This is a genomic window from uncultured Mucilaginibacter sp. (assembly GCF_913773635.1).
In the GTDB taxonomy this organism is placed as follows: domain Bacteria; phylum Bacteroidota; class Bacteroidia; order Sphingobacteriales; family Sphingobacteriaceae; genus Mucilaginibacter.
Genome location: NZ_CAJYGQ010000008.1, coordinates 56,999 through 114,669, shown reverse-complemented (window position 1 = coordinate 114,669; position 57,671 = coordinate 56,999). Strand labels below are relative to the sequence as shown.

At 41.6% G+C, this 57,671-nt stretch carries 55 protein-coding genes (2 of these 55 running past the window's edge); 38 read left to right on the top strand and 17 right to left on the bottom strand.

What is annotated here, in order from left to right; all coding sequences use genetic code 11:
* A protein-coding gene (typA, locus tag QZ407_RS10105; protein WP_157542736.1) for a translational GTPase TypA crosses the window boundary here: on the top strand, positions 1-1,020 show its 3' portion. Its footprint begins 795 nt before the window's first position; only the last 1,020 of its 1,815 coding nucleotides appear in the window; its start codon lies beyond the left edge, outside the window; its stop codon occupies positions 1,018-1,020.
* 71 nt (positions 1,021-1,091) lie between these two features.
* Here the strand turns inward: typA and QZ407_RS10100 are convergent, their stop codons facing one another.
* On the bottom strand, positions 1,092-1,766 hold the full coding sequence (locus QZ407_RS10100) for an FkbM family methyltransferase (protein WP_295770470.1): 675 nt from the start codon (positions 1,764-1,766) through the stop codon (positions 1,092-1,094).
* Positions 1,767-1,888: 122 nt separating this feature from the next.
* On the opposite strand from QZ407_RS10100, the gene QZ407_RS10095 reads away from it, so the two are divergent.
* Genes QZ407_RS10095 through QZ407_RS10080 form a run of 4 tightly spaced genes read left to right on the top strand, consistent with a single transcriptional unit; the run spans position 1,889 to position 5,581 of the window.
* Positions 1,889-3,226 (top strand): flippase, encoded by a 1,338-nt coding sequence (locus QZ407_RS10095; RefSeq protein WP_295770467.1) that lies wholly within the window; start codon positions 1,889-1,891, stop codon positions 3,224-3,226.
* A gap of 26 nt (positions 3,227-3,252) precedes the next feature.
* Complete coding sequence (locus tag QZ407_RS10090) at positions 3,253-3,870, top strand: FkbM family methyltransferase (RefSeq protein ID WP_295770464.1); 618 nt, start codon at positions 3,253-3,255, stop codon at positions 3,868-3,870.
* A gap of 4 nt (positions 3,871-3,874) precedes the next feature.
* A complete protein-coding gene (locus QZ407_RS10085) occupies positions 3,875-4,648 on the top strand; it encodes a class I SAM-dependent methyltransferase (protein ID WP_295770461.1) in 774 nt (257 codons plus the stop codon).
* Positions 4,649-4,660: 12 nt separating this feature from the next.
* Positions 4,661-5,581, top strand: coding sequence for a glycosyltransferase (locus QZ407_RS10080; RefSeq protein WP_295770459.1), 921 nt, complete (start codon positions 4,661-4,663; stop codon positions 5,579-5,581).
* 522 nt (positions 5,582-6,103) lie between these two features.
* Here the strand turns inward: QZ407_RS10080 and QZ407_RS10075 are convergent.
* A complete protein-coding gene (locus QZ407_RS10075; protein ID WP_295770456.1) occupies positions 6,104-6,850 on the bottom strand; it encodes a class I SAM-dependent methyltransferase in 747 nt (248 codons plus the stop codon).
* 111 nt (positions 6,851-6,961) lie between these two features.
* On the opposite strand from QZ407_RS10075, the gene QZ407_RS10070 reads away from it, so the two are divergent.
* The 15 genes from QZ407_RS10070 to QZ407_RS10000 all read left to right on the top strand — a co-directional run bounded on the left by QZ407_RS10070 (position 6,962) and on the right by QZ407_RS10000 (position 20,804).
* Positions 6,962-8,254 carry a glycosyltransferase family 4 protein gene (locus QZ407_RS10070; RefSeq protein ID WP_295770454.1) on the top strand — a complete coding sequence of 431 codons (1,293 nt, stop codon included), beginning with the start codon at positions 6,962-6,964 and terminating at the stop codon, positions 8,252-8,254.
* On the top strand, positions 8,247-8,999 hold the full coding sequence (locus QZ407_RS10065; RefSeq protein ID WP_295770451.1) for a glycosyltransferase family 2 protein: 753 nt from the start codon (positions 8,247-8,249) through the stop codon (positions 8,997-8,999). Before QZ407_RS10070 ends, QZ407_RS10065 begins: the two co-directional genes overlap by 8 nt.
* Before the next feature lie 101 nt (positions 9,000-9,100).
* On the top strand, positions 9,101-10,105 hold the full coding sequence (locus QZ407_RS10060; RefSeq protein ID WP_295770449.1) for a glycosyltransferase family protein: 1,005 nt from the start codon (positions 9,101-9,103) through the stop codon (positions 10,103-10,105).
* Positions 10,106-10,144: 39 nt separating this feature from the next.
* Positions 10,145-11,140 carry a DUF6427 family protein gene (locus QZ407_RS10055; protein WP_295770447.1) on the top strand — a complete coding sequence of 332 codons (996 nt, stop codon included), beginning with the start codon at positions 10,145-10,147 and terminating at the stop codon, positions 11,138-11,140.
* A gap of 45 nt (positions 11,141-11,185) precedes the next feature.
* On the top strand, positions 11,186-11,878 hold the full coding sequence (purQ, locus tag QZ407_RS10050) for a phosphoribosylformylglycinamidine synthase subunit PurQ (protein ID WP_295770445.1): 693 nt from the start codon (positions 11,186-11,188) through the stop codon (positions 11,876-11,878).
* Positions 11,879-12,622, top strand: a complete 744-nt coding sequence (locus tag QZ407_RS10045) for a type III pantothenate kinase (protein WP_295770442.1) — start codon at positions 11,879-11,881, stop codon at positions 12,620-12,622.
* Positions 12,615-13,940, top strand: a complete 1,326-nt coding sequence (locus QZ407_RS10040) for a hypothetical protein (RefSeq protein ID WP_295770439.1) — start codon at positions 12,615-12,617, stop codon at positions 13,938-13,940. The genes QZ407_RS10045 and QZ407_RS10040 overlap by 8 nt, the downstream gene beginning before the upstream one ends.
* A gap of 10 nt (positions 13,941-13,950) precedes the next feature.
* Positions 13,951-14,505 (top strand): LPS export ABC transporter periplasmic protein LptC, encoded by a 555-nt coding sequence (gene lptC / locus QZ407_RS10035; protein ID WP_295770437.1) that lies wholly within the window; start codon positions 13,951-13,953, stop codon positions 14,503-14,505.
* Between the two features lie 90 nt (positions 14,506-14,595).
* Entirely contained in the window at positions 14,596-16,701 is a 2,106-nt protein-coding gene (locus tag QZ407_RS10030) for a SurA N-terminal domain-containing protein (RefSeq protein WP_295770434.1), read from the top strand.
* 70 nt (positions 16,702-16,771) lie between these two features.
* Positions 16,772-17,287: a DUF2480 family protein gene (locus QZ407_RS10025; RefSeq protein WP_295770432.1), complete on the top strand. Its 516-nt coding sequence runs from the start codon at positions 16,772-16,774 to the stop codon at positions 17,285-17,287.
* Positions 17,288-17,395: 108 nt separating this feature from the next.
* A complete protein-coding gene (locus tag QZ407_RS10020; protein ID WP_295770430.1) occupies positions 17,396-18,238 on the top strand; it encodes a DUF3108 domain-containing protein in 843 nt (280 codons plus the stop codon).
* Positions 18,239-18,245: 7 nt separating this feature from the next.
* Positions 18,246-18,809, top strand: coding sequence for a DUF3109 family protein (locus QZ407_RS10015; RefSeq protein ID WP_295770428.1), 564 nt, complete (start codon positions 18,246-18,248; stop codon positions 18,807-18,809).
* A 44-nt stretch (positions 18,810-18,853) separates the two neighbouring features.
* Positions 18,854-19,723, top strand: a complete 870-nt coding sequence (rfbA, locus tag QZ407_RS10010) for a glucose-1-phosphate thymidylyltransferase RfbA (protein WP_295770425.1) — start codon at positions 18,854-18,856, stop codon at positions 19,721-19,723.
* Between the two features lie 66 nt (positions 19,724-19,789).
* Positions 19,790-20,074 carry a hypothetical protein gene (locus QZ407_RS10005; RefSeq protein WP_295770422.1) on the top strand — a complete coding sequence of 95 codons (285 nt, stop codon included), beginning with the start codon at positions 19,790-19,792 and terminating at the stop codon, positions 20,072-20,074.
* 10 nt (positions 20,075-20,084) lie between these two features.
* Positions 20,085-20,804, top strand: coding sequence for an SGNH/GDSL hydrolase family protein (locus QZ407_RS10000; protein ID WP_295770419.1), 720 nt, complete (start codon positions 20,085-20,087; stop codon positions 20,802-20,804).
* Here the strand turns inward: QZ407_RS10000 and QZ407_RS09995 are convergent.
* Both QZ407_RS09995 and dxs read right to left on the bottom strand, forming a co-directional pair.
* Positions 20,801-21,103, bottom strand: coding sequence for a hypothetical protein (locus tag QZ407_RS09995; RefSeq protein WP_295770417.1), 303 nt, complete (start codon positions 21,101-21,103; stop codon positions 20,801-20,803). The genes QZ407_RS10000 and QZ407_RS09995 overlap by 4 nt on opposite strands.
* Before the next feature lie 44 nt (positions 21,104-21,147).
* Positions 21,148-23,076: a 1-deoxy-D-xylulose-5-phosphate synthase gene (gene dxs, locus QZ407_RS09990; protein ID WP_295770944.1), complete on the bottom strand. Its 1,929-nt coding sequence runs from the start codon at positions 23,074-23,076 to the stop codon at positions 21,148-21,150.
* A 163-nt stretch (positions 23,077-23,239) separates the two neighbouring features.
* On the opposite strand from dxs, the gene QZ407_RS09985 reads away from it, so the two are divergent.
* Positions 23,240-24,280 (top strand): hypothetical protein, encoded by a 1,041-nt coding sequence (locus tag QZ407_RS09985; RefSeq protein WP_295770415.1) that lies wholly within the window; start codon positions 23,240-23,242, stop codon positions 24,278-24,280.
* A 3-nt stretch (positions 24,281-24,283) separates the two neighbouring features.
* On the opposite strand, the gene QZ407_RS09980 is transcribed toward QZ407_RS09985, so the two are convergent.
* Positions 24,284-25,165 carry a LysR substrate-binding domain-containing protein gene (locus tag QZ407_RS09980; protein ID WP_295770413.1) on the bottom strand — a complete coding sequence of 294 codons (882 nt, stop codon included), beginning with the start codon at positions 25,163-25,165 and terminating at the stop codon, positions 24,284-24,286.
* Between the two features lie 141 nt (positions 25,166-25,306).
* Between QZ407_RS09980 and QZ407_RS09975 the strand changes: the two genes are divergently transcribed.
* The 4 genes from QZ407_RS09975 (at position 25,307) to QZ407_RS09960 (ending at position 31,854) form a co-directional block, all read left to right on the top strand.
* A complete protein-coding gene (locus QZ407_RS09975; RefSeq protein ID WP_295770410.1) occupies positions 25,307-26,554 on the top strand; it encodes an MFS transporter in 1,248 nt (415 codons plus the stop codon).
* A gap of 100 nt (positions 26,555-26,654) precedes the next feature.
* Positions 26,655-27,410 carry a segregation/condensation protein A gene (locus QZ407_RS09970; RefSeq protein ID WP_295770407.1) on the top strand — a complete coding sequence of 252 codons (756 nt, stop codon included), beginning with the start codon at positions 26,655-26,657 and terminating at the stop codon, positions 27,408-27,410.
* A gap of 25 nt (positions 27,411-27,435) precedes the next feature.
* A complete protein-coding gene (glyA, locus tag QZ407_RS09965; RefSeq protein ID WP_295770404.1) occupies positions 27,436-28,707 on the top strand; it encodes a serine hydroxymethyltransferase in 1,272 nt (423 codons plus the stop codon).
* A gap of 15 nt (positions 28,708-28,722) precedes the next feature.
* Complete coding sequence (locus QZ407_RS09960) at positions 28,723-31,854, top strand: PAS domain S-box protein (protein WP_295770402.1); 3,132 nt, start codon at positions 28,723-28,725, stop codon at positions 31,852-31,854.
* A 201-nt stretch (positions 31,855-32,055) separates the two neighbouring features.
* Here QZ407_RS09960 and QZ407_RS09955 read toward each other — a convergent pair whose 3' ends face one another.
* Both QZ407_RS09955 and rlmN read right to left on the bottom strand, forming a co-directional pair.
* On the bottom strand, positions 32,056-32,763 hold the full coding sequence (locus QZ407_RS09955) for a phosphoribosyltransferase family protein (protein ID WP_295770399.1): 708 nt from the start codon (positions 32,761-32,763) through the stop codon (positions 32,056-32,058).
* An 89-nt stretch (positions 32,764-32,852) separates the two neighbouring features.
* A complete protein-coding gene (rlmN, locus tag QZ407_RS09950) occupies positions 32,853-33,920 on the bottom strand; it encodes a 23S rRNA (adenine(2503)-C(2))-methyltransferase RlmN (RefSeq protein ID WP_295770397.1) in 1,068 nt (355 codons plus the stop codon).
* 164 nt (positions 33,921-34,084) lie between these two features.
* Between rlmN and QZ407_RS09945 the strand changes: the two genes are divergently transcribed.
* The 11 genes from QZ407_RS09945 to QZ407_RS09895 all read left to right on the top strand — a co-directional run bounded on the left by QZ407_RS09945 (position 34,085) and on the right by QZ407_RS09895 (position 44,882).
* On the top strand, positions 34,085-35,251 hold the full coding sequence (locus QZ407_RS09945) for an amidohydrolase family protein (RefSeq protein WP_295770395.1): 1,167 nt from the start codon (positions 34,085-34,087) through the stop codon (positions 35,249-35,251).
* A 59-nt stretch (positions 35,252-35,310) separates the two neighbouring features.
* Complete coding sequence (locus tag QZ407_RS09940) at positions 35,311-35,583, top strand: acylphosphatase (RefSeq protein ID WP_295770942.1); 273 nt, start codon at positions 35,311-35,313, stop codon at positions 35,581-35,583.
* A 109-nt stretch (positions 35,584-35,692) separates the two neighbouring features.
* Positions 35,693-37,165 (top strand): polysaccharide biosynthesis C-terminal domain-containing protein, encoded by a 1,473-nt coding sequence (locus QZ407_RS09935; protein ID WP_295770393.1) that lies wholly within the window; start codon positions 35,693-35,695, stop codon positions 37,163-37,165.
* Complete coding sequence (gene dut / locus QZ407_RS09930) at positions 37,165-37,599, top strand: dUTP diphosphatase (RefSeq protein ID WP_295770391.1); 435 nt, start codon at positions 37,165-37,167, stop codon at positions 37,597-37,599. The genes QZ407_RS09935 and dut overlap by 1 nt, the downstream gene beginning before the upstream one ends.
* Positions 37,550-39,331 (top strand): tetratricopeptide repeat protein, encoded by a 1,782-nt coding sequence (locus QZ407_RS09925; RefSeq protein ID WP_295770389.1) that lies wholly within the window; start codon positions 37,550-37,552, stop codon positions 39,329-39,331. The genes dut and QZ407_RS09925 overlap by 50 nt, the downstream gene beginning before the upstream one ends.
* Positions 39,309-40,112 (top strand): DUF4292 domain-containing protein, encoded by an 804-nt coding sequence (locus QZ407_RS09920; protein WP_295770387.1) that lies wholly within the window; start codon positions 39,309-39,311, stop codon positions 40,110-40,112. Before QZ407_RS09925 ends, QZ407_RS09920 begins: the two co-directional genes overlap by 23 nt.
* Positions 40,113-40,132: 20 nt before the next feature.
* Positions 40,133-41,446: a peptidoglycan DD-metalloendopeptidase family protein gene (locus QZ407_RS09915; RefSeq protein ID WP_295770385.1), complete on the top strand. Its 1,314-nt coding sequence runs from the start codon at positions 40,133-40,135 to the stop codon at positions 41,444-41,446.
* Between the two features lie 55 nt (positions 41,447-41,501).
* Positions 41,502-41,825, top strand: coding sequence for a twin-arginine translocase TatA/TatE family subunit (gene tatA / locus QZ407_RS09910; RefSeq protein WP_157542701.1), 324 nt, complete (start codon positions 41,502-41,504; stop codon positions 41,823-41,825).
* 19 nt (positions 41,826-41,844) lie between these two features.
* A complete protein-coding gene (tatA, locus tag QZ407_RS09905; RefSeq protein WP_157542700.1) occupies positions 41,845-42,012 on the top strand; it encodes a twin-arginine translocase TatA/TatE family subunit in 168 nt (55 codons plus the stop codon).
* A gap of 90 nt (positions 42,013-42,102) precedes the next feature.
* The gene (gene gatA / locus QZ407_RS09900) at positions 42,103-43,545 is read left to right on the top strand and encodes an Asp-tRNA(Asn)/Glu-tRNA(Gln) amidotransferase subunit GatA (RefSeq protein WP_295770381.1); all 1,443 of its coding nucleotides are present in this window, start codon (positions 42,103-42,105) and stop codon (positions 43,543-43,545) included.
* Between the two features lie 44 nt (positions 43,546-43,589).
* On the top strand, positions 43,590-44,882 hold the full coding sequence (locus QZ407_RS09895) for a lytic transglycosylase domain-containing protein (protein ID WP_295770379.1): 1,293 nt from the start codon (positions 43,590-43,592) through the stop codon (positions 44,880-44,882).
* A 164-nt stretch (positions 44,883-45,046) separates the two neighbouring features.
* Here QZ407_RS09895 and QZ407_RS09890 read toward each other — a convergent pair whose 3' ends face one another.
* Positions 45,047-46,684 carry a polysaccharide lyase gene (locus QZ407_RS09890; RefSeq protein ID WP_295770377.1) on the bottom strand — a complete coding sequence of 546 codons (1,638 nt, stop codon included), beginning with the start codon at positions 46,682-46,684 and terminating at the stop codon, positions 45,047-45,049.
* Positions 46,685-46,912: 228 nt separating this feature from the next.
* Positions 46,913-48,472 (bottom strand): M20/M25/M40 family metallo-hydrolase, encoded by a 1,560-nt coding sequence (locus tag QZ407_RS09885; protein WP_295770374.1) that lies wholly within the window; start codon positions 48,470-48,472, stop codon positions 46,913-46,915.
* 122 nt (positions 48,473-48,594) lie between these two features.
* Here QZ407_RS09885 and pelA point away from each other — a divergent pair, with 122 nt between their 5' ends.
* Entirely contained in the window at positions 48,595-49,749 is a 1,155-nt protein-coding gene (gene pelA, locus QZ407_RS09880; protein WP_295770371.1) for a pectate lyase, read from the top strand.
* A 69-nt stretch (positions 49,750-49,818) separates the two neighbouring features.
* Here the strand turns inward: pelA and QZ407_RS09875 are convergent, their stop codons facing one another.
* Both QZ407_RS09875 and QZ407_RS09870 read right to left on the bottom strand, forming a co-directional pair.
* On the bottom strand, positions 49,819-51,066 hold the full coding sequence (locus QZ407_RS09875) for a DEAD/DEAH box helicase (RefSeq protein WP_295770368.1): 1,248 nt from the start codon (positions 51,064-51,066) through the stop codon (positions 49,819-49,821).
* A 96-nt stretch (positions 51,067-51,162) separates the two neighbouring features.
* On the bottom strand, positions 51,163-51,540 hold the full coding sequence (locus tag QZ407_RS09870) for a response regulator transcription factor (RefSeq protein ID WP_295770366.1): 378 nt from the start codon (positions 51,538-51,540) through the stop codon (positions 51,163-51,165).
* A gap of 108 nt (positions 51,541-51,648) precedes the next feature.
* Between QZ407_RS09870 and QZ407_RS09865 the strand changes: the two genes are divergently transcribed.
* Positions 51,649-52,515 carry a YitT family protein gene (locus QZ407_RS09865; RefSeq protein WP_295770364.1) on the top strand — a complete coding sequence of 289 codons (867 nt, stop codon included), beginning with the start codon at positions 51,649-51,651 and terminating at the stop codon, positions 52,513-52,515.
* 62 nt (positions 52,516-52,577) lie between these two features.
* Here the strand turns inward: QZ407_RS09865 and QZ407_RS09860 are convergent, their stop codons facing one another.
* From QZ407_RS09860 to QZ407_RS09835, 6 genes are all read right to left on the bottom strand, one after another.
* Positions 52,578-53,396, bottom strand: coding sequence for a hypothetical protein (locus tag QZ407_RS09860; protein ID WP_295770362.1), 819 nt, complete (start codon positions 53,394-53,396; stop codon positions 52,578-52,580).
* Between the two features lie 97 nt (positions 53,397-53,493).
* Positions 53,494-54,432 carry a phosphatase PAP2 family protein gene (locus tag QZ407_RS09855; protein WP_295770359.1) on the bottom strand — a complete coding sequence of 313 codons (939 nt, stop codon included), beginning with the start codon at positions 54,430-54,432 and terminating at the stop codon, positions 53,494-53,496.
* On the bottom strand, positions 54,429-55,055 hold the full coding sequence (locus QZ407_RS09850) for a sterol desaturase family protein (protein WP_157542689.1): 627 nt from the start codon (positions 55,053-55,055) through the stop codon (positions 54,429-54,431). Before QZ407_RS09850 ends, QZ407_RS09855 begins: the two co-directional genes overlap by 4 nt.
* Before the next feature lie 6 nt (positions 55,056-55,061).
* Positions 55,062-55,646, bottom strand: coding sequence for a DUF4833 domain-containing protein (locus QZ407_RS09845; RefSeq protein WP_295770355.1), 585 nt, complete (start codon positions 55,644-55,646; stop codon positions 55,062-55,064).
* 11 nt (positions 55,647-55,657) lie between these two features.
* Complete coding sequence (locus QZ407_RS09840) at positions 55,658-56,377, bottom strand: CDP-alcohol phosphatidyltransferase family protein (protein WP_157542688.1); 720 nt, start codon at positions 56,375-56,377, stop codon at positions 55,658-55,660.
* Positions 56,378-56,410: 33 nt separating this feature from the next.
* A protein-coding gene (locus tag QZ407_RS09835; protein ID WP_295770352.1) for a DUF5686 and carboxypeptidase-like regulatory domain-containing protein crosses the window boundary here: on the bottom strand, positions 56,411-57,671 show its final stretch. Its footprint extends 1,298 nt past the window's final position; the window shows 1,261 of its 2,559 coding nt (coding positions 1,299-2,559); its start codon lies off the right edge, out of view; its stop codon occupies positions 56,411-56,413.

Below are 57,671 nucleotides of genomic sequence, written 5' to 3'. Positions count from 1 at the left end.
CAGGTTAACGCCGGTGATATTTGTGCTGTAGTAGGTATTGAAGGTTTTGAAATTGGCGATACCATTGCTGATTTTGAAAAACCAGAGCAATTAGAGGTTATCAAAATTGATGAGCCTACTATGAACATGTTGTTTACCATCAATAACTCACCTTTCTTTGGTAAAGAAGGTAAATTTGTTACCTCACGCCACGTTCGCGATCGTCTTTACAAAGAGATGGAGAAAAACCTGGCACTTAAAGTAGTTGAAACTGAATCTCCGGACTCTTACCTAGTATACGGTCGTGGTATTCTTCACTTATCAGTGTTAATCGAAACCATGCGTCGCGAGGGTTACGAATTACAGGTAGGCCAGCCACAGGTAATTGTTAAAGAAATTGACGGTGTTAAATGTGAGCCTATTGAGGTTTTAACTGTTGACGTACCTGGTGATGTTGCCGGTAAAGTAATTGAGTTAGTAACTCAGCGTAAAGGCGAGTTGTTAGTAATGGAGCCAAAAGGCGATTTACAGCACTTAGAGTTTGAAATTCCGTCACGTGGTATTATTGGTTTACGTAACAACGTATTAACTGCTACTGCTGGTGAGGCTATCATGGCGCACCGCTTCAAAGCTTACGAGCCTTGGAAAGGTAATATTCCTGGCCGTGCCAATGGTGTATTGGTATCAATGGAAACTGGCAAAACAACTGCATTCTCTATTGATAAATTACAAGATCGTGGTCGTTTCTTCGTTGATCCGGGTGTTGATATTTACGAAGGTCAGATTCTTGGCGAGCACATCCGTGATAACGACTTAGTTGTAAACTTGGTAAAAGGTAAACAATTAACCAATATGCGTGCATCAGGTAGTGATGACAACGTTCGTATTGCACCGGCTATCAAATTCTCATTAGAAGAGTCAATGGAGTACATACAGGCTGATGAATACATTGAGGTTACGCCGCAGAGCATGCGTATACGTAAAATTTACTTAACTGAAAACGAACGTAAAATAAACGCTAAAAAGTTTGTTAATCAATAAGCATTAACTAGCATATAAAACGACGAAACCCCGGCAATAGTCGGGGTTTCGTCGTTTTATACGTATTAGTTTTATACTTGTTTAAATATTAGTGTACGCAGGGTTTTGTTTACAATACGATAGCCCTGGTCGGCTAAAAAGCTATGCGCTTCAGAAGCATCGAGGTGGCTAAAATTGTTGTCAACATCCTCCACTAATACGAATTTAGGTCGATACTTATTCCAGTTGTTTGATTGCAGTACTTTTACATCAAGCCCGGCTACATCAATACTCATAAAATCAATAATAGATTGTCCGGATGGAAGGTGCTGGTCTAAAACCTCGGCTAGGGTATGAATTTCCACTTCGGCTGTTTCAACCACATGAAAGCTGCTTGAGTCTTTATCACGCTGGCGGGCAGTAGGTTCATCAAAAGTATTATAGGCCGAATCGTTAAAACAATAAAGCGTTTGTTTGGAGTGTACTTCGCCTATACCTACATTGAGGTTTATATCGTTTTCACGATACTGGTTAAATAGTTGTATAGCACTAGGCGTAGGCTCAATGTTAATACCGTGCCAGCCCTGCTCATAAAAGTGCATGGTATTTGAAAACCGGAACGGATGGTAAGCACCAATATCAATAAAAAATCCTTTATAGTCTTCATAACCGGGCGTTGCTTCTTTTAATAAAGAACGCAGCAGCATGTCTTCGCCATCTTGTGAGTACGAATGCAATGGTTTGAAATATGGATGGTCGGTTGTCATATGTAAACTAATGTGTGTAAAGGCAAAAAAGCATAAAATATCTTAAAATTCAGCATCATCCTTAAGCATAATGCATTTTAAGTGAGCGTACAATCACACATTTTATACATTTGCAGTAAAATATGCGCATACCCAGTATTCCCGGATTCGATCAGCAGGCTTTTCAAAAGTATTTTAAGAATACCGGTATGCTAATGATGGCACGTGTTGGCAGCATGGTTATAAAAATGGTTGTCAATACGTTTGTGCTATCCAGTTATTTAGGGCCAACGCAAAATGGCATACTTAACTACCCCATGACCATTGTGGTTTTCTCAATGGCGGTAGCCGCCTTAGGCTTAGATGGCTTTGTCACCCGCGAGCTTATCAATCACCCTGAAAGAAAATCTACCCTGCTAGGTACCGCGTTTTGGATGCGCTTGCTGGCAGGTATAATTACATTGCCATTGGTATATGTGGCTTACGAGGTTATCACTCACTTCAAACATCTTAATACGCCATTTACATTTGTACTTATTGTGGCTTTTACAGCCCTTATACAGGCATTTAACATTGTTGAAAGCTACTTTCAGGCTAAAGTGCAGGCCAAGTATATTATGTATGTGCAGGTAGCTGGTAACTTAACCTCGGCAGGCATTAAACTCACCTTGGTGCTTCTACATATGCCCTTGTTGTGGTTTGTGTGGGCGTTGTTGTTTGATGCTGTAATTATTGCAACAGGATACATTATCGTTTACCGCAGCACGCATAACCGTATAAGCGAGTGGAAATATAAAGCCCCTGTGGCAGCATATTTATTCAAAAAATCATGGCCTTTGGCGTTCTCGGCTATACTGGTATCAATTTACATGAAAATAGATCAGGCCATGATCACCAGTTATCTTGGCGAAGCACAATTGGGCATATACTCTACCGTAGTAAGCTTGAGCGAGAGTTTTTATTTTTTACCGGTTGCAGTAGTAACATCGGTGTTTCCGGCCATAGTTTATGCACGTAAAACAGATATTGACCGTTACTATAAGCGCCTGCAAAATATGTATGACCTTATGGTAATCATCAGCCTTTCGGTTGCTATTTTCATGACCTTTGCTTCATCCTTCATTTACAAGATAGCGTTTCATAATCATCCCGAATTTTGGCCTGGAGCACCAGTATTAGCGGTACACGTGTGGGCGGGTATATTTGTATTTTTAGGAAGCGCCAGCGGTCAATACCTTATTGCCGAAGGTTACTTTAAATTATCAATGCTGCGTACGGGAGTAGGGGCATTGGTTAACATTGTGCTTAATATATACTTCATTCCGGCGTATGGTATTATTGGTGCCGCTTATGCAACGCTTATAGCGTATGCGGTAGCTACTTTTTTTATATTGCTTATACCAAAAACTCGTGGTCAGGGAGTACAAATGTTAAAATCTTTATTCTTAATTTCACTTTTTCAAAAAGCATTCAATCGTTGAGCAATTTATCGTTACTTATAGATGTTTTGAAGCAGCCCAAAAGGTTGCGCTCGTTGTTGTCGTTCAATAGCAAAGGTTATTTAGATAAAATTGGCTGGTTTAAAGCTTTTGATAGCCAATCGCCTGTTGATGAGCGGGGAAACCCTATTCCATGGGTTACTTATTCTTTTATAGACTTTATAAAAGACCGATTAAAACCCGAACATGCTGTATTTGAATTTGGTTCAGGTAATTCAACCATATTTTACGCGCAACGCACCGGTATTGTGGTATCGGTTGAGCATGATAAGGAATGGTTTGATAAAATAACGTCTACCAAGCCTGATAATGCCGAAATGATTTTTTGCGAACTGCAGCGTGATGGTGATTACTGCCGTATGCCGGTAAAATTGGGCGAGGAGTTTGATATTATTATTGTTGATGGGCGCGACCGTGTGAACTGCTGTATACAGGCTGTCGAAGCGTTATCGGCTAGTGGTGTTATCGTGCTCGACGATTCGGAGCGCCCCGGCTACCGAGATGGTATCAATTATTTGCTTGATAAAGGCTTTAAGCAAATACCGTTCAGCGGAATATCGCCGGGCTTGTTTTACTACAAAACCACTACCATATTTTATAAACCTGATAACTGTTTAGGAATATAACCCAATGGCCGATGATAAGCTGAGCGGCAATGTAAAGACCGCCTACGACGAATTTTACAAAACGCACGACGAAGCCTGGCGCATGCTGGGTGCCAAATACAAGGCCCAACACATTATTGATGTTTGCAAAGGTCGCATATTTGCCAAGGTACTTGAAGTTGGTGCCGGCGATGGTAGCATCCTCAAAATACTTTCCGAACAAAACTTTGCTCCTGAGTGCCATGCTGTCGAAATTTCGGATAGCGGGGTGGAGTATATCAAATCGCGCAATATTGGCAACTTAAAATCAGTACAGGTATTTGATGGTTATCATTTGCCTTTTGCTGATGATAGTTTTGACCTTATTATTCTCTCGCACGTGCTTGAACACGTTGAACACGAACGTATGCTGCTGCGTGAGCTGAAGCGTGTAGCTAAAATGTGCGTTATCGAAGTCCCGCGTGATTATAAGAAGAATGTAGACGGGCGCATTAAGCATTTTTTGGCTTACGGACATATAAATGTTTACACGCCAACCTCCCTGCGTTACCTGCTGTTATCAGAAGGGTTTAAGGTGGAGGCAGACCTTACCTCCATGATAGAGCCTGAGGTAACTAAATTTAATACTTACATCAACCAAAAAAGGCCTAAAAGCTTTGTTACTGACTTAAAGATTACTGCCGAGTTTATGGTTAAAAGTGCTGTTGGTACCTTTTTAGGCAAAAGTACGCAGGAAGAGTTGGCTAACGCTTACACTGTGCTTTGCAGCAAAACCAATAAACAAGCCGACATTTTTTAGCCTTCATAAGCCATGCAAAACCTGGCACCCATAGCCCTTTTTGTTTACAACCGGCCCGATCATACCCGCCGCACCATCAGCTACCTGCAAAAAAACCTGCTGGCCGATGACTCGCGCTTGTTTATTTTTTCGGATGGGGCCAAAACCAAAGCCGATGAAGCCAAGGTAGATGAGATACGACGCTACGCGCAAACGGTTACGGGCTTTAAATCGGTGAAGGTAATCGAGCGCGAAACTAACGTGGGCCTTGCCAATTCCATCATCAGCGGCGTAACGCATCTGGTGAACGATTATGGCAAGGTTATCGTTTTTGAGGATGATCTGCTATCATCGCCTTACACCCTACAATACTTTAACGAAGCTTTGGATCGCTATGCCGCTTACGAAGAAGTGATGCACATTGGCGCATATATGTACAATCTTAAAGCGCAAGGCTTAACGCAATCCTTTTTCTACCGTGCTGCTACCAGTTGGGGCTGGGCCACCTGGGCGCGTGCCTGGAAAAACTTTGAACCCGATGTGGATAAGCTGATTCAGCAGTTTGATAAGGAGAAAATCAACCAGTTCTCTATAGAAGGCACCATGAATTTTTGGAAGCAAATACAGCAGTTCAAAGCTGGCAAAAATAATTCATGGGCTATACGCTGGTACGCTTCAATCTTTTTAAAAGGCGGCTTAACGCTTAACCCGGCGCACTCTCTCATCCAAAATATTGGGCACGATGGTACTGGGGTGCATTCTAATAATGAAGATATCTATCAGGTGCAGGTTAGCCGTCAACCCGTAACGTGGTTCCCATCGGTATTGCAAGAAGATGAAAAGGCTTATTCTGCTATTAAGCAGTTTTTAAAGAACAGAAAAGGTAATTTGTGGGAGAGAGGGGTGAGGTTTGTGAAACAAATGAAAGAAAAGTATTTGATTAAGTATTCTTGACAATCTGTCATTTATGGCGATAGAGAGAAATCTTGTTCGACTTTTTGTTTGTGCTTTCACTCTTTGCAGTGCCCTGTTAGTACAGGTAAAGTGGTTGCACCTACGCCTGTGGATGTACTTTCTTTTTTATACAAAAAAGAAAGTACCAAAGAAAAAACTTGCGGCCACGTTTATTTGCTATGAACTGCTGTGCTTTAACTTGGATTTGTGCTACCCGCAAAACACTGATGCCGCGGAAGAACAGTTATATTAATACAGTGCTTTTGCATGAATGATAAGCAGTTGCGCAACAAGACTGTCGTTGAAAAAAAGAGCGTGGGGCATTCAGCGCACCCGGCCGGAGGCTGCTCGTGGGGTGGAAGGGATTGCGATGAATAGGCCTTTTGGTTACTTTGTGGCTATGACAAAGTAACAGCCCCCGCGGCGAATGAGCGGAAAGCGATAGGCTCACAAACATTGCATGGCAGACTTTGCAACTCAAGTAAGATTTCTCCCGATGGTCGAAACGACAAGTTTAATAGGCTATCTAACCGCTTTCACCACAATATAAGGCGATAACCCCTTACTCTCTACAGGCACAACCTTAGTAAACACCTTCCCTGCAAACCATAACGCTTTCAAAAAACCTTTAGTCAAACCACTTTGCTGTTTCATGTTTTCGAGCCATATAGAGAAGTGGCCATAGTAGTAAGCCTCCACATCTTTCAGTCCCAATTCCTTACAGTAAGCGGCCAGTAAAGCAGGGTTCATGCTGTTAATGTTATGCTTATTGTAATTGTCCATATCATACGTGCGCTGCACCCAACCGTTTACCCCTGTAAAGTTGGGCAGGGTAATAAACAGCGTTCCTCCCGGTTTTAAAAAGGTGAGGTGACGGGCAATGATATCTTTAGTATCGTTAAAATGCTCAATTAATCCGCATGATAGTACGAGGTCGTATTGCTCCTGTGGCTCATGTTTGTACAGGTCGCCCTCTATCACCTTTACATTTTGCGGGGTGAGCTGGTTGGCGGCCAACACCTCTTTCAGAATAGGCTCGTGTACATAAAAATCAAACAACGAAGTTTCCAGCCCGAAGTATTTCTTTAAAAAGATGGCGTAATAACCCGGAAAGCCGCCTAGCTCAATGGCCGATTTGATGGGTTTTTCGGCAAGCAACTTTTTAAACAGTTGATGAAAAGTATAATTGGCAGGTACCTGGAAAGCCAGTCCTGTTTTTGATTCCCAGTAATTTGCCCAGAATTTGCGGTCGGTGAGTTCGTTGCTCATTAGTATTGCAAAGAAAAGAAAAAAACCTCACCCAGCCTTCTCTAGGTGAGAGGGAGTTAAATAATGTATGAGAATCAATTTTAAGTAACGATAAAATGTATTTTTGAAGCCATGTTAAAGGTGGTGCACATAAATACGTACGATGGTAATGGCGGAGCAGGCCGGGCATGCTTAAGGCTGAATCGGGGTTTGATTGCCGCGGGGATAGATTCGAAAGTGGTAGTGCATTACAAATTTGGTAAAAACCCATCGATATTAACTTTTAACACCAACATTATACAAAAGGCGTTTACGGCAGCAACTATTATTGCCGAACGCGTATTGGCTAAGCGTGAGCTTAACCCCAGCAAGCGTACGCCGTTTTCATTTACGTGGTTCGGTCGGTCGGTTATCCGTCACCCCGATGTTAAGGCGGCCGATGTGATACACCTGCACTGGATTAACCACAGTTTTTTAAACCCGGCGCACTTAGCCGAACTGGCTAAACTTAACAAGCCCATAGTATGGACTTTTCACGATAGCAATGCCTTTACCGGTGGCTGCCATGTGCGCTATACCTGCGATCATTTTTTACGCGAATGCGGGCATTGTCCGCTGCTTAAAAACCCGGACGCTAATGACGTGTCGCGTAAAATTTGGGCACAAAAGGATAATGCATACAAACAACTAAATATAAATGTGGTTGCGCCAAGCTCCTGGATGCTCGATTCGGTTTTGAAAAGCAGTTTGATGCACGATAAACCTGCCGTGCAAATACCTAATACGCTCGAAACAGATATTTTCAGGCCGATGGATAAAGCCGAAGCCAAACGCAAGTTAGGTTTGCCCGATGATAAATTTATCTTCCTGACCGGCTTTATGCCTTCGCGTAAAGATTTGCACAAGGGTGCCAGCTATTTGATGGAAAGCCTCGAACTGCTCAAAACCCGGTTAGGTGCAAAAGCTGATAGCGTGGAGCTAGTGGTGTTTGGCAACCGCGATGCGAAAAACGTACCCGAGTTTCCGTTCACGACCAAATTTTTAGGTACTATAAACGATGATGAAAAGCTGGCTAACTGCTATGCCGCGGCTGATGCTTTTTTGATTCCGTCATTAGAAGATAATTTGCCTTATACGGTAATGGAAAGCCTGTCGTGCGGAACACCGGTGGTGGCTTTTACCACGGGAGGCATACCCAATATGGTTGAACATGGTTATAACGGCTACCTGGCCGAATACCGTTCCTCTGAAAGTTTTGCCGATGGGATGGATTGGGTAATTCATCATCCTGATAGAAATACGCTACAACAACAGTCCCGGCAAACGGTAATGGAAAAGTTTTCAGAACGGGTGATAGCGCAAAAGCATTTGCAATTGTACAAACGAGTTCTTGGCAAAACGCAGGAGGAAGGGCCGCATGTTTAACCCCAAGCTTAGTGTTATTACCATTGTGTACAATAACGTGCAGCATATTGAACGCACGTTGCAATCAGTAATTGGTCAAACTTATCATAACATTGAATACATTGTTGTAGATGGCCTATCGACGGATGGTACGCTTGATGTTATTCATCAGTATAAAGACAAAATTTCCACGCTAATCAGCGAGAAAGATAAAGGTATCTACGATGCCATGAATAAAGGCCTGGCACTTGCCACGGGCGATTATGTGATATTCATGAACTCCGGCGATACTTTTTACGCACCCGATACTGTTGAGCAGGTTTTTGCCACGGCGCCCGATGCTGATATTTATTATGGAGAAACCGAAATGATGGATGAGGCCGGGAACAACCTGGGCCAACGCCGTCACAAGGCTCCAAAACAATTCAGGTTTAAAGATTTTAGGTATGGCATGAGCATCAGTCATCAGGCCATTTACATGAAACGGGCTTTGGCACAGCCTTACAACCTTAAATACCAGCTAAGTGCCGATATTGACTGGATACTGCAGGCTGCCCAAAAAGCGAAGAAAATAGTGAATGTTAACCGCTACGTGGCTAAATACCTGGTTGGGGGGATGTCTAAAAAGAAGCATCGCCAAAGTTTGATGGAACGTTTCGATATTATGCGCGAGCATTACGGGTTATTGCCTACTATTTTTAATCATGCGGTTATTTCCTTTAACCTGGGTTGGTACTGGCTTTTGCACCGCCGTACAAATGATTAACATATAAGTTATGGTTTGTTAAAAGTAAGTTTATACTATTGCAAACGCTTTAATGCAAAACCCGTTTATATTTGCTAAAGCGGCATCTGCTTTAAGTTATAATGAAAATACTTTTTGGCATACAGGGTACAGGAAACGGTCACATCAGTCGTGCGCGCGAAATTGTGCCTTTATTACAGCAGTATGGCGAATTAGATTTGATTGTAAGCGGCACTGAGGCCGAAGTGTCTTTGTCACAACCGCTAAAACATCAGTTTCACGGCTTTAGCTTTGTGTTTGGTAAAAAGGGTGGCGTTGATAAATGGGAAACGTATAAGCGCATGAACCTGTGGCAGCTATACCGTGATATTCATAACCTTCCGCTAAAACAATATGACCTTATTATTAACGATTTTGAACCTGTAAGTGCCTGGGCTTGCCGTTTGCAAGGTATACCATCAGTGTCGCTAAGCCACCAGTGTTCTTTTATTTCGCCTAATACTCCCCGCCCGGCCCGCTGGAATTATGCCGAGTGGCTGTTTAAGTATTATTCGCCTACCACACACCACATAGGTTTCCATTTTGATAGGTACGATTCTTTCATTCATACCCCTGTTATTCGGAGTGAAATACGCCAGCTAGAGCCTTGCAATAAAGGTCATTACACCGTTTATCTTCCTGCTTATGACGATAAAACATTGGTGAAAATGTTAAGCCAGGTAAGCGAAGTGGAATGGCATATTTTTTCCAAACGTCAAAAGAAGCCGTACCAAACCGGTAACATACATATTTGCCCAATTGATAATTTAAAGTTTAACCAAAGCATGGCCAGTTGTGAGGGTTTGCTTACAGGCGGCGGTTTTGAAGGACCTGCGGAGGCTCTGTTCTTCCAAAAGAAGGTGATGATGGTTCCTATGAGCGGGCAGTATGAGCAACGCTGCAACGCACTGGCAGCATCAAAACTTGGGGTACCTGTAATTACAAGTATTAACAGCCATGCCATACCTCACATAAAAAACTGGATACAAAGCAGTAATCAGATCAAGGTTGATTTTCCTGATGAAACTGCACAAATTGTAGAGGATATGGTTAAGAAATATACGCGTCCGCAGGCTGTTTTAGCTTAAATATTTTTGATAATATTGCCTGTTGAAACTCAGGCGTGCATGATTGATATTTTCAGGAGGTTTAATCCGCTTAATATTTTATGGCTGGCATTACTGCTGATTATTTTGCGGGGAGCTTATCTGCTGTTTGGTGATGCCGTTCCTGATGAATACCCATTACAATTAGCCGAGCCTTTTTTTAGAGCACTACTGCCTTTAGCAATTGTTAAAACCCTACCCGCTTACTTAAGCATTTGGGGTGCGGCACTGGTTGTGCTTGTACAGGCTATATTAATTAATTATTTAATTAACGCTTACAATCTTTTAGGGCGGCCCAGCTTTTTACCTGCCTTAATGTATGTAGTGCTATCAGGGCTGTTTACACCATTTTTGGTTCTAAGTGCACCTTTGTTGTGCAATTTTGTAATCATTTGGATGTTGTTTAAGCTGTTTGAGCTTTACAAAACTGATGACTCCAAAGCCCTGGCTTATGACCTGGGAATGCTGGCTGCTGCAGGTTCGCTTTTATATTTTCCGTTTACCTACTTTTTGGCCGTGGTATGGATAGGTTTGATTATTTTTCGTCCGTTTGATTGGCGCGAGTGGGTGGCTACGTTGATAGGTTACCTTACCATCTTTTTCTTTATCGGCGTTGTTTACTACCTTACCGATAAACTGCCTTACCTGTATAGAATATGGCTGCCGTTGGGTGCTAAGTTTGCAGGGCCGCAGGTTTTAGATAAGTATGACTTCCTTTCGCTTATCCCGGTAATAGCTATTTTTGTATTAGGAACCCTCAAACTGCAGGAGAACTTTTTTAAAAGTTACGTGCTTATACGCAAAGCGTTTCAGCTGTTTTTCTTCATGGTGCTGATTGCATCGGTATCATATTATGTGCGGCCAATGTTTGGGTTAAGCCATTTTATACTGTGCGTGGTACCCGCTGCAATATTTTTTGCCTACTATTTTTTGTACGCAAGCAAGCGCTGGATGTATGAAACGCTGTTTTTTTTACTGATTACCAGTATAATTTACTTCCAGTTTAACACTTTTTAACTTTTACATTCGTTCATGTTCAAGCGGTTATATTAGCTTTGTAGCATGAAATTTGGTGTAGTTATATTCCCCGGTTCAAATTGCGACGAAGATATCATCTACGTTTTGGAAAAAGTTATGGGTCAGCGGGTGGTTCGCCTGTGGCACAAGGACCATGATTTGCAAGGCGTTGATATGGTAATTCTTCCCGGCGGTTTCTCTTTTGGCGATTACCTGCGTTCTGGCGCTATTGCCCGTTTTTCGCCTATTATGCAGGAGGTTATCCAATTTGCTGCTAAAGGTGGTTACGTAATGGGTATTTGTAATGGTTTCCAAATACTGGCTGAAGCAGGTTTAGTACCGGGAGCATTATTGCATAACAAACAGCGCAAATTTATTTGCCGTAATACCTTCCTGGTATCACAAACTAAAAATTCACTTATAACGTCACAAATTGACGAGCAAAAAGCGCTTAAAATTCCTATTGCCCACGGTGAGGGTAATTACTTTGCCGATGCCGATACCTTACAATCGTTAAAAGATAACGACCAGATTTTGTTCCGTTATAGTGACGAGGCCGGTAATGTAACTGATGAAGCTAACCCTAACGGGTCATTAGAGAACATTGCGGGTGTATGTAACCTCAACCGCAACGTATTTGGTATGATGCCTCACCCTGAGCGTGCTGCCGATACATTGTTGGCTAACGAAGATGGCCTGGCAATTTTTGAATCAATACTGAGCCTGGTTAAAGCCTAAATGGCCCAATTGGTAATTGATATTGGTAACACGCTTACCAAAATTGCTGTTTTTGATGGTGAAGAACTGATAGGAGCAGGGCATTACCCTGTAGTTAAAGATGATGACCTTGGTCATCTCTTCATTAACTACTACATTACTGTCGCAATAATATCAACTGTAAAAAAGGAAATTGAGCCTTGGGTTGGCTACCTGCAGCAACGTTGCAAGGTAACTTACTTTAATCGCGAGATGGCTTATGGCATACATAACCATTACCGCACACCTCAAACGTTAGGAGCCGACAGGCTGGCGGCAGTTTTGGGTGCAAAAAGCCTTTACCCGGGAATTGATTGCCTGGTGATAGATGCCGGAACCTGCATAACCTATGATGGTATTGACGCCGCAGGTAATTACTATGGCGGGAGCATATCACCAGGTTTACAAATGCGGTTTAAAGCACTGCAACACTATACATCGGTTTTGCCACAGGTTGACGCTGATGCCGGGTTTGATAAACTTTATGGCGATGATACCGTAACAGCCATACGTTCAGGAGTGCAAAACGGCATTTTATACGAAGTGCTGGGATTTATACAAAGCTACAGCAAGCAGGCAGAAAGCCTCAATATTATACTAACAGGCGGCGATAGTGTTTTTTTGGATACTGTACTAAAAAACAGCATCTTTGCCGGCTATATTAAAACTGAACCATACCTGGTTCTCAAAGGATTGAACGCAGCTATACAAGAGCATAATGATTAAGCATATAAGAGCAGGTTTTACTTTTTTATTTACCACAGTTGCCCTGGGTGCAATGGCGCAGTCAACCGCCACTACCAGTTCGCCATACTCACAGTTTGGCCTGGGTGATATCAATACCGGCCTGCTGCCGCAAACCCGTGCCATGGGTGGTATATCAACCGCTATAAATAAAATTAACGGTTACAATACTATAAATCTGCAAAATCCTGCGTCTTACGGTTCTATCAATCTTACAACAATTGATATTGGTGTTTTAGGTAGCTTCTCTACACTCAAACAAAACGATGTTAGCAGCCAACGTAACGGTAACTTCAGACTTAGTCACTTCAATTTTGCTGCGCCGGTAAGCAAGCGCTCGGCTTTAAGTTTTGGTCTGGTACCCTATTCTGAGCTTGGTTACAACTACCGCCAAAGCATACCAAATTTCGGTACCGGCAGTCCGGCCGATACCAGTGCGGTTAATTACATATACAGTGGCGACGGAGGCCTGTCAAAAGCCTACGCCGGTTATGGGTTTGGCATTGGCAGGCACATATCTTTTGGCGGTAACGTTTCTTACATTTTTGGTAACCTGCGCAAATTCCGTTCAACCGAAATACCTTCTATTGGCAACAATCTTAACTCACGTAGCGAACGCAGCAACAGCATAGGCGGCGTAAATTTTGATTACGGTACACAAGTTAACTTTGATTTTGGCGATGAGCGCGAGCAACACCTTGTTTTTGGTTACTCAGGTTCGGCATCAAGCACATTAAACTCAAAGGTAACTAATATTGTAAGCCAGTATAAAACTTCCGCGGAGGGTGATGAGTCGGCAGCGCTTGATACACTTTCTAACCAGGTACTTAATGATGGCAAAATTAAATTGCCTTTAATGCATCACTTCGGTATATCATTCCAAAAAGATGGCAAGTTTTTAATTGGTGCTGATTATAGCATTGGCAACTGGTCAAAACTAAGTATACCAAACAGTAGCGAGGTGTTGCGTAACAGCCAAACCTTAAACGTAGGTGGTCAGTTTACGCCTAACGGAAATGCGTTACATAATTATTTTGCTTTAATTGACTATCGTTTAGGTTTCAGATACGATAAAACGTATATCAACGTTGCTAATACAAATATTAATCAGTACGCCGGAACGTTTGGTTTAGGTTTGCCTTTAGCGCCAAACGGTGGTACGTTTTATAAAATAAACATTGCTGCCGAGTATGGTCAGCGTGGCACTTTAACAAACAATCTGATTAAAGAAAACTTCTTCAATATTCACATAGGCTTCACGCTTAATGACATCTGGTTCCGTAAATACAAGTTTGACTAACCCCAGCCTTATGCTAAGGAGAAGCATGCTGTTTGCCTTAACGGCGATAGTATTGTTTAGCTCTTGTGAAAACGACCTTAAAGCCATTCAGAAAATTTCGGCTCAGGAGGTTAGTAAGCCTGTAAGCACTACTACCGGCCTTGATATAATTACCAGCGATTCAAGCAAAGTAAAATTCCATTTAACAAGCCCGTTAATGCTCGAGTATAGCGAAAAGCATTATCAGGAAATGCCTAAGGGGGTTAAAATTACCTCTTACGATGCAAACCGTAAACAGGATGGTGAAATTACGGCTGAATATGGCATACGGCGTGAAAATGAAAATATAATTGAGCTGCGCCGCAACGTGGTAGCAAAAAATGCACAAGGCGAAACCTTCAAATCTGACGAGCTTTTTTGGGATATGGGTAAGAAAACAATTTACTCGAATAAACCCGTTCAATTAAGCTTTGCCGATGGTACAATTCTGTACGGAACGGGTGCAAATACCAACGAAAGTATGTACCCCTGGACCATCAAGAATACCACCGGTCAAATTCCAGTCAATCAAAACTTTGGGCAGTAATTTTTGTTTCGCAATTTTTTAGTAAAAATTGTATCTTGCGCCCTCTTTTAAAAGAAGTAAAATTTATTTTTTATAGGTTATATGGGTATCATGAGTTTTTTGCGCGAGCGTATGGGCACGATCTTGGTCGTGATCATTGGCGTTGCGCTTTTTGCCTTTATTGCAGGTGAAGTAATTACATACGGACGCTCGTTTATGAGTGGCGACCGCAATACATTAGGCGAGGTTGCAGGCGAAAAAATTGCCTACGAGCAGTACATGGACAAGGTGAAGCAAAACACCGAAATGTTTATGCAGCAATCTGGTCAATCCAGCATCACTCCGCAAATTACCGATTACGTTCAGGAAAATTCCTGGAACCAGGCAGTTGGTCAAATCATCCTGAAAAAGGAACTTGAGAAACTGGCCATAGTTGTAGGTACCGATGAAACCAAATCAATGGTTAGCGGTAACAACGTAAGCCCTCAAATTGCCCAGTACTTTACCGATCAAAAAACAGGTCAGCTGAATCGTCAGGCGTTGAATAACTTTTTGAGCCAGATGCAGAGTGCTAAGCCAAACGATCCGATGATACAGCAATGGAATGCCCTTGTTGCTTCATTAATTGAAGGTAAAAGAAGCGAAAAATATTTTTCACTTGTAAGTAACGGCTTGTACGTTAACTCGCTTGAAGCACAAGATAGCTACGAGGCTAAAAATAAATTGGCTAAATTTACTTACGTAGAATTGCCTTACAGTAGCCTTGCTGACAATAAAGTAAATATTACTGATAACGACTACCAGGCTTATTATGATGAGCATAAAGGTCAGTTTAAGAACACGCAGGAGCTTCGTAGCTTTGAGTACGTAAGCTTTAATGCATCACCTTCAAAAGAAGATACTGCTGCTATCAAAACTCAGATTGAAAAATTGATCCCTGAATTTAAAGCAAGCACAAATGATTCGTTATTTGTACAGGTAAACTCCGAAGATAAAGCTCCTTTAGCTTACCAGCGTAAAGGACAGTTAGAGCCTCAGCTTGATTCTGTTATGTTTACTGCAGCTCCAGGCTTTGTTTACGGCCCATATGTTGCCAACGGCAGCTATAGGATTGCTAAGCTGGTTGATAGCCGCGTTGGTCCTGACTCGGTTAGTGCCCGTCACATATTAATTAGTGCAGCTACCGCCGGTGGTATTGATAAAGCACGTGCAAAAGCCGATTCATTAAAGAAATTAATTGAAGGTGGCCGTCCGTTTGCCGAACTGGCTAAGAACTTTTCAGAAGATAAACAGTCTGGCGAAAAAGGTGGCGACTTAGGCACCTTTGGTCGTGGCGCAATGGTTCCATCATTTGAAGAAGCAGCGTTTAACGGCAAGGCTGGTGATTTAAAAATTGTTGAATCACAATTTGGCGTTCACTTAATTAATGTCTTAAGCCAAAAAGGTTCATCAAAAGTTGTTAAGGTGGCTACAGTTGATAAACCTCTAGTTGCCAGCAACAAAACACAATCAAGCGCTTACAGCAAAGCTCAGGCATTTTTAGGAAGTGTATCAAAAGATAATTTTGGTGCTGAAGCTAAAAAGCAAGGTTTTGCCGTACGTAATGCAGATGATGTTACCGGTACTGCATCAGCGCTTCCAGGATTGGATAATGCGCGTGAACTGGTGAAATGGGCATTTAACAAAGCCGAAAAAGGCGATCTTGTTGACCAGGTTTATACCCTGGGCGATCAGTATGTAGTTGCTCACTTAACTAAAGTTAAAGAAGAAGGCACTTTATCATTAGCTGATGTTAAAGATCAAATTAAACCAGAGGTTTTACTTCAGGTTAAAGCTAAGCAACTAAGCAGTAAATTGTCATCAGCTCTGAATGGTGCTTCAAACATTGCGCAGGTTGCCCAAAAAGCCGGAGCTAAAGCAGTTCCTGTTGAGAACATAGTTTTTGCTAACCCAGTGATTCCTGGCTTATCATTAGAGTATAAAGTTATTGGTACTGTATTTGGTATGCAGCCTAACAAAATTTCAAAACCTATTGATGGTTCACACGGTGTTTACGTGGTATCGCTTAACAGTTTCCAAAACCCACCTGCGCTTACCAATACCGTTCGTGAGAAACAACAGCTTTCACAAGCAATCACTCAGCAGGCTACCGGCCGCTTAATTGAAGCTTTGAAAGATAAGGCGAATGTAAAAGATTACCGTTATAAGTTCTTATAACAAAAATTGAACTAATTTTATATCCGGAAATGGCACCTGGCTGTTTCCGGATTTTTTATTTAAAGGAGTTATGGAAATTCAGGAGAACTTTATAAACAAGGTAGCCCAAAGCGGACTGGTTACGCTCGATCCTGCTGACTTTTACCCCGAGGGTGAACGCGTCATCTATGACATCAAAGGCAATCTTTTTATGGAACTTATCTTAAAAGAAAAAGATTTCAGAGAGTTTGTTAAAGGGCATGACTGGTCACAATACGCAGGCAAAAATGTAGGTATAACGTGCACTGCCGATGCTATTGTACCTGCCTGGGCATACATGTTACTGGCCAATCGCATGGCTCCATTTGCTAAAGAAGTTGTATTTGGCAATATGGACGTACTTGAAACGGTTTTGTTTGAAAAAGAAATAAGTAAGGTTGACTTTGAGCAGTTTCGTGATCAGCGCATTGTATTAAAGGGGTGCGGTGATACCCCGGTTCCAACATCGGCGTATGTAGAGTTAACAAAGCGTTTAACCCCGGTAGCCAAGAGTTTAATGTTTGGTGAGCCTTGTTCAACAGTGCCTATTTACAAACGTAAGGACTAATTACCGGTTGCGTTGTGCTGTTTAATACAAGCAGCGGCACATTCATTAACATTAAACCACCGCCCTGCATAAGTGTCATAAATGTGAGGTATTCTTATTTTTCATGAAATGACAGCTTATACTATACATAAACAAACAACTACGGGTGGTCAACTACATGCATTTAGTAAGTTGCGCTTATTGTGGCTCATAACATTAATTTTAATTGCTCTTACTGCTAGTGTATACGCACAGTTACCAAAACTGCCCGAGCCTGCTTTTAAGGCCGGTGAAGAACTTAGCTACAAGTTGAAGTATGGTTGGTTCACTGGTGCCGAAGCTCATTTACGAGTTGCCGAAACAGATACCAAATTTGAAGGGGGCAAGCCAGCCTGGCATATTATAGCCGACGGTAAAACAGCCGGAACCTTTGATGTTTTTTACAAAGTACGCAACCGTTACGAAACCTATATTGACCGTAGCACCCTCTTGCCTTACTACTATACCGAAGACCGGCACGAAGCCAAATATAAGCACCAGGATAAGGTGGTATTTGACCATCAAAACGGAAAAATAACGGCCAATAGCGGTACTTACCCATTTAGCGGGCAGATTTTTGATTTTCCATCAGCCTATTATTTTGCGCGTTGTTTAGATGTGTCGAAACTAAAGGTAGGAGAAACCTTTCAGCTGAAGTATTTTTTAGATAATGCAGTGCAGGCCATGACCATTACTTACCTTGGTAAGGAAACAGTTGATTGCTCATTAGGTAAGTTTAGCTGTTTAAAGTTTAATCCTACTATAATTCCAGGCCGCATATTTCGAAAGAACAGTAAATTGTACCTTTGGGTTACCGACGATGGTAACCGGATACCCGTTAAAGCACATGTTGAATTGGTTGTAGGTAGTGTAACCATGGACCTTACAGCCGCTAAAGGACTTAAATACCCTTTAAATCCTATAAAGAAGTAAAGCAAAAATGATTGAAGTTGGAAGCACGCTGGTGCACGAAGATGTAGTTAACGAAAACTTTGTTTGCAACCTTAATAAGTGCAAAGGAGCCTGTTGTATTGAAGGAGATTCGGGCGCTCCGCTTGCCGCTAATGAGTTAGATATACTCCGCGAGATTTATCCCAAAGTAAAGCCTTACATGACTGCCAAGGGTATACAGGCAGTTGAAGAACAGGGTACCCACGTAACCGATTTTGAAGGCGATTATACTACCCCATGTGTTGATACAAACAAGGAGTGCGCTTACGTAACCTGGGAAAACGGGATTACGAAGTGTGCTATTGAGAAGGCATGGGAAGAAGGCCAGGTTGATTGGCGTAAACCTATATCATGCCATTTATATCCTATACGCATAACCAATTATCCGGAGTTTGATGTGCTGCACTATGACCGCTGGAATATATGCAGCCCGGCGTGCAGTTTTGGTTCAGAACTTAAAGTTCATGTTCACGAGTTTTTGAAAGAGCCACTGATTCGCAAGTATGGCTCGGAGTGGTACCAGGAGCTTGAAGATAAGGTAGCAGGTGTGTAAACCTTTTCATATATTAGGCGTATAAAACTTACAAAACTCTTACTGTGAAAGGAATTATACTTGCCGGAGGTTCCGGTACCCGTCTGCACCCGCTTACACTGGCTGTAAGCAAGCAGTTGATGCCGGTTTATGATAAGCCAATGATCTATTATCCGCTGTCGGTGCTTATGCTGGCAGGTATAAAAGAAATACTGATTATATCCACTCCGCATGATATGGCACAGTTTCAGCGCTTGCTGGGTGATGGCTCACGTATTGGCTGTCGCTTTGAATATGCAGTACAGCCCGAGCCAAACGGACTTGCGCAAGCTTTTGTAATAGGTGCCGATTTTATAGGAACTGACAAGGTTGCTTTGGTACTTGGTGATAACATTTTTTACGGCGACGGGCTTTCGAAACTGCTGCAAACCAGCAGTGACCCGGAGGGGGGAATGGTGTTTGCCTACCAGGTTGCCGATCCTGAACGTTATGGTGTTGTTGAGTTTGATGAAAACAACAACGCAATATCATTAGAGGAAAAGCCAACCGAACCAAAGTCTGACTTTGCAGTTCCGGGTTTATATTTTTATGATAACGATGTGGTGGAGATAGCCAGAAATATTGCGCCATCTCCGCGTGGCGAATATGAAATTACCGACGTAAACAAGGAATACCTTAAGCGCGGAAAATTAAAGGTTGGTATTTTGAGCAGGGGAACAGCTTGGTTAGATACCGGTACTTTTGCTTCCCTTATGCAAGCCGGACAGTTTGTACAAGTAATTGAGGAACGCCAAGGCATTAAGATTGCCTGTATTGAAGAAATAGCTTACCGTATGGGCTTTATTGATGCCGAACAGCTTGCCGAAGTTGCCAAGCCGCTTACCAAGAGTGGTTATGGGCAATACCTCCTTAAGTTAATAAAGGGTAAGAAATAAAATAACTAAATAGCCTAAGTGATCCTTTATACCTTGCAGGTGTAAAGGATTATTTTTTTGTAGCAGATGATAACAGTTGAGGAACTTACCAGGTTTGTAACCCTTATAGTTAAAGGGGAGCAAACGCAATTATTGGTTGAAGATTTAAACGCCGAATTGCAAGGTGGAACCGTGCGTGACGTGATACGCCATGCTTTTTTAAATTTAGGTGTAGAGGTTGAGTTTAGTGGTAAGGGATTGCAGGAACGTGGAGTTGTTATTGACGTTGATACCGACCGCATGAATGAATTGAGCCTGAACCCCGATACACAGCGCTTTGGGCAAACCGTTGTTAAGCACAAGCAGCGATAAAGTTAAAATTATGTTGAGCATAAAGGTAGCCTGCCTGGGCGACAGCATAACACAGGGAACCGATAGTTATAACTGGGTAGCTGATTTACAGCAAAAGCTTTCAGTTGATTATGAGTTTTACAACTATGGTGTAAACGGTGAGTTGGCTTATAATAATTTAAAACGGATTGATAAGCTTGTTACGCTTGAGCCTAACTTCATAGTAATACTTGTTGGTACCAACGATGTGCTGGCAACACTATCTGAAGCCAATACAAGGCTTTATAAAAGAAATGCAGCGTTGCCCCGCATGCCTGATATGGCTTGGTATGTTGACAATCTTGAGCAAATTATAGTAAAGTTACTGCAACAAACAAATGCAAGCATTGCGCTAACGTCGTTGCCTGTAATAGGCGAAGACTTAATGGATACTGCTAACAAAGCAGTAGGCAATTATAATCAAGAAGTTAAACGCATTGTGCGAAAGTATGCACTGCACTACCTGCCTTTAAACGAGGCTATAACGGGCTATCTGGAAGCAAATCCTGTAGCAAAACCTGTTGCATACCGTCCGTATGGTTGGCGGCTTAAAGTAAACATGCATTTTCGTACAAAAGTACTTAAACAAGATTGGGAAAGTTATGCAGGATTAAATGGCCTTCAGGTAACTACCGATACCATACACCTGAACCAGGTTAGTGGCAAAATGATGGTTGATCTTGTAGCCCAATTTTTGAAAAGCAAGAGTTAATTTAAACTCAAAATACCCCTTATGCCCGGCTGTTGATGCTCATCATCTTCGCTGATAAGTGTGCCGTTAATCATAATCTCCGTTTTTGGCGTATCGAAAATAAAACGTTCCTTTTTAAATTGGGGTGTAAGCAGCATCACGTCGCTTCTCATTTTACCACTTTGCAATGCTTCAGAAAGTTTTACAATGAGTTTATTTCCGTGGCGCTCATATATAACAGTCCCTGATATATACTTACTCTTTTGGCTGGAAGCGTTATCAATAGAAATCCTGATAGAAGAACCTCGCAATGTATCCATAGTTAATTAAGGTTTCTTCTTAAAAGTCGTTGTATAAAGAAAGCTTAGGAAGCTATTATATGCCTGTTTTGATTAATACCAATGCTTTTTACAGTGCGCATTATTCCGGCAGCGTCAAAACCACATTCGGCCCAAAGCTCGGGCTGTTCACCATGCTCAATAACGGCATCAGGTATGCCCAAGCGTATTACTTCGGCCTTATACTTGTTATTGGCCATAAACTCAAGTACCGCACTACCAGCTCCGCCGTCAAGACAGCCATCTTCAACAGTGATAACTTTGCTGTATTTGGTAAATACCTCATGCAGCATGGCCTCGTCTAAAGGCTTAACAAAGCGTAAGTCGTAATGCGCGGGATAGTAACCCTCGTTGTTCAATCCGGCAGTGGCTTTAACCACTTCATTACCAATAGCACCTATTGAAAGAATAGCAACTTCTTCGCCATCGCAAATTTTACGGCCTTTACCAATTGGTACAGCTTTCATTGGGCGTTGCCAATCAACCATAACACCATTACCACGCGGGTAGCGTATTACAAACGGGCCGGCATTTTCCTGCTGCGCGGTAAACATCAGGTTGCGTAGTTCTTCCTCATTCATAGGGGCCGATACCGTAAGGTTAGGTATGCAACGCATATAGGCCAAATCATAAGCGCCGTGATGGGTAGGGCCATCGGCACCGGCAAAACCGGCACGATCAAGGCATAATACTACGTTAAGCTTTTGGATGGCAACATCATGCACTACCTGGTCAAAAGCCCGTTGCATAAAGCTGGAGTAGATGTTACAAAACGGCACCATGCCCTGCGAGGCCAAACCTGCCGAAAATGTAACGGCATGCTGCTCGGCAATACCAACGTCAAAAGCGCGGTCGGGCATGGCCTTCATCATTAAGTTTAATGAACAGCCTGAGGGCATAGCCGGTGTTATACCCATAATTTTAGGGTTTTGCTCGGCCAGCTCAATTATAGTATGCCCAAACACATCCTGATACTTAGGAGGCTGGGGCTTTTCGTAGTAAGTCTTTTTGATTTCGCCGGTTATCTTGTCAAACAAGCCCGGGGCATGCCACTTGGTTTGGTCTTTTTCGGCAAGGGCATAGCCTTTACCCTTAACAGTAACACAGTGCAGCAATTTTGGGCCGGGAATATCGCGTAAGTCACGCAATACTTTCACCAAATGTTTAACATCATGCCCATCAATAGGGCCAAAATATCTGAAGCGTAAAGCCTCAAAAAGGTTGCTCTGTTTAAGTAAGGTGCCTTTAATGCTTTTCTCTATCTTTTTGGCGTACTTCAACGCATCCGGGCCAATGGCCGAGAGTTTTGAAAGTACGTAACCAATATCAGCACGGAAGCTATTGTAGGGCTTGGATGTAGTAATATCGGCAAGGTATTCTTTTAACGCTCCAACGTTAGGATCGATGGACATGTTATTGTCATTAAGAATAACCAACAGGTTACTGTTAGCTATTCCGGCGTGATTCAGCGCTTCAAAGGCCATACCTGCCGTCATTGCACCATCGCCAATTACAGCAACATGCTGGCGATCTGTTTCGCCTTTGTAGTGCGATGCCACTGCCATGCCCAAAGCTGCCGAAATAGATGTTGATGAGTGACCTACACCAAATGTATCGTATTCGCTTTCTGAACGTTTAGGAAAACCGCTCAATCCGCCGTAAATGCGGTTTGTGTGAAAATTATCACGACGGCCGGTTAGTATTTTATGTCCGTAAGCCTGGTGGCCAACGTCCCATACTAGCTGATCATATGGCGTGTTTAAAACATAATGCAAGGCAGTTGTAAGTTCAACTACACCTAAGCTGGCACCAAAATGCCCGCCGTTTACCGATACCACGTCAATTATATATTGGCGCAATTCCTGACTGATTTGCTCTAAATCATCTTCGCTAAATTGCTTTAAATCAGAAGGTGAATTAATTTTTTTAAGTAAATCGCCGGCTGGTACTTGCATGGAATTTTGAAACGGTATTGAACTTACAAAGTAAGGCATTTTTATTGGTAATTGAATTGACAAATTAGTGTTGTAATTGTTTGGCACATATAGACAATTATGATCTACGGATTTTATGAATAAAAGTACTTTTTATTTCAAAGTTAATTGTGTTGATTTATAAATGCAAATGTTATTTGCCATATTTGAGTTGCTTATCACACCGCAAATGCATTCGCTGTACATCAAAATTTCATTTATTTCCTGGCTATTTGTAATTAATACCGTATTAATAAGCTGTAAGCCCACACCAGGTACATGGATTAATGAAAAAATACCGGCTAACAAGCAGGAAAAGTTTCATCAGCTTAATGCAGAGTTACTAAAAACGCTTAAAGCAAACGATCCCCGTCAACTGGAAAATATTATGTCGAAGGAGTTTTTAGAAGCGCCGGGCAATAACAGGCTAATAGAGTTATGTAGTATTCGTATGCGCGATGATAAAAACGTACTGCTCGACGAGTACTACATTGTGCACCCAACGCCCGAAATAATAACGCTTAAAACGTTTAAGTACGATATTAATAGTTACTCGCTACGGTACGAGCCTTTAACTCAGGAACGCTATATATCACTCTACACCTTACAGCAAAATGCCGATAAATGGTTGCTGACCGCCATATTCAACAAGTACAAGTACGGTTGGAAAGTTGCTGGGTTGGAATTAAAACCATATACTATTTGGGGTAAAACAGCCCCCGAGCTCTACTTACAAGCCAGGCAAGACTATGATCAAGGTTACTTAGTGAACGCTACCACTGCAATGGAACTTGCCTATAAGTGCGCCGATCCGAATTCAATGTGGACGTATGATGAGCTTGATGATATGGATGGGTTTTACAATAAGGTTATTACTGAGGTGCATGACAAATATAAGTTCCCTGTAGTATTGAATGACGTAGATACTAAACCTCAGATTATAAAAATATTTAATCAGGATAGAGGTGAAGGTAACTATCCAATGATTTACTATACGTCGAAAATAAAGGTTACTGATACAGCTGCTCTGAAGCGCGAGCATGAGGCAGTAAAAAAAACAATAGGGAAGGTAATGCCCGGTATAGACAAAAACAAAAAGTATTTATACTATACCGTATTTAACGGTATGCCTGACTGGAACAAGAAGAAGATTCCTCATTTTGAAATTGAGGATAGCTACGAATAACCATTAGCTGTGTTGCATTGCAAGCAAAAGCTCATCGGCAAATAGCTTGGCCGCCTTTTTACGGTATACCCCTTTTTGCCACAAAATGTACGATTGGCGTTTAACCTCTTTAATATCTATGTTAACGGCCTTTATGTTGCTCCATCCAAGCAGTGCCTTTTCGTTGAGTATGGTTGCCCAGTTGCCGTTTTGTACTAGCGATAATATGGAGTGAACATCGTTCATTTCTATTTTAATGTTGGGCTCAATTTTTCTGCGGTAAAACTGATCCAGAATGTAAGTACGTGAGCTGAAACCTTTGCCGGGCATAATTAATTCCTGTTGTGCTAACTCTTCAAGACTTACTAATTTCTTTTTAGCCAAAGGATTGTCTTTTGAAACTGCAGCTACTATGCCCGAGCTAAACAGAACCTGCATTTCTAAATCCTCATCATCCGATTCGTTGTGGAAAGCTAATATCATGTCCAGTTCGGCTAGCCGCAGTTTACGTTCAAGTTCTTCGGGGTTACCATAGCTAATGAAAATTTTTATGCCCGGATATTTGGTTGAAAATGGAGCGAGTGCAGGTAAAAGCAACGAGGTAAATGCATATGATACGCCAATATTTAATTCACCAGTAACTGCGTTATTCAGCTCAGCAATGGCCTGTTTTCCTTTTTGCACATCGCGCAGTATTTTTTGCGCATGTGATAAAAACACATGGCCGGCTTCGGTTATACGCACATGCTTTCCTATGCGGTCAAACAGTAGCATCCCCAACTCTTCTTCCAGCTGTTTTATTTGTTGTGATAGCGTGCTTTGCGTAATGAAAACCGCTGCTGCCGCTTCGGTAAAATTCATTGTTTCGGCAGCTTTAACAAAATACTGTAATTGGCGAAATTCCATAATTAATCGTTTTTATCAATCAATATCATTAAAACAATCTATTTTACAAATGTATCAATAATGCCGATATTTGTACAAGGTAAAAGTTAGTAGCACGGTATTCGCGCTCAACTAAAGTTTACCGGTTGAATGATATAGTGCATGAATGTTTTCCGCTCCCTTAAATACCGTAATTTCAAGCTTTTCTTTTATGGTCAATCCATATCCCTTATAGGTACCTGGATGCAAAAAACAGCCGTTAGCTGGCTGGTATACCGCCTTACAGGCTCGGCATTGCTGCTGGGTTTGGTAAGTTTTGCAAGTTTGATACCCTCATTGATACTGTCACCTTATGCAGGAAGTGTGGTTGACAGGCATAATCGTTACAAAATTCTGGTTATAACGCAAGTAGTATCCATGCTACAGGCAGGAGCGCTGGCTTTCTTGATACTATTTAAGGTATATAACATACCCGCCATCATTGGGCTAAGTTTATTGCAGGGAATTATTAACGCGTTTGATATTACAACACGCCAGGCTATGATGAGCGAAATGGTTGATAACAAAGAAGACCTGCCCAATGCCATTGCACTAAACTCAACCATGACTAATATAGCCCGTATTGCGGGTCCGGCTATAGCGGGTATAATCTTAAGCACTTTTGGTGAAGATGCCTGTTTCTTCGGTAACTTTATTAGCTACATACCGGTACTTACCTGTTTGTTTATGATGAAGCTGAATATTACAGTTAAACCACGAGCTCAGAAAAGCATTTGGCTTGAATTGCAGGATGGATTCAAATATGTATCAGGCGATCGCGATTTGAGCAGCCTTATCATAATGCTAACCGTAAGCAGCCTGTTTGTTATCCCATTTAACACACTGATGCCAATTTTTGCTAAAGATATTTTTAGTGGTGATGCAAAAACGTTCAGTTGGTTTGAAAGTGCTGCCGGATTGGGATCGGTTATAAGTGCCGTGTACTTGGCAACGCTAAAAACTCATAAAACTCTTATAAAGGTAATGACTATTGCCAGCTTTATATTTGGTATTAGTGTGCTATTATTAGGTTATGCAGCTAAGTTGCCGGTTGCCTTATTATTTATGACCATGACTGGCGTAGGTATGATGGCGCAAACATCAACCATTAATACATTCATACAAACGCATGCCGTACCGGCTATGCGGGCAAGGGCTATCAGTTACTACGTAATGGCTTACCAGGGAATGATACCAGTTGGTAGCCTTTTAATTGGCTGGTTGGCTAACTCGTTAGGTCCGCGTGGTGCAGTATGTGTGGAAGGGGTGATAGGTGTGTTGTCTACCGGGTTGTTTGTATTATATAAACGCAGGCAAAATATCAACATTCCAACTGCTGGCAAAGGTAGGCTGAGTTGGTTGAATGCTTAATATACTAATCGAGATATTATGGCATAAATATGTGTTTTGAGCTTGCTTAAATCATAAAACTACACGCAACTCACTCAAAAACATTATCTTTGGCAGCAACATGGCCGATGACAGTTTTGCTATACGGTTACCGCAGTTTGAAGGCCCTTTTGATCTGCTGCTTTTTTTCATCGAGCGTGATGAACTGGACATTCACGAAATAGCCATATCTAAAATTACCGACGATTTTCTTCAGTATATACATCAAATGAACAGCCTCAATATGGAGGTTGCCAGCGAGTTTATATTTGTGGCTGCAACGCTAATGCGTATAAAAGCTAAAATGCTTTTACCTCGTTATGAAGCTGAAACCGGCGAAAACGAAACAGATAGTAAGGAAGACTTGATTCGCAAACTCATTGAGTATAAAAAGTTCAAGGATGTTTGTGAACAGCTGCGCCCGCTTGAAGATGAGCGCTTTAAGCAGGAGCGCCGCGGTAATATTACTGAGGAATTAAATAGCATTGAAGCGGAGGCCTTACCAGGCGAAGAACTTTCATACCTTACCTTGTACCGCTTAATGCAGGTTTATGCACGCGTAAACCGCCGGTACCTTAGCCGTGCCGAGGAAGTTACCCACACCGTAGTGCAATACCCGTACACTATTGAAAAGCAAAAAAAAGCCATAGCCGATTTATTGCAAATAAACCAGCGTCTTGATTTTAAGGCCATGGTGCAAAACTCCGAAAACCGGGTACATTTTATTTATACCTTTTTAGCCATGCTGGAAATGCTTCAGCAGGAACTGATTGATATTCAACTGGGGCTTGATTACAATAATTTTTGGATTTCGCCCAAATCAGCCCATTCATTTTAGTTAACTTAGGCACCTCGTAAAGATCATGAAAAAAGACAAACTGATATTTGAACTACTTGAGGATGAGCAAAAACGCCAGGAAGAAGGCCTGGAGCTTATCGCATCCGAAAACTTTGTAAGCAAGCAGGTAATGGAAGCAGCCGGTTCGGTAGCAACCAACAAATATGCCGAAGGCTTACCAGGCAAACGTTACTACGGTGGCTGCCAGATTGTTGATGAAATTGAAACCATTGCTATTGAGCGTGCAAAACAGCTTTTTAATGCCGAGTGGGTAAACGTTCAACCACACTCTGGTGCTCAGGCTAATGCAGCCGTTATGCTGGCAATTTTAAATCCGGGCGATAAAATACTGGGTTTTGATCTTTCGCACGGCGGTCACTTAACTCATGGTTCGCCGGTGAATTTTTCAGGTAAACTTTATCAGCCACACTTTTATGGTGTAGTTAAAGAAACCGGTTTAATTGATTATGAGCAATTACGTGCTACCGCTTTGGCCGAAAAACCAAAGCTGATTATTTGCGGAGCTTCGGCTTACTCACGTGATTGGGATTATGCATTCATTCGCCAGGTGGCTGATGAGGTTGGCGCTTTAGTACTGGCAGATATTTCACACCCTGCCGGTTTAATTGCACGCGGCTTATTAACTGATCCGCTTCCGCACTGTCATATTGTTACCACTACCACCCACAAAACCCTACGCGGTCCACGTGGCGGTATGATTATGATGGGCAAAGATTTTGAAAACCCATGGGGACTTAAAACTCCAAAAGGCGAAATTAAAAAAATGTCGGCCTTATTGGATGGAGCTGTATTCCCGGGTACACAAGGCGGTCCCTTAGAGCATATTATTGCTGCTAAAGCTGTGGCTTTTCATGAGGCATTAAGCGATAGCTACATGAAATACGTATTGCAGGTAAAGCTTAATGGTGCAGCCATTGCCAAGGCTTTTGTTGAGCGTGGTTATGAAATTGTATCAGGCGGTACTGATAATCATTTGATTTTGATAGATTTACGTAATAAAGGAATTTCGGGTAAAGCGGCTGAGAATGCTTTGGTTCAGGCTGATATTACGGTTAACAAAAACATGGTTCCTTTTGATGATAAATCTCCGTTTGTAACTTCAGGTATCCGTATAGGTACTGCTGCAGTCACCACAAGAGGCATGAAAGAAAAGGAAATGGAGAAAATTGCCGAGTTGGTTGATGAGGTAATAAAAAATCCTGAAGACGAACATTCTTTGAAGAAAGTACGTAAAAGTGTTCATGCGTTAACGGAGAAGTTTCCGTTGTACGATTGATGAACAACTAAATAAATGATATTAAAACGGGGTATGGTACTTCCTGATAACGAGGATGAACGCTTAAAGGCTTTGCATACTTATGATATTCTGGATACGTTTCCGGAAGAAGAGTATGACGCTATTACGCGGTTAGCCTCGTACATTTGCCATGCCCCGTTAGCTTTAATTACATTTATTGACGAGCGCCGACAATGGTTTAAATCAGCCGTTGGTCTTCCGCAAGGTGAATTGCCCCGCGCCGAAAGCTTTTGCCGCTACACCTTGCTTAATGATGTGCTGGTTGAAATACCTGATTTAAGCCAGGATGAAGAGTTTGCAGCTTACGAGCATGTAAAAGGCGGCCTGGGGGTAAAGTTTTATGCAAGTGCGCCGCTTATTGATCCCGACGGTTACCGCCTTGGTACCCTATGTGTTTTTGATCAGCAGCCTAAACACCTTGATGATAACCAAAAAGATGCTCTGCGCACTTTAGCCAATGAGGTAATATCTCACCTTACACTACGTAAGCAAAAAAAGGAACTGGAAAAAAATCTAAAACTTCACGAAGATTTTTATATCCTTTTTAACAGTTCATCCGAAATTCATTACATAGCCGACGAAACTTCCAAAATTCAATTAATGAACAACGCCGTTGAAACTACGTTGGGCATAAAGCCCGACCAGTTCATAGGTCGTTCATTGTGGGAATTTGTAGTTGGGCAAACCCGTAATGATTTTGCTCACCTTATTGAAACAGGACTGCGTACTAAAAGATCATTTGAAATGGATACCTGCCTGCTGAACAGCAAAGGGCAGGAGCGTTGCATAAGCTGGAGCGTTATCAATGCCGATGGCAAATGGTACGGCAGCGGGCGCGATACCACCGAGCAAAAGAAAGTTAAAGAACAGCTTGAGCTGTTATCATTGGTAGCCAGTAACGTAAGTAACGGCGTAGCTATTACCAATTCTCAAAACAAGGTTATTTGGATAAATAAAGCTTTTGAAACCATTACAGGTTACAGCTTTGATGATGTTTCAAACAAGCAAATGCGTGAGGTTTTTAAAGGTGATTATATTGATCAGAATACAACTGATCGTATTGATGAGCTTTTAAACACGCGTAAGGCTTTTGAAATAGAAATAAGCATTGAACGTAAGGATGGGCAGCCTATGTGGCTGTCAGTGTTGAATTCGCCGGTGCTTAATAAAGATGGAAAGGTTGAAAAGTATATAAAAGTACTGCTTGATATTACAGCGCGTAAAAGTGCCGAACGTGATATTGAAATACTTTCATTTGCTTCAGAAAAATCGCCAAGTGGCGTAGTAATACGTGATCGTGAAAGTCGCATCATTTGGATGAATGAGGCTTTGGAAAACACATTAGGATATAAACTTGAAGAACTGAAAGGCAAAGTTTTTGGTGATATGCTTATTGGCGAGAACACTGACCTTGATGTACTTAAAGTGGCCAAGGCCGCCTATGACGAAAATAAGCCTTACGAAATAGAAATACAGATTTATAAAAAGGATGGTACCCCATGCTGGGTATACCTGGCTAATAGTCCGTTTTTTAACAAGGAAGGTGAACTTGAACGTCAGATAACCGTATGCGTTGATATTGCTGAACGCAAAAAGGCCGAAGAGCAGCTCACCATGCTATCATTAGTTGCAGGTAACACTATGAGCGGTGTGGTAATTAATGATGCCGAAGGTAATGTTGAATGGATTAACGATGCCTTTGAAAAGATAACCGGTTTTAACATTGAACACGTTAAAGGCAGGCATTTAGGTGATGTGCTTACTGGCGAGCATACCGACTTGTCAATTATTCAACGCGCCCGTGAGTTGTCAAAAAACAAACAGTCTTTTGAAGTTGATTTATTGGTTTATCGGCGCGATGGTCAGCCATTATGGATATCGGTCATTAATTCGGTGATACTTGATGAAGATGGCAGGGTAAAAAAATATATTGAGGTTATTATTGATATAACGGCCAAAAAGAAAGCGGAGATGGAGCTTATACAGGCTAAGGAAGAAGCCTTGCAGTTAAGCCGTGCTAAAGACATGTTTATATCGGTAATGAGCCATGAAATACGCACACCGCTTAACGCAGTTATTGGTATGTCGCATTTGCTGGCAGAAGATAATCCTACCGAATCGCAAAAGGAGAACTTGTCTATCCTTAAGTTCTCGGCCGAGAACCTGATGACCTTGATTAATGATGTGCTCGACTTTACTAAAATTGAGACCGGTAATATTGAATTGGAAAAGACCAGCGTTGATTTACGCGAGCTGGTACATAGCGTGGTAAACTCCATGCGGCACAATATTAATGGTAAAGAGATTTACTTTAAGGATAGCATAGCCAGTGATGTGCCTGAATGCATACTTGGTGACAGAACCCGCCTTATACAAATACTGCTTAACCTGGCCAGCAATGCTGTTAAATTTACCGAAAAAGGCGGTGTTACAATTGACCTGAAAGTAATAGAACAAAGTGCACAGGAGGTTCGTATAAGGTTTGCAGTCACTGATACGGGCATAGGCATACCTGCTGATAAAACAAATACTATATTTGAATCTTTTAAGCAGGCTTCTACCGATACTACCCGTAAATACGGCGGCACAGGTTTAGGGCTGGCTATAACCAAGCGTTTGGTAGAGCTGCACGAATCGCGTATAAACGTTGATAGCGAAATAGGTCGAGGATCAACATTTTGGTTTACCATTACATTTAAAAAAGCAGACAATACAAGCACTATGAGTAACGAGGGCGCCGAAATAGGATTAAAAATAAATGTACTTGTTGTGGATGATAACCAAATTAATCGTTTGCTGATTAATAAGGTACTTAAAAAGTGGAACGTTCAGGCCGACTTTGCTGAAAACGGGCTTGAAGCTGTTCAAAAAGTTACGGCCAACCGCAACTATGATGTAGTTTTAATGGATATACACATGCCTGAAATGGGAGGATTGGAAGCAACACAGGTATTGCGTTCCAAGGAAGATGATTATTTCAAAACCTTGCCTATTATAGCTTTAACAGCATCAATGCTTAGCAATCAGTTAAACCAAATTGAGGAGTCGGGCATGAATGATTTTATATTAAAGCCATTTGATCCAAAAAACCTGTATGATAAGTTGAGTCGGTATCAGCAACAATAGTTATCTGAAATATATAAAGCAGAAAGCCGGTTAATTAACCGGCTTTCTGCTTTATATACCAAAAAAAAACAGGAGCTGCCTTTTACAACATACTCCTGCCATTAATTATGATCAAACGCTCCGGGTGTTTATACGCCTTTGATGGTTATAAAGTTGCAACCGGCTAAAACTTAAATTAAAAGAAATTTGATTGAGCTTAGCTTACACAGCATAAGCAATAGCAGCGATGCTTAATTTCAGGCCCGGTACTTTCAATAACTCATGTGCACATGCCTCTAGCGTTGAGCCCGTTGTTACAATATCATCAACCAATAAAATGTGTTTGTTCTCCAATAAAGCCGGGTTGCACAGTTCAAAAACATGCTGCATGTTTTCAAATCGGGCAAAGCGCGATTTACGGGTTTGAGTTGATGTTTTAACTGCCCGTACAAGTGTTTGCTCAATTACGGTTGCTTTTAGTGCCTTAGCTAAGCCTTGAGCAAAATTGACACTTTGATTGTAGCCACGTTCGCGCAAGCGCGATTTATGGAGTGGTACAGGAATAATAAAATCAACTGTGGGAAGCGAAGTGTTTTGAACTAACTGGTTACCGGCAATTCCCCCAAGTTTATTACCTATCTTTTGCATTCCATTGTACTTAAACTGGTGCATAAGATGTTGAACCTTTCCTCCTTTTTCAAAGTAAAGAAGAGCATAAGCACATTCCAATTTTACTTTTCCCCAAAATTGTCTTGCTACAATGTTTTCAGCCTGTAAATGGAAGTTTGTGTAAGGCAAATTATAAAGGCAGGCAGTGCAAATTAAATCTTCGCTTCCCAGCAGGTTTGCTTTGCAAGCCTGGCAAAGCCTCGGGAATAGCAAATCAATAAAATTGGACAGGTAAGAGTTGCGCATTAGGGATAGAGCCACAAGCTTAGAAACAAGGTAGGGGTTTAGTAGCAGTTAAAAATACTAAGCATGCTGAGTGCTAGAAATAGATTTTAACTACTGCAATAAAACTACACAGTGGCAGCCGCAGCCTTATCTTTCACTGCCAACTGGCCGCATGCAGCATCAATATCTTTACCACGGCTACGACGCACATTAGTAATAATGCCTTGTTTTCGCAAATAAGCAGCAAAGCTTTCAATTTTATCTTCGCCTGCGTTTATAAAATCGGCAAACGAAATTGGGTTATATTCAATGATATTAACTTTGCAGGGGAGGTGCTTACAAAACTTTGCAAGTTCCATTGCATCCTGCAACTCATCATTAAAATTGTGGAATACAATATACTCGTAAGTAACTGCATTTTTTGTTTTATTATAATAATATTTAAGCGCCTCGGCCAACGCCTTTAACGAATTTTGCTCATTAATAGGCATAATTTCGTTGCGCTTGGTATCATTGGCAGCATGGAGTGAAAGCGCCAGGTTAAACTTCACATTATCATCTCCTAGCTTTTTAATCATTTTGGCGATGCCTGCGGTTGAAACTGTTATGCGCTTAGCAGCCATGTTAAGGCCATCATCAGCAGTTATGCGCTCAATTGATTTTAAAACATTGGCATAGTTAAGCAAAGGCTCGCCCATACCCATGTAAACAATATTAGTAAGAGGAATTCCGTAATTTTGCTGCGCCTGCTGGCTTAATAAAACAACCTGATCATAAATTTCATCAGGATTTAAGTTGCGTTTGCGGTCCATGTAGCCGGTAGCGCAAAATTTGCAGGTAAGGCTACAGCCAACCTGAGATGATACGCAGGCCGTCATGCGTTCGGTAGTTGGTATTAATACGCCCTCAATTAAATGCGTATCGTGCAACTTAAAGGAATTTTTTATAGTTTTATCCGCACTAAACTGTGAATTATTAATAACTATGTGATTAATAACAAAGTTATCAGAAAGTTTTTTGCGCAGTTCTTTTGAAATATTGCTCATGTCCTCAAATGAAAAACATGATTTTTTCCAAAGCCATTCATAAACCTGTTTAGCTCTGAAAGCTTTTTCGCCCATGGCGGTAAAGTGTTGTTGCAGAGTCTCAAGGCTGAGGCTGCGGATGTCAATCTTGCTTTTATTTGCGTTCACATTACAAAGATACTTAAAATTGATTGAGTGACTTTACAACTCCGTTTTGGAAATGTAAAATTAAAAAACAACAACTAAAAGTTAATTGTATAAATGAATCAATAGTACAACTATGATACAAAAATTAAAGATTGGTGTTGGGGATTGAAGTTAAATTTCATTAAATGAAAAGTTTTAGAGCCGATTACATTTTTCCTGTTAATGCCGATCCGATAAAAAATGGAGTTGTTACCGTTGATGACTACGGTAAAATAGTATCAGTAAATACATACGTACAGCCGGGCGTGGCTGTCGAACACTTAAATGGCATAATTTGTCCGGGTTTTGTTAATGCCCACTGTCATGTTGAGCTTTCACACCTTCACGGGCAAACACCTAAAGTTTCTGGCCTTGTTGAATTTATAAAGTCCGTACAAGCTTTACGTAAAGTAGACGATGAAATTATACAGCAGGCAGCCCTGGCTGCTGATAAGCAAATGTATGACAATGGTATAGTTGCAGTTGGAGACATATCAAATAGCAATCATTCGGTAGCTCTAAAAAAAGCCAGCAAAATTTACTATCACACCTTTGTTGAGGTTTTTGGCTTTTTACCAGAACGCGCCGAAGGAGCATTTCATGCCGCTCTGGAGCTGCAAAAGCAATTTAAGCCTTTGGCAGCCTCGGTAGTGCCCCATGCGCCGTACTCAGTATCAAAAGAGCTGTTTAAACTGCTGAAGAATTATAGTGATTCTGCGAGCAGTAATCTGTTAAGCATACACAACCAAGAGTGTGAGGATGAGAATAAATTTTACCGCTACAAAAACGGTAAGTTTATTGACCTGTACGATGGTTTTGGTATCGACATAAGCTATTTCAAACCGCAGGCGCGCAATTCTATCCAATCAATAATTCCGTTATTAAGTAATAAGCAAAAAGTATTGCTTGTACATAATACCTGCACCAACTTAAAAGATATTTACTTTGTAAAGCGCTTTGACCGCAATATTACGTGGTGTTTTTGCCCTAACGCAAACCTTTACATTGAAGGAAAACTACCCAAGGTTGAGTTGTTTTTAGATGAAGGCTTCAATATCACACTCGGTACAGATAGTTTGGCATCAAACGATAAACTATCCATTTTGAGCGAAATGCAGGTGTTGCAGCAGCATATTCCATCCTTGCCTTTAAATAAGTTGTTAGAATGGGCCACTATTAATGGTGCCAGGTTTTTAGGCATTGATGATGAAATAGGCACCATTGAGCCCGGTAAAACGCCTGGATTGAATTTGCTTACTAATTTAGATGGCTTCAAAATTACACCTGAAACGCAGGTAACCCGTTTACTATAAAGGGTGCTATTATTGCAGCATTAGCCGTATAATTGCGACTCATATTTTATGGCTATATGATAAAGCATTTAAACATAACCGTACAAGGCAAAGTTCAGGGAGTATCTTACCGTGCGTCAACCAAGGCCGTTGCCGACCAGTTGGGTGTGCGGGGCATTGTACGTAATGAACCCAATGGCGACGTTTATATAGAAGCCGAAGCCGATACCATGTTTTTGGATATGTTTTTAGAGTGGTGTAACGAAGGCCCGCAAGACGCCAAAGTAGCCGAGGTTAAAAGCAACGAAGCTGAACTGAAAAACTATCGTAACTTTGAGGTAGTGAAGCGATGATTTAATTGATTATAATGGTTTGTTATTTTTGTGGCAGTAAACGTCTTACAACGAATACTATACCGCCATGCGTCATCAGCAGTGAGCTATTAACTAAAAGGTATTTTAATTGTCTACAGCTAAAAAATTTGCGGGCCAAACGGCAGTTTACGGTTTAACCACCATAGCCGGACGTACGCTTAATTTCTTTTTAACATCACTATATACCAGGGCTTATCCGCCAAGCGTTTACGCCATATTTGGTAACATGTTTGCCTGGGCATCGTTGCTGAATGCTTTTTTAGCATTTGGTATGGAAACCACCTACTTCAGGTATTTAAACAAGCGTGCTGATGATAAGCAAACGGTTTACAACAACTCGTTTGGCGCTATTTTTATAATCACTATTATATTTCTGCTGGCTACGCTACCCTTTATTGGCCCCATAACCAATTGGGTACGTATTGATGCAAAAACACCCGCACAGGACTATATCAATTACACCCGGTATTTTTTAGCTATATTGGTGGTTGATGCCTGGTGTGTAATTCCTTTTGCACGTTTACGGGCTGATGGGCGCCCCGGCCGCTATGGCTTGCTTAAACTGGTGAATATATTTACATTCATAGGGCTTAACCTGGCTTTTATTATTGTGTTGCCTTACATTATAGAACACCAATTACCGGGAGCCGATTTTTTTAAAAGCTGGTTCAGGCCTGGTTGGTTGGGATATGTGTTTTTGTCAAACCTTATTGCCAGTGTAGTAACGCTTTTGCTTTTATTGCCCGAATTAGCCGGTGTAAAACCCCGTATTGACAAAGCTATGCTTGCCGAAATGCTGAGTTACAGCTGGCCGGTACTTGTTGCCAATTTTTCGTTCATTATAAATGAAAATCTTGACAAGATTTTGCTTCCAAAGTTTATAAAGAATTCTACAGATTTAGGCATCTATTCGGCTTGTGGTAAAATTGCCATTTTCTTAAATCTGTTTGTCCAGGCGTTTCGTTTAGGGGCCGAGCCGTTCTTTTTTAGCAAGGCCAAAGACAAAAATGCAGGTACCACCTATGCCTTTATTATGGATTATTTTGTAATTGCCGTTGCTGTTATTTTTGTGGCATTAATGGCAAATATTGAGTTGCTGAAATACTTTATTGGCCCGTCGTACTGGTCGGGTTTAGGTGTTGTGCCGCTATTATTGTTCGGGTACCTCAGTTTAGGTATTTACATGAATCTTTCCATATGGTACAAGCTGTCTGATCAAACCCGTTACGGGTTATATATATCAGGGGTTGGTGCTTTTCTAACTGTTGTATTAAATGTTGTATTTATTCCAAAGTATAGTTACATGGCCTCGGCCTGGGCATCACTAGTTGCTTATGCCAGTATGATGGTGCTTTCGTACCTATGGGGACAAAAAAACTATCCCATACCATACAACATCAAAAAAAACCTTGCTTACATTGTAAGTTCAATCATAATTGTATTTTTATCATTCAGCGTTTTTAAACGTAACCTGTTTATTGGCAACGGCCTGCTTGTTTTATTTGCAGCCGCAGCATTTTTGGCCGAACGCAGACAAATATCAGCTATCCTAAGAAAGTAATGATCATTCGTATTATCAATAATTCTAAAAATGCCCTTCCGGCATATGAAACGTTGCACGCTGCAGGTATGGATTTACGTGCAGATGTAACAGAAACCGTTGTGCTTAAACCAATGGAACGTAAATTAATTCCAACAGGGTTGCATATTGAACTACCGGAAAGTTTTGAGGCGCAAATACGCCCGCGCAGTGGTTTGGCGTTTAAACATGGTATAGGCATTGTTAATTCGCCAGGTACAATTGATGCCGATTACAGGGGCGAAATAAAGGTTTTGTTAATTAATTTCTCTGATACCGATTTTGAGATAAACACCGGCGACCGTATTGCCCAGATGATTGTTGCCAAACATGAGAAGGTTGAATGGGAAAAGGTTGATGTGCTAAGTGAAACAATACGCGGTGCCGGCGGTTACGGGCATACAGGCAAAGTATAAAATGAATAAACCGGCTTACTGGATACTTGGTTTACTGATGGTTCCGGCTTTGGCTATTGCTCAAAGCAGTAGTAAAGCTACAGTTACGGCTCAGGCTCAAAAATCATTAACGCCGGCAGATAGCGTGGCCATGCAACAGCTGTACTTTGAGGGTTTACGTAAAAAAACCATTGAAGACAGTAAGGGAGCAGGTGATTTATTTGCCCGCGTGCTGCAATTAGATAATAGCAACGATGCAGCCATGTACCAGTTAGCCATGCTTAATAAAGCTCAAAACAGCCAGGCCGATGCCCAGCAGTTATTGGAAAAGGCCGTAGCTATTAAACCCAATAATGAATGGTATTGGGTAGCACTGGCTGATAGTTACGAGAAGACCAATAATCTGCCTAAACTTCAAAACGTATTTGATCAGTTACTCAGAATAAACCCCGAAAAGCCTGAATATTATTATGATAAAGCCAGTGCCTTTTACTTGGAAAAGAAATATGATGAGGCATTGGGTGTTTATAGTAAGCTTGAACAAATGACGGGTTTAACCGATGAATTGGTTGCCAACCGTCAAAAAATTTATCTGCGTCAAAATAAACTTGATCAGGCTGCCGCAGAGATGGAAAAGCTGATTGAAACCAACCCGGATCAGATCAGGTACTATTTGCTGCTGGCCGAAATTTACAACTCAAACAGAGTTCCGGACAAGGCCTTGAAGGTATTGCAGCGTGCTGCACAAAAAAAACCAGATGATGGCTTGCTGCACTTGGCTTTAGCCGAAACATACAGATCTCTCAAAAATACGGATGCCAGTTATAAAGAGTTAGAACTGGCGTTTAATTCCTCAAGCCTTGATGTTGATCAAAAGGTGCGGATAATTATGGGCTATGTGCCTAAGTTTCCCGATGCCAGCGCTAAGGCAAGCGCGCTTGAGCTTAGCCGCATTGCTGCTTCCATACACCCCAATGAGGCGCGCGTGCAAGCCCTTTACGGAGACATGCTTGCGCAAAACGATAAGCTGAAGGAAGCAAGGGAGGCTTTCATGAAATCGGTACAGCTTAACCCTGAGATGTACATTGTTCATGAACAATTGGTGCGCCTTGATTTAAGCGAGAATAAAATTGACGAAGCTATTAAACATGGAGAGAATGCCTTATCTATGTTTCCAAACCAGGCTTGGATGAACTATCTGGTTGGGGTATCTTATTTGCAAAAGAAAAATGCACAACAGGCGTTAAGCTACCTGAAGAACGTAGTTGCTGTGGAACCTGATGATAAAGACCTGGCATCGCAGGCATATGCTGCTTTGGGTGATTGTTACCACGAGATAAAAGACAATGGCAAATCAGACGCTGCTTATGATAAGGCCTTAACTTATAATCCTGATAATTCGTACACGTTAAACAACTACGCCTATTATCTGTCTATACGTGGTGAACAACTTGAAAAAGCCGCTCAAATGTCAAAACACAGTATTGACCTGCAACCCAACACAGCTTCGTTTGAAGATACATATGCCTGGATATTATTCAGGCAAAAAAAGTATGCTGAGGCAAAGCAATGGATAGAAAAAGCTATTGAGCATAATAAAAGCAGTGCTGTGCAAGTTGAACATTATGGCGATATACTTTTTTACCTTGGCAAAACTGAAGATGCCGTTGCCAACTGGAAAAAAGCAAAACAAGCCGGTGCTTCATCACCACTATTAGACCGTAAAATAAATGAAAAGAAATATATTGAATAAGCTGTTTATAGCTTTAGCAGCAACCGCATTATTCAGCTGTAAAGCTAAAAAGCAACTGGTAACCCGCAAAGCCGATTCTGCCGCTACAACAACTACCACTAAGGCAGCAAACCCTGTTGTAGCAAAAATAGAAGCTGTAAAGGCCAGGCAAACTACGTTCAACACGTTTTCGGGTCGTGCAAAAACTAAGCTGAATATTGATGGCAAAAGCAATGATGTTACGCTTAACATACGCATTCAGCATGATAAAAAAATATGGGTTTCCATTACTGCAATTTTAGGTTTGGAAGTTGCCCGTGCACTTATAACTCCTGACAGTATACAGGTGATAAACAAGCTGCAATCTGTTTATATTAAAAAGCCTTTCAGTTATATTCATAACTATGCAGGCCGGCAGGTAAATTATCAAACCGTTGAGGCCCTGCTTATAGGTAACGCTATAAATGAGTTACTTGATGAGAACGGACAATTACAGCCCGGAGCAGGAGGAAATTCAACTATCAACGGAAGTTTACAGGGTTTGGTGTATTCACTGCTTATCGGTCCTGACCAAAAAGTTACGCAAACCAGTTTAACTAACCAGGCAGCCAGGCAATCATTAAAAGTAACCAATAGCCAGTTTGTTGAGGCCGATAACCGCATCATACCATCACATATCAGTATAGCATCTGCAGTAAGCAATAAAAACATTCAGGCCGAACTGGAATATAACCGTACCGAGTTTAACCGCCCGCTTGATTATCCGTTCAGCATTCCGCAAGGATTTTCACCTGCCAACTAAATTCAATATTTTTGAAGCGGATGAAATTTATAAAAGTTTTACTTTTTGCTATAAGCGTATTAGGCGTAGTGCAGGTACATGCCCAAAGCAGTGCCGAATTAAAACGTAGAAAAGAGAAGCTGAACAATGAGCTTGCCGATCTTAACCGCGAGTACGAAGAAACCCGCAAAAACAAAAAGGCAACTATTAAGCAGCTGAATATATTAAAGGCGCAAATAGCCCTCAGAGAAGAAAAAATAACAACCGTAAACTCGGAGATACGACAGCTTAACGGCCAGATAAACGAAAATACTAATACGGTACATACACTGCAGGGTCAGTTAGATCAGCTTAAAAAGGAGTACGCTGCTATGGTGGTTTTTGCCTACCATAATCAAAGTGCGTATAACAAGATGATGTTTGTATTTGCTGGAAAGGACTTTAATCAGGCTTACAAACGCTTAAAATATTTACAGCAATTTGGTACTTATAGGGAGCGCCAGGCAGCTTCAATTCAGGGTACGCAAAAAGAACTCCATGTAAAAATCAATCAGCTCGACAGAACGAAGAACGAGAAAAGTAACTTGTTAGAGGAGCAGCAAAAGGAAAGGGAAACTCTTGGTAAAGAGCGTAACACGCAAACTGCCGTTGTAAACGATCTTTCGAAACAAGAAGGGACTTTAAAGAAACAGCAGCGCACCTTAATGGCGCAACGCCGGCAGATAGACAGGCAAATACAAAATGCCATTGCCCGCGAGGTTGAGGCCGCACGCCGTAAAGCCGAAGCAGAGGCAAGGGCAGAAGCTGCCCGCAGGGCTGCACTGGCTGCTGAGAAGGCGAGGGCCGAAAATAAATCGGCCGCCGAAATTGCAGAGGCGGCGAAGCCAAAGCCAATTACACGCAGCACCGCAACCGAAGCACTTACCGCCACGCCTGAAGCTGCAAAGCTTAATAACGATTTTATGGGTAACAGGGGTTTACTGCCATGGCCTGTTGCTACGGGCCAAATTATTCAGGATTTTGGTCCGTATGTAAGTGATGGTATACGTAATGATAATCACGGCATAGATATACGTACATCAAGCGGTGCCGCTGCGCGTGCAGTGTTCGAAGGTACTGTAATAAGTGTTAACGATATTAGCGGCAGCTATATGGTGCTGCTTCGCCATGGTTCATATATAACGGCGTATGCTAATTTACGTTCAGTTAGCGTAAGTGCCGGGCAAAAGGTAAATACGCGGCAAACATTAGGCAGCGTAGCAACTGATCCTTTCACCGGCGAAACGGTTATTCACTTTGAATTAAACAAGGCCGGCGCTATTGTCAATCCTAAAACGTGGTTGGCTTCACAATAAGTATGAACATTGTGAAGTTATAATTGTATATATTTGTACCTTTAAATAAATCATTATGTATAGTCCGGTGCTTTTGGAGTTGTTTAATATCGGCGGACCCGAATTTATACTCATCTTGTTTGTTGCCCTTTTGTTATTTGGTGGTAATAAACTTCCTGAGCTGGCCCGCGGACTAGGTAAAGGAATCCGCGATTTCAAAGATGCATCAGAAGGTGTTAAACGTGAAATTCATAACCAAATAAACAGCTTCGACGAAAAACCATCAGAACCTGAATATCGTAATAACTATAATACCGATACTGAAACCGACACACACAACTCAACTGCTGTAAGTGAAGAGCACGAAAAGGCAGAAACCAGTGTTAAAAAAGAATATTAAAAACAAAAATCATTAAATCATGGGTTTAGGAGCACCAGAAATCATTCTGATCATCATTGCAATCTTAATTCTGTTCGGAGGACGCAAAATTCCTGAACTAATGAGAGGTTTAGGTCAGGGCGTGAAAGAATTTAAAGACGCATCTAATAAAGATACGGCCGAAGAAAAAAGCAAAGTTTCTCAGTAAGGGAAATTTTATTCGGTAATTTATACCTTTTGAAACTTATTGGTTGGTAATTTTATTATCAACTGATAAGTTTTTTTATTTTAGCGGCCTATGGGAAAAATGTATACCACTTTAACAGAAATTCAGCGCGATTTAAAATCCGGAACGGTTACTGTTAAAGACCTGGTAAATACTTACCTCGCTAATATTAAGCAATATGCTCATTTAAATGCTTATAACGAAGTTTTTGAAGAGGAAGCAATTGCACAGGCCACCGCCTTAGACATTCGCCTGCAAAACAGTGAAACTACCACCGGACGCCTTGCCGGAATGGTGATTGCCATTAAAGACAACATCTGTTATAAGGGGCATGAAGTTACTGCTTCATCAAAAATTTTACATGGCTTTAAATCAATTTTTTCATCAACCGTGGTTGAGCGTTTGCTTGCCGAGGATGCCATTATTATAGGCAGATGCAATTGCGATGAATTTGCCATGGGCGGTGCAAACGAAAATTCAAATTATGGCCCTGTAAAAAACATGGCCGATGAAAGCCGCGTTCCGGGTGGTTCATCAGGTGGCTCGGCGGTTGCTGTGCAGGCAGGTATGTGCCACGCAGCTATCGGTACAGATACGGGCGGCTCAATCCGTCAGCCTGCCTCTTTTTGCGGTGTGGTAGGGCTTAAGCCTACTTACGGACGCGTTTCAAGGCATGGTATTATAGCATATGCTTCTTCTTTCGATCAGCCAGGGCCAATTACCCGTTCGGTAGAGGATGCGGCCCTGATACTTGAAGTTATAGCCGGTGCTGATGATTATGACAGTACGGCATCGCGCAAACCTGTTGAGCACTATAGCACCCTGAAAATTAATACTGATCAAAAAAGGAAAATAGCCTATATAAAAGAAGTTTTTGATAGCGAAGGGCTTGATGCTGAAGTTAAAGAAACCCTTTTAACCGCTATTGAACAGCTTAAAGCAGATGGACATACCGTTGAACCAGTATCGTTTGAATACCTGGACTACGTAGTGCCAACTTATTATATACTTACTATGGCCGAGGCATCATCAAACCTGGCTCGTTATGATGGTGTGCATTATGGTTACCGTAGTGCAAACGCAACTGATTTGACCAGTACTTACAAGCGTTCACGTTCTGAAGGATTTGGAACTGAGGTTAAGCGCCGTATTATGCTTGGTACATTTGTGCTGAGCGCAGGTTATTATGACGCTTATTACGCGAAAGCGCAAAAGGTAAGGCGGCTTATTAAAGAACGTACCGATGAGATTTTGAAGCAATACGACTTCATACTAACACCAACGGCGCCCGAGCCTGCGTTTAAGATAGGGCGTACCGATATTGATCCGGTAGTAACGTATCTGGAAGACATATTTACAGTTCAGGCATCACTTGCCGGTGTGCCGGCTATATCTTTGCCGATGGAAAACAATAGCCAAAATTTACCGTTAGGGTTACAACTGGTTACCAAAGCCTTCGCCGAAGCCGATTTGTTAAACTTTGCAACTTATTTTGCTGGATTGCGTAAAAGTTAATACTTTAGTAATTTATCGAAATACGCGTGATTATAAGCTTGAGAATGAAGAAATTATTTACGATCATTTTTTGTGTTGCTACTTTTCAGTCTTTAACCTCACTTGCCCAACCTGCTTACACCGACACTTCATTATATGAAGAGAATTTCAGGCCTAATTACATGCAAAGCTATAGACCTGCTGCAGTTAATACGCCTGTAATCACCCAGTTAAAGCAAATTTCTTACCAAAATTCACCTTACCGTACCCGTCTTGATGCTATTCAAGGCGATGTGCAGCTTGATTATAATGAGTTTGTACAGGCTTACATTAGTAATTATACATCTGCAAGCCGGAGAGACGAAATGGGACGTATTATAGGCTTAACCAAATACTATTTCCCTATTTACGAGAAGGCTTTTAAAGATGCCGGTATTCCTGACGAAATCAAGTATCTGTCTATAGTAGAATCGGCGCTAAATCCCAATGCAGTTTCAAGGGTAGGTGCTACCGGCCCATGGCAGTTTATGTATTCAACCGCAAAAATTTATGGTTTGGATATGAATAATTATGTTGATGAGCGCCGCGACCCTATACAGGCAAGTTACGCAGCTGCCGCCTACCTGCGCGATGCGTACCAGGAGTTTGGCGATTGGCTGCTGGCAATTGCCTCATACAACTGTGGTAAAAACAGTGTTGAGCGCGCTATGCAACAAGCCAACGCGGTTGACTTTTGGTCGATAAGGCAATATTTGCCTGCCGAAACACGTGGGTATGTACCAGCCTTTATAGCAACCATGTATGTTATGAAATATCATAATGAGCATGGCATTGTGCCACAAGCCTGCAATATTACCTTAAACACTGATACGGTAATGGTAAACAAGTTTATATCATTGAACAACATTGCCAAAGCTTTAAGTATCGATGTAAACCAATTGTCGCTGCTTAATCCATCATATACCAAACGCGTTATTAACGGAACAACCAAGGCTCCGCGCCGTATTGTTATACCGCAAATTGGTAAAGAGCAGTATCCTCAGCTTTACGCTGCCCTTAACGGTGAAGTGGTTGCTCCTATACAAAAGGTATACACACCACAACCCGAAGAGGCTATAGCCATAACTGCTAAAACAGGCACTTCTCATACTGTAAAAAGAGGTGAAACCTACAGCATAATTGCTGGAAAATACGGAATAGACGAAGAAGATTTACGGATTTGGAATAACGTTAAAGGTAAAAAGCCTTTGCCTGGGCAAAAGTTAAAAGTGTCGGCTCCAAACCTTGCAGCCGGTGCAACTAAAGCGGGCAAAGAGCTTGCTGCTATTGGTTCGGCACAAGGCGCCGGTGGCAATTAATAGCTACAAATTAATATTGAGCTTTGAAGCGATAATAACTTAGGTTGTTATCGCTTTTGTTTTTTAGCAATTATTGGCAACAACCGCTTATTAATAACTGTGTAAAGCATAAAAGAGGCCTGCTACTTATCTAATAGCAGGCCTTAAAGATGAAATGACTTTAATTATCTTGCTCCGGGTACCACTTTTGCCAATGGAACCACGCTGTTCAAATAAACCTCAATATTAGTATAGCCATTTCCATTTTTTGCCACAAGTGTTGCGTCAGCTGCGTTTTTAGGGTTAAGGCCATGCGCAATTTCATAACTGTCGGGCATTCCATCGTTATCGCTGTCTTTATAAGGTGTGCCGGTATAGTCAGGATAGCCGCCAACCTGGTCAGGGTGGGTAATAATGCCTTGCTTGTAAGAGTCTGCCGGCAGGCGGTGTTTAATAAATTCTTTACCTATGGTGTTATCAGTTCCCTCTTTATAAACAATTTTACCTGTTTTAACTACCTGAGTAATGCGCGTATCAACGGCATCACGCTTAGGTAGGGTAGCCCCAACGTTTGCCAGCACGTAGTCGTAAGCCTCTTTAGCTGTCACTATCTTAACCTTTGCCATAGGAAAGGGCTTGTTCGCCTTAATACTATCGGTGTAGCGTCCTGCATCAGGCATATTGCCAATTTGTATACCGCCGTCCCAATTGTTTTTAGTAACCTTTTCATTGCCTTCTACAATATTGCCGTTAGCATACACACGCCCGTAAACATCATGGCGGCCTTTTTCACGGCTACCCTCGGGTTTTAATATGCGGTGACCCACGGGTTGATTTAACGGAGTAATTGGCCCCGGTTTGTAGTAATTGTTGATGAAGTTGAATAATGATCTGTCATCGCCCCCATCGGCACTGCGGTTCCACCAGTTAAACACAACATTGTTTACAAATCCAAAATCGCCATACATACCTACAGATGGGTTACGCGCAATGTTGTTAGCCCACAGGTTTCGCATAAACGTGCTATTAAGGCCACCTATAGTGCTGCCGAAAGCATGATTGTAAGTATCTAAAGCTTCAGAAAAAATTGAGTTTTGAATAGTGATATTTACCGTAGGTAACTTTTCCTGTTTGTCTCCACCACGATCATATACATGGCGGTAAAGCGACATGTTTTCATCTAAGCCCCAGCTTGCCGAAACATGGTCAATGATAATATTACCAACCGGATTGCCACCCAAACCATCATCACGACGAGCAACGTCTGTAGAGCCCCTGCGAAACCGCATGTAACGTATAACTACATCGTGCGTATCAATCCATACCGATTCATTGGCTATACAAACGCCATCGCCCGGGGCAGTTTGGCCAGCAATGGTGATGTACGGTGCGCGTATAATTACAGGGCTTTTAAGTTTAATAATACCGGCTACATTGAAAACAATAACACGTGCACCGCCTTGTTCGCATGCCTCACGAAAGGTGCCCGGGCCTCTGTCTGCAAGGCTGGTTACTACGTACACTTTTCCTCCTCTACCGCCGGGAGTGTAGGCACCTCCGCCTTCAGCACCCGGAAAGGCTGGTATTTTTGCTTGAGGTAAGTCAGACGGCTTAGATGCCCACGGAACGAAAGGTTTTCCGTTTTTCTCGTCGCGCTTTATAATTGCCTGCGCTTTATTCCATGCATCGTCACTTAACTTTTTCTCTACAGCAAGCGCTGAATCGGCTTTGGCCTGTACAGCAGGTGGAATAACAGGATATTGTGCTTCTGCTGTCGCAAAGGTGGCCATCAGCATCACTGTGCTTAATACTTTTTTACTCATTTAACAGGTTTATAAATAAACTTTGATTTAGTTTAATTGGTATACATATCAAATATGCTACCTGTGCAATAAAGTTTAGTGTAATATGTTTACAACCTGTTGTACAATATTATCTGTACCTAGTAATTGCAGCTTAAATCATGTAAAATATTTGTTGGTATTTCCTCAAATAAAAAGCGCTCATTGGTTTAAATGAGCGCTTTTGAAAAATATATAGTTGTTTGCAGTCTAATCAAGTCCACCGCGGCGGGTTGCTTTAACCTGCTCTGGCCATTTTAAGGGCTGGCCGGTGCGTGGATTGGTGCCTAAAGGTGCTCTTTCAGTTGATGTTCTTTCTGCATCCTCACTGGCCATGTAAATTAGTATGGCGGTTAAGATAGCGTTGCGGCGTACGTCATCAAACACAATTTTATCATAAGTGTCGCGGTTAGTGTGCCACGTATAGTTTCCATAGCTCCAACCTAATGAAGATAATGAGAAGCCGGGAGCGCCAACAGCAACAAACGAAGCAAAGTCTGATCCGCCTGCTCCTGGTACACCCGGGAAGCTTGTCTTTATAGAATCGCGTATGTATGATGGTACTGGCTTTAACCAACGGGTTATATAGTCAGCAGCTTTAGCATAACCTTGTCCGCCAATATTCACAACCCTTCCGGTGCCGTTGTCCTGGTTAAACAAAGCCTGAAGATTTTTTACGATTTCCGGATGGTCTTCCACAAAGGCCCTTGAACCGTTAAGACCTTGTTCTTCACTTCCCCAATGACCAACCAAAATGGTGCGTTTAGGCTTAGGGTATACCTTTTTCAAAATACGCATTGCTTCCATCATGGTAAGCGTTCCGGTGCCATTATCGGTTGCGCCGGTACCACCGTCCCACGAATCAAAATGAGCCGAAAGCATTACGTATTCGTTTGCTTTAGCGCCGCCTTTGATTTCGGCTAAGGTATTGTAGGTTGGCACTACACCCAGTTCTTTTGATTCGGTGTGCATGCTTATTTTGGGTTTAATGCCTGATTCGGTTAAGCGGTAAAGTAAGCTGTAATCTTCTAAAGCTACATCAACTGTAGGAACCTTTTTAGTATAAGCGCTGAATATTTTGTCAACGCCAAAGCCTGCTGACCAGTTGGAGGTGATTATACCTGCTGCACCGGCATTTTCGAGTATTACCGGAAGCGTGCGTGTTGTGTAGCCTGTTTTTTTAATGCGGTTTGCCCATGCGGTTGTTTTAGCAGTACGGTCGGCCTGCATTTTGTCAAACGACTCTTTCATGGCAAATTCCTTCCAGTTATAATCCGGCCGGCCGGTTGGTTGTGGCATCGATATCATAATGAACTTACCTTTGATAGATGGCAACCATGCCTGGTAAGCGGCTGAGTCTGCCAGGTCTGGCAGGGCAATTACTTCGGCAGTAACTGTTTTGTTACCCATGCCCGGGCTCCAGGCCAGTTGTGTGCCTTCTAATGATTTTATGCGGGGATAAACCATATCAATATGTGAAATGCCGCGTTCCCATCCGCGCCACTCACCCCATTTTTCGTTGCGGGCACTTACACCCCATGTTTTGTATTTGGCTACAGCCCATTCGTTTGCTTTAAGCATTTGCGGAGTGCCCACCAAGCGCGGACCAATGCCGTCCATCAGTTCGCGTGCCAGGGTTTCGAGTTGAGAGTTTTCGTTTCCCTCCTTTACAATCTGGTCAATAACGCTGTTTTGAGCGTGCGCAAAATTGCTTGATAAGAGCAAGGCTACGGCAGGTAAAAAGGTCAGTGAGTTAAGTTTTAGTTTCATAAAGCCAATATAGGTAAACCTCATATCAACTTAAAGTCACGCTGTTGTTACATATATGCAAGCAAGTTACGTCAAGAACTTATTATTTATAGATAGGTATTGCCTAATTTTAAGCAACCGTTATGAGAAGAATTTTCCTGTTTGCTTTTGGGCTTTTGTGCTGCAATTTGTTGTTTGCACAAAACCAGCTTCATAAAAATACTGATGTCAACAGTTTTTCCAGTAGTGCAGCGCACTGGTACGGCATTGCTGATAAGCACAACATTATCAATCCTAAAAAGAACCAACCCAAATACAAGGCTGATCAGTTAGAGGAAATAGGCGATAATATTATATTATACCAAAAGGTAAACGGAGGCTGGCCAAAAAATTATGATATGACGGCCATACTTACCTCAAAGCAGTTAGATAGCGTAAAAGCCGCTAAAAACGTTTTGAATACTACATGTGATAATGGCACATCATACACACATGTGGCTTATCTGGCAGGAGTTTACAACCTTAAGCATGCTGCAAGATTTAAGGAAGCGGCTGTTAAAGGCGTTAAATTCATACTCAGTGCACAGTACAGTAACGGCGGATGGCCACAGTATTATCCACTGCAAAAAAACTATAGCAGCCACATAACTTACAATGATGATACTTTCATCGGCATTATGGAACTACTAAAAGAAATTGGTGAGAATGATACTGATTACGGTTTTATATACAAGCAACTGCGCGATAGCGTAAGGGCCGCCTTCAATAAGGGTATAACCTGTATTTTGAATACGCAGATCAGCGATAAAAAAGGTACTGCTGCATGGTGTCAGCAGTATGATGAATATACACTTAAGCCGGCCTGGGCACGGGCATTTGAGCCGGCAGCAATTTGTAGTGCGGAGAGCGTTGGCATTGTGCTTCTGTTAATGCAATTAGATAAGCCTGCACCTAAGGTTATGAAAGCCGTGCAAAGCGCTGTAGCGTGGTTCAAAGAATCGGCAATTAAAGGCATAAGAGTAGAGACCATAAAAGCTAAGCCCGATACCAGCCAGTTCATCATATCTCGCATGGATAGAGTTGTGGTAGAAGATAGTAACGCACCACAAATTTGGACGCGCTATTACGAAATGGATACTCGCAAACCTTTATTCTGCAACAGGGATAGCAAAGTGGTATATTCATTAGCCGAGGTAATGCGCGAGCGCCGCTCGGGCTATGCTTGGTATACCTATAGTCCGCAAAAGGTAATAAACCAATATGCAGCCTGGGCCAGTAAATGGGGCATTAATGATTAAAGTCCAGGTAATAAACCATTAATTGTTGCTGGAATTTAATAGTCAGCAACTACCGGTTACAGTAATAATTTACTGCCCTTTAGCTTGCTGTTTCGGACCGCTGCCAGGTTTACGGTTACGATTGTTATTACGGTTGTTGCCCCTACCACGGCGTGGGCGGTTATTTGCATCGGCTTTAAACTTTGGTGCTTCTCCAAATTCAGGAGGCAGGGTTACTTCCTCAATTTCACGGTCAATTAGCTGCTGTATACTTTGAAAACGCCTAAAATCGCGCTGGTTCACAAATGTTATTGCAGTGCCGGTGGTGGCAGCTCTGGCAGTACGGCCTATACGGTGTATATAATCTTCCGGATCGGGCGGCACGTCATAGTTTACCACCAGGTCAATACCCTCAACATCTATACCACGCGAAAGTGCATCGGTACCAATTATAATAGGAAGAGTTTTGTTTTTAAAGTCAAGTAATATGTCTTCGCGTTCACTCTGTTTAATGTCTGAATGAAATGCATCAACTTTAAGACCGGCACTTTTGAGTTCCTTATTAAGAGATTTAACACGGTCTTTCGTAGATGAAAATATAATGATGCTGTTGAATGCGCCGCTTTTCAAAATGCTTACCAAAAGCTTGGTTTTTTGCTCATCATGCACCTTGTAAATTTGCTGGTTAATGCCTGATGCCGGCTGTGAGATAGCAATATTTATTTGCTCGGGTTCATTTAAAATAGTGCGCGCCAGTTGCCTTATTTTGCCCGGCATAGTTGCCGAAAACAGCAGTGTTTGGCGTTTAGCCGGTAAGTGGCTAATAATGCGCATAATATCTTCCTGGAAGCCCATATCCAACATGCGGTCTGCTTCATCAAGAATTAGATACTGTAGATGATTTAGTTTGAGAGAACCCGATGCAAGAAATGAAATTAGGCGGCCAGGTGTAGCAATCAAAATGTCAACCTTATTGTCAATTCCACGGCGTTGCTGTTCATAGGCAATACCATCACCACCACCAAAAATGGCTTGTGAACTTATCTCGGTAAAATATGCAAGGCCTTCAACCTGCTGATCAATTTGTTGGGCCAGTTCGCGGGTTGGAGCTAATATCAAAGCTTTAATTTGGTGGTTAGGATGCTCACCGATTAAATTTAAAACAGGAAGTAGATATGAAGCAGTTTTACCTGTACCGGTTTGTGCACAAGCAATAACATCCTTACCTTCCATTACAACAGGTATAGCACTTTGTTGTATGGCGGTGGGCGTTTTATAACCCATGCTTAGCAAGCCTTCGGTTAGCTGCTCATTAAAATTAAAGTCTTTGAAAGTCACACGCAACGTTTATAATCTTGGCAAGATAACAATTATATCTGTTGCTAACTTGTAATTAGCTCATAATTATAGACAAGCAGGGTATAGAAAAGGATTTTAAAGCGCAGCTTTGTTTAACAGCGTAAATACCTTTTGTTGTAAAACATCCATGTCGAACGGCTTTTCAAGGTAATCATCGGCTCCGGCCTGTGCAGCTTTATTACGCACATCCATACTGGCCGAAACCATGATGACCGGGATATCTTTAGTGGTAGCCTGGCGCTTAAGCTGCTTACATACGGCTTGCCCATCATGGCCCGGCATCTGAATATCAAGCAATATCAAATCTGGTTGTGCTTTAACAGCTTGCATCACCGATGTGCCATCCAAAACTTTTAATACCTCATACCCCGAATGATCGAGTATAGCCGTCATGGAGTCAACAATAGCCTGGTCGTCATCTGCAATTAGTATCGTTTTTTGCTTACCTTCCATACCCATTCTTATCAAAAATTAAGCCCGATTTTGTATCTTACCGCCAAACCTGTGTTGTAACAGGTATTCATCAATATAAATTTAAAAATATTTTGCAACAACTACAATATGAAAGTTACTAAAGAGAAGATTGCTATAGACTGGTTATTAATTGTTTTAGGAATTTTTTCGGCGGCTTTAGGTTTAAAGGGCTTTTTGTTATCCAGCCACTTTATTGATGGTGGGGTAACCGGTATATCAATGCTTATAGGCAATATAACCGATACTTCCATTGCCATATACATTGTGTTGCTGAATATCCCGTTTTTAATATTAGGCTATAAAAGGCTCGGTGCCCAGTTTGCATTTAAAAGTACTGTAGGCATCATTGGGTTATCATTGTGTGTGGCGTTTGTGCATTTTCCTGATATAACGGCTGATAAGCTATTGACAGCGGTTTTTGGTGGCGTGTTCATTGGAGTGGGTATTGGCTTTGCCATGCGCGGCGGTGCGGTGCTTGATGGTACTGAGATAGCTGCACTACTTTTGAGCCGTAAGGCGCAGCTACTTAAAATAAGTGACATTGTATTAATTCTGAATATCGTAATCTTTTCTACAGCTGCATATTTTTTAGGTATTGAGCGTGCCATGTACTCTATATTAACCTATGTATCGGCTTCAAAAATGATTGATTTGATTTTAAATGGTATTGAACAGTACACCGGTATAACGGTAATATCTTTAAAAAGCGAAGTAATTCGAAAAGTTATTACCATGCAAATGGGACGTGGTGTTACCATTTATCAAGGCAAAAGCGGTTATGGTAAGGACGGCCATATTAACGAAACACGTGATATTATATTTACCGTTGTTACACGCTTGGAGGTGCCTGCATTGAAAGAGAAGATTATAAAGATAGATCCTGCTGCTTTTATTATACAGCACAGTATTGATGATACTACTGGCGGCCTGTTAAAGCGCAAGGCATTGCATTAAACAACAAAAGCAGCACCCAAAGTGCTGCTTTTGTTGTTTAATTACTTATTGAAAACTGACGGTTACAACGATACTGTTTTCAAACTATCAGTATTAGTTTTACTCGATGGCGTTTCCCAGTAAATAGTTGGTGCCGTTAGCTTAATTTGTTGTACAGGTACTTTTGATGCTGCGGTTGCTGCAAGCAGTTTCTTTTTACCTGTTTGTGTTTTCTTTAACTGTTTTAAAGAAGCCAGAGCGGCCAGTTTTTTCTGCTTGGCTGCATATGCTAGCTCTTCGTTTTTGATAGTTTCATCCAGCCCCTGAAATACGTTTTCGGCAGGAGGTACTTGAATAAAGGTGTATAAACGGCTATAAGCAATTTTTACAGATGAATCCTGTTCAGCTAATTTGTTTTTCATTGCTAGGCGGTGAGCCTCTTTTAAGTCCTTTTTTGCCAAGTTATAATCCTTGATATCTATTTTTATGGCAGCCAAATCAACAAGAGTATTTATAATTGAGGGTACAGACTTTTGGCGTCTTGACAGGGTATTAGCTTGCAGAATAAACCATTTAGCCTGTGCAAACTTACGCTGCGAACGATAAGCACGCGATAGGTTGCTATAGCTGTAAATCATACCCGTAGTATCACTGTACTTGTAGTATGTTTTCATGGCCAACATGGTATAATTCACCGCATTTTCGTAATTAATGCGTTTAGTATAGCTGTTGGGTGCAGTTTTAAATGCCAGATAGCAATCAGCCATGCTATTATATATTACAGCCTTTGCTTTGTCATCGGTAGTAAGCTGCAATTGCTGTTTAAGGCTGTCTAAAGTGTCGGCTTTAGCGCCTATGGTAAGTGCTGATATATAAGTAAGTAGTAAAAAAATCTTTTTCATAATCAGAAATGATATGTATAATTTAGTGTACAAATCACATGCCTGATTATATGATATCCACAATAAGGAGTGAAAATGTGGAAAATTAAGGCTTAAATTATTGAATTATAGCTTCGTAACGGTTTAGCCAACCATTAATGACCCTTGATTTTGTTACAATGAGGTTGAACAATGCAATACCTAATGCAGCAGTAGTAATACCGGCAAGTACATCAAGTAAATAGTGATGGCTGGTGTATACAGCAGCGAACCATATACCTACAGTAACCGTTATAAAAAAGATATTAGCCCAACCAAGTTTGTTTTTTAAACCATAATAAACCACTATCAATGGGTAGCTTGAGTGGAGCGATGGCATTGCCGCAAACACATTAGAACCTTTGGAATAGATATCTTTAAAAAGTGAGATGCCGAAGTACGCATCAAACTTGCTTAAACCTGCAGTATTGCCAGGGGTAGCTTTAAAAAAGTGAAAGCCATGATATTGAATATACCAGGGTGGTGCAGCCGGGTAAGTGTAATATACCACAAACCCAAGCAGGTTTACCAGTACAAATGTTAGTGAAAAATATAAAAATTCACGTTTACGCGTAAAAAACAGGTAAGCTGCAAAGCCCAGAGGAACCGGAATCCAGCAGAGGTAAAAAAGTCCTGTTAATATATCTAAAAAAGTAGTACCATGAATACGCCAGTACTCATTTGGTGTAACTATAGTACCAGCCTGTTTTATGCCAAATAGATGCTTTTCAAAATTGTAAAGTTCAGATAGGTGAACGGCTTTGTAATTGTAATTTGGAAAAGCTTTCATGTAATCAAAGATGATCCAGTATACGATGAATATAGAAAAGCCAAGCACAAACTTGCGGGTAACCTCTGAGGCATAGAAAAGAGTATAAAAGATGCCAATTAATACAATCTGATCACTTTTAAACCCAACAAGGAAGTAAGATGCCAGAAGATAAGAAACAGCAGCCAGGGTAACAATTAAAAAGTTTTTAAACGTTACCGGGGCGCCCTTCGATATGGCAAAACTCATTTAGCCTTTTTTATAAAATCAGAACCGAAAACTTTATCCCAAATTGGCGAGCTAACACCGTAACCTTTGCTTGGGTCTTGGTAATGGTGCAGCATATGATGTTGCTTAATACGTTTCCACATACCACCCTTAAAATTGAAGTGATGTATAGCGTAATGCGATATATCATATACAAGGTAACCTATGAGGAAGCCCGGGAAAAATGAAAAGATATATCCTTCGGGTAATATCCAGTTAAAAAGCAAAAATAATATGGTTGCCATTGGTATACTTGCCGATGGAGGCATTACTAAGCGTTTTGCATCACTTGGATAATCATGATGAACGCCATGGAAAATGAAATGTATACGTAAAGCCCATTCAGCCTTGGGCACAAAATGAAATACGTAGCGGTGTAAAATGTACTCGGCAAAAGTCCAGAAAGCAAGCCCCGCCACCATAAGGCCAAAAAAGCCGGCTACAGTAATGCCGGTATGGGTAAATGCCCAGTAACTTAAAAAGCCTATAATTGGTATAAAAACGTAAAGGGGCACTGTCCAGTGTACTTTTGAAAGCGCTTCTAAAAGATCGCTTTTAAACATACGCACAGATTCACTCGAGTTGGAAACGTAATTCTTTTTCATCACTAATCAAGGTTTAAAACGCTCAGTAACTTCTTTACCGGTTGCCGGGTCTGTTCCTTTAAATTCCACAAAGCGCACATTCGGAACCCAAAATGAGCCACCTTCTATCCTCAAAAAAATTCGGTTAACTATAAACTGGCGCTGCGAAACAGTTGCGAAGATATGATATTTTCCGTCAGCACCCTTCATCAGCGTAAGCGGAAATTTTTTGTATGACACAAATCTGATATCATATTTGCCATTTCCTAAGGCTTTTGAGGTAACGCCATAGGCAAATTTTCGCTGAATAAAATTGAGCTCAGCTTTTTCACCCTTATCATGGTAGCGTATCCAGTAAGGGTGTACCGGCGTTTCTTCATCAGGCTTACCGTCTTTATCTAAGTTTAGCTCGTAAACTATCGTATTAGAGTTTGGTGTGCGTTGTACATAAAACAACCTGCTTACGGTTGCAGGTAGCGCAGGGTATGGGTTGCCTGGCAGTGCATTTATGTTTTTAACAGTATCGGCGGGTATACTGCCTGCCTGTGCAACGGTAATGGTAGCAAGCGTTAAAACAATGCCGCTTAGTACGTTTTTTATGTTCAGTTTCATTTACTAATTTTTCAACCTTGGTTATTGAGTTCGCCTAAAGCTTTTTTAGCATCCATTAGGCGGCGGAATGCGGTAAGGTTGGTTAGTACTGCCAATATGGTAATTGGCACAGTGAATATTGACATGGTTTCAAATACGTGATATTTGATTCCCGGAATATACCATTTAAAATCGCCTCCTATATAGGCCGAGGTTACGCCGCAAATAAGTGCAAAAAGGCCAATGGTTACTACACGTTCGGGGCGCTGCATTAGTCCGCCTTTTATTTCAACGCCTAAGCCTTCGGCACGGGCACGTACATAGCTTACCATCATGGAACCTATAAGAGCTACAAAAGCAAATATTGAACTTAAGAAATAATGATTAGCCACAAGGTAATAACATATACCTAAGAACATAATCAGCTCGCTGTAACGGTCTAAAACAGAATCAAACAGGGCACCGAATACAGATTTCATGTTACCAAGACGCGCTACTTGACCGTCTAACATATCAAACAAGCCTGCAAATAATATTAATGCACCTGCCCAGCCCACTTCTGATAAATCGTCGCGGGTTGATTCTTCAGCTCCCCATATAAATATGCCGGCTACACCAATATTTAAAATAAAACCTATAAGGGTTACTGCGTTTGGAGTAAGGCCAACCTTAATCAAAACCTTTACAAAAGGATCGATTACGCGGTAAATGCCTAACTGCAAATTTGTACGTAACGATGTTTGCTGTGCCATTTGTTTAAACCGGAAAATCCGGCGCTAAATTAATTAAAAAATAAATTGTATGCGGGTTCTGATACCCCAATCGGCAATGTTTGCATGATCGAGGTAGTTGAAACGTCTCACCAGGTCAACCCTTAAAACCTTAAAAATATTCTCGATACCTACACTGCCCTCAACATACGGCTTGCTGCCCAAAGCGTAGGTAATGGGCGCGCCGTTACTTTCTTTTGGAAACTCGTAAAGTGATGGATGAAGGTCGGGGTTATTTTCATCGCGTATGCCGCCCCATAAAGATTTTACAGAAGCCACCTCACGCCATTTAAGTTTTTTTAACAGCGGAATGCGGTTAAAAAGCAACCCTTTAAAATGCTGATCAACGTTAATGCTTGCATAATGATCGCTCACAAACTCCAGGAAATTCATGAGGTTGTACGAAATAGGGTCATATGCAAAAGTTTGGTTAGCACGGTGTATGGTAAGTAATGGGTAAGGAACCTGCCCAAAGGTGTTACCCCCGTCAATCCATATATCGGCCTCGCCAAGCTTTTTCATAAAAACGTGTTTGTAAATATTTAGCGATACGTCACTGTAATTGTACTCGCCTCCGAAAACGTTTTTAAAGCCTTTGGTATAGTTAAGGGTAATAATAGGATACTTGTTAATAAATGATTTACGGTACACTTTGCCCTGGTAAAATTCTTCGTGCGGAGCATAGCGTAATGTAAGCGTTGCTTCAGATGTGGTAAGATCATGAACGCGGTTGGCCAAGCCGTTTATACTATTATCAAAATATAACGATCCTGCAGGTTCCTGTGTCCATTTACGTAAACCTACTCCAATTGAAAAGTGGTTAGGAAACTCTTTAAGGTAGTCTATACGGTAGTTATCGTTGTACAAATACTTGTCGTTATTTCCGCGCTTAAACGAAAGTAAAAAGTTGTCTTCGCGTAAAAACAGCAACTCTTGTCCGGGTATGCGTGTATCACGTTGAAAGCCCACTTTAATGTAGTGCTGCGGAAATCTGAATATAGAACTGTTATTGAGTGAAAACGTTCCTGATAGAAAGTATTTCCAACGCTGATCTTTAAAGCCGTATGCAGTATAGCCCTCAAGCAAAACCCGTTTACTGAATTCAACATTTGTGCGCCCGCCTACACGCAGCCTGAAACCTTCAACCGGGTTAAAGCTGTAAAATGCATTTGCCGGACCTAAATCAAAAGGGCCAAATTGCTTATAACCAAATAAAAATAATGAAGCAATGTCAACCGTACGGCGAAAGGACTTCATGCGCCCCAGGCTGTCAATA

Coding starts and splice junctions, on each gene's coding strand:
- QZ407_RS10100 (WP_295770470.1), bottom strand. CDS start 1,766: ATGACAACCGACCATCCATATTTCAAACCATTGCATTCGTACTCACAA.
- QZ407_RS10095 (WP_295770467.1), top strand. CDS start 1,889: ATGCGCATACCCAGTATTCCCGGATTCGATCAGCAGGCTTTTCAAAAG.
- QZ407_RS10085 (WP_295770461.1), top strand. CDS start 3,875: ATGGCCGATGATAAGCTGAGCGGCAATGTAAAGACCGCCTACGACGAA.
- QZ407_RS10080 (WP_295770459.1), top strand. CDS start 4,661: ATGCAAAACCTGGCACCCATAGCCCTTTTTGTTTACAACCGGCCCGAT.
- QZ407_RS10075 (WP_295770456.1), bottom strand. CDS start 6,850: ATGAGCAACGAACTCACCGACCGCAAATTCTGGGCAAATTACTGGGAA.
- QZ407_RS10070 (WP_295770454.1), top strand. CDS start 6,962: ATGTTAAAGGTGGTGCACATAAATACGTACGATGGTAATGGCGGAGCA.
- QZ407_RS10065 (WP_295770451.1), top strand. CDS start 8,247: ATGTTTAACCCCAAGCTTAGTGTTATTACCATTGTGTACAATAACGTG.
- QZ407_RS10060 (WP_295770449.1), top strand. CDS start 9,101: ATGAAAATACTTTTTGGCATACAGGGTACAGGAAACGGTCACATCAGT.
- QZ407_RS10055 (WP_295770447.1), top strand. CDS start 10,145: ATGATTGATATTTTCAGGAGGTTTAATCCGCTTAATATTTTATGGCTG.
- purQ (WP_295770445.1), top strand. CDS start 11,186: ATGAAATTTGGTGTAGTTATATTCCCCGGTTCAAATTGCGACGAAGAT.
- QZ407_RS10045 (WP_295770442.1), top strand. CDS start 11,879: ATGGCCCAATTGGTAATTGATATTGGTAACACGCTTACCAAAATTGCT.
- QZ407_RS10040 (WP_295770439.1), top strand. CDS start 12,615: ATGATTAAGCATATAAGAGCAGGTTTTACTTTTTTATTTACCACAGTT.
- lptC (WP_295770437.1), top strand. CDS start 13,951: ATGCTAAGGAGAAGCATGCTGTTTGCCTTAACGGCGATAGTATTGTTT.
- QZ407_RS10030 (WP_295770434.1), top strand. CDS start 14,596: ATGAGTTTTTTGCGCGAGCGTATGGGCACGATCTTGGTCGTGATCATT.
- QZ407_RS10025 (WP_295770432.1), top strand. CDS start 16,772: ATGGAAATTCAGGAGAACTTTATAAACAAGGTAGCCCAAAGCGGACTG.
- QZ407_RS10020 (WP_295770430.1), top strand. CDS start 17,396: ATGACAGCTTATACTATACATAAACAAACAACTACGGGTGGTCAACTA.
- QZ407_RS10015 (WP_295770428.1), top strand. CDS start 18,246: ATGATTGAAGTTGGAAGCACGCTGGTGCACGAAGATGTAGTTAACGAA.
- QZ407_RS10005 (WP_295770422.1), top strand. CDS start 19,790: ATGATAACAGTTGAGGAACTTACCAGGTTTGTAACCCTTATAGTTAAA.
- QZ407_RS10000 (WP_295770419.1), top strand. CDS start 20,085: ATGTTGAGCATAAAGGTAGCCTGCCTGGGCGACAGCATAACACAGGGA.
- QZ407_RS09995 (WP_295770417.1), bottom strand. CDS start 21,103: ATGGATACATTGCGAGGTTCTTCTATCAGGATTTCTATTGATAACGCT.
- dxs (WP_295770944.1), bottom strand. CDS start 23,076: ATGCAAGTACCAGCCGGCGATTTACTTAAAAAAATTAATTCACCTTCT.
- QZ407_RS09985 (WP_295770415.1), top strand. CDS start 23,240: ATGCAAATGTTATTTGCCATATTTGAGTTGCTTATCACACCGCAAATG.
- QZ407_RS09980 (WP_295770413.1), bottom strand. CDS start 25,165: ATGGAATTTCGCCAATTACAGTATTTTGTTAAAGCTGCCGAAACAATG.
- QZ407_RS09975 (WP_295770410.1), top strand. CDS start 25,307: ATGAATGTTTTCCGCTCCCTTAAATACCGTAATTTCAAGCTTTTCTTT.
- QZ407_RS09970 (WP_295770407.1), top strand. CDS start 26,655: ATGGCCGATGACAGTTTTGCTATACGGTTACCGCAGTTTGAAGGCCCT.
- glyA (WP_295770404.1), top strand. CDS start 27,436: ATGAAAAAAGACAAACTGATATTTGAACTACTTGAGGATGAGCAAAAA.
- QZ407_RS09960 (WP_295770402.1), top strand. CDS start 28,723: ATGATATTAAAACGGGGTATGGTACTTCCTGATAACGAGGATGAACGC.
- QZ407_RS09945 (WP_295770395.1), top strand. CDS start 34,085: ATGAAAAGTTTTAGAGCCGATTACATTTTTCCTGTTAATGCCGATCCG.
- dut (WP_295770391.1), top strand. CDS start 37,165: ATGATCATTCGTATTATCAATAATTCTAAAAATGCCCTTCCGGCATAT.
- QZ407_RS09920 (WP_295770387.1), top strand. CDS start 39,309: ATGAAAAGAAATATATTGAATAAGCTGTTTATAGCTTTAGCAGCAACC.
- QZ407_RS09915 (WP_295770385.1), top strand. CDS start 40,133: ATGAAATTTATAAAAGTTTTACTTTTTGCTATAAGCGTATTAGGCGTA.
- tatA (WP_157542701.1), top strand. CDS start 41,502: ATGTATAGTCCGGTGCTTTTGGAGTTGTTTAATATCGGCGGACCCGAA.
- tatA (WP_157542700.1), top strand. CDS start 41,845: ATGGGTTTAGGAGCACCAGAAATCATTCTGATCATCATTGCAATCTTA.
- gatA (WP_295770381.1), top strand. CDS start 42,103: ATGGGAAAAATGTATACCACTTTAACAGAAATTCAGCGCGATTTAAAA.
- QZ407_RS09895 (WP_295770379.1), top strand. CDS start 43,590: ATGAAGAAATTATTTACGATCATTTTTTGTGTTGCTACTTTTCAGTCT.
- QZ407_RS09890 (WP_295770377.1), bottom strand. CDS start 46,684: ATGAGTAAAAAAGTATTAAGCACAGTGATGCTGATGGCCACCTTTGCG.
- QZ407_RS09885 (WP_295770374.1), bottom strand. CDS start 48,472: ATGAAACTAAAACTTAACTCACTGACCTTTTTACCTGCCGTAGCCTTG.
- pelA (WP_295770371.1), top strand. CDS start 48,595: ATGAGAAGAATTTTCCTGTTTGCTTTTGGGCTTTTGTGCTGCAATTTG.
- QZ407_RS09870 (WP_295770366.1), bottom strand. CDS start 51,540: ATGGAAGGTAAGCAAAAAACGATACTAATTGCAGATGACGACCAGGCT.
- QZ407_RS09865 (WP_295770364.1), top strand. CDS start 51,649: ATGAAAGTTACTAAAGAGAAGATTGCTATAGACTGGTTATTAATTGTT.
- QZ407_RS09860 (WP_295770362.1), bottom strand. CDS start 53,396: ATGAAAAAGATTTTTTTACTACTTACTTATATATCAGCACTTACCATA.
- QZ407_RS09855 (WP_295770359.1), bottom strand. CDS start 54,432: ATGAGTTTTGCCATATCGAAGGGCGCCCCGGTAACGTTTAAAAACTTT.
- QZ407_RS09850 (WP_157542689.1), bottom strand. CDS start 55,055: ATGAAAAAGAATTACGTTTCCAACTCGAGTGAATCTGTGCGTATGTTT.
- QZ407_RS09845 (WP_295770355.1), bottom strand. CDS start 55,646: ATGAAACTGAACATAAAAAACGTACTAAGCGGCATTGTTTTAACGCTT.
- QZ407_RS09840 (WP_157542688.1), bottom strand. CDS start 56,377: ATGGCACAGCAAACATCGTTACGTACAAATTTGCAGTTAGGCATTTAC.